This window comes from Flavobacterium sp., assembly GCF_050696275.1.
Taxonomy (GTDB): domain Bacteria; phylum Bacteroidota; class Bacteroidia; order Flavobacteriales; family Flavobacteriaceae; genus Flavobacterium.
Map to the genome: position 1 here is coordinate 57672 of NZ_JBOGUT010000006.1, position 57671 is coordinate 115342.

At 36.1% G+C, this 57671-nt stretch carries 44 protein-coding genes (2 of these 44 cut by a window edge); 23 read left to right on the forward strand and 21 right to left on the reverse strand.

From position 1 onward, the window contains the following. Together frr and ACRDEC_RS05085 are read left to right on the forward strand one after the other, a co-directional pair. Positions 1–205, forward strand: the 3' end of a protein-coding gene (frr, locus tag ACRDEC_RS05080) for a ribosome recycling factor (protein ID WP_431497246.1). Its footprint begins 359 nt before the window's first position; only the last 205 of its 564 coding nucleotides appear in the window; its start codon lies off the left edge, out of view; the stop codon is at positions 203–205. A 115-nt stretch (positions 206–320) separates the two neighbouring features. Then, positions 321–2576, forward strand: coding sequence for a DUF5686 family protein (locus ACRDEC_RS05085; protein WP_431497247.1), 2256 nt, complete (start codon positions 321–323; stop codon positions 2574–2576). On the opposite strand, the gene ACRDEC_RS05090 is transcribed toward ACRDEC_RS05085, so the two are convergent. After that, complete coding sequence (locus ACRDEC_RS05090) at positions 2559–4829, reverse strand: cation:proton antiporter (protein WP_431497248.1); 2271 nt, start codon at positions 4827–4829, stop codon at positions 2559–2561. The two genes, ACRDEC_RS05085 and ACRDEC_RS05090, sit on opposite strands and share 18 nt — an antisense overlap. A gap of 172 nt (positions 4830–5001) precedes the next feature. On the opposite strand from ACRDEC_RS05090, the gene ACRDEC_RS05095 reads away from it, so the two are divergent. From ACRDEC_RS05095 to rpoN, 3 genes are all read left to right on the forward strand, one after another. Further along, the gene (locus ACRDEC_RS05095) at positions 5002–7419 is read left to right on the forward strand and encodes an efflux RND transporter permease subunit (RefSeq protein WP_431497249.1); all 2418 of its coding nucleotides are present in this window, start codon (positions 5002–5004) and stop codon (positions 7417–7419) included. A 186-nt stretch (positions 7420–7605) separates the two neighbouring features. Further along, on the forward strand, positions 7606–9042 hold the full coding sequence (asnS, locus tag ACRDEC_RS05100) for an asparagine--tRNA ligase (protein WP_431497250.1): 1437 nt from the start codon (positions 7606–7608) through the stop codon (positions 9040–9042). A gap of 126 nt (positions 9043–9168) precedes the next feature. Beyond that, a complete protein-coding gene (rpoN, locus tag ACRDEC_RS05105) occupies positions 9169–10632 on the forward strand; it encodes an RNA polymerase factor sigma-54 (RefSeq protein ID WP_431497251.1) in 1464 nt (487 codons plus the stop codon). Between the two features lie 68 nt (positions 10633–10700). On the opposite strand, the gene ACRDEC_RS05110 is transcribed toward rpoN, so the two are convergent. From ACRDEC_RS05110 to ACRDEC_RS05135, 6 genes are all read right to left on the reverse strand, one after another. Then, positions 10701–11489: a DUF3667 domain-containing protein gene (locus ACRDEC_RS05110; RefSeq protein WP_431497252.1), complete on the reverse strand. Its 789-nt coding sequence runs from the start codon at positions 11487–11489 to the stop codon at positions 10701–10703. A 131-nt stretch (positions 11490–11620) separates the two neighbouring features. Continuing rightward, positions 11621–12016 (reverse strand): VanZ family protein, encoded by a 396-nt coding sequence (locus tag ACRDEC_RS05115; RefSeq protein WP_431497253.1) that lies wholly within the window; start codon positions 12014–12016, stop codon positions 11621–11623. After that, on the reverse strand, positions 11988–12368 hold the full coding sequence (gene gcvH, locus ACRDEC_RS05120) for a glycine cleavage system protein GcvH (RefSeq protein ID WP_431497254.1): 381 nt from the start codon (positions 12366–12368) through the stop codon (positions 11988–11990). Before gcvH ends, ACRDEC_RS05115 begins: the two co-directional genes overlap by 29 nt. A 65-nt stretch (positions 12369–12433) precedes the next feature. Beyond that, positions 12434–19624 (reverse strand): cell surface protein SprA, encoded by a 7191-nt coding sequence (gene sprA, locus ACRDEC_RS05125; protein WP_431497255.1) that lies wholly within the window; start codon positions 19622–19624, stop codon positions 12434–12436. A 3-nt stretch (positions 19625–19627) separates the two neighbouring features. Continuing rightward, positions 19628–20209: a Holliday junction branch migration protein RuvA gene (gene ruvA, locus ACRDEC_RS05130; protein WP_431497256.1), complete on the reverse strand. Its 582-nt coding sequence runs from the start codon at positions 20207–20209 to the stop codon at positions 19628–19630. Between the two features lie 95 nt (positions 20210–20304). Next, complete coding sequence (locus ACRDEC_RS05135) at positions 20305–22596, reverse strand: NADP-dependent malic enzyme (RefSeq protein ID WP_431497257.1); 2292 nt, start codon at positions 22594–22596, stop codon at positions 20305–20307. A 226-nt stretch (positions 22597–22822) separates the two neighbouring features. On the opposite strand from ACRDEC_RS05135, the gene ACRDEC_RS05140 reads away from it, so the two are divergent. Further along, positions 22823–23416 (forward strand): hypothetical protein, encoded by a 594-nt coding sequence (locus tag ACRDEC_RS05140; RefSeq protein ID WP_431497258.1) that lies wholly within the window; start codon positions 22823–22825, stop codon positions 23414–23416. 63 nt (positions 23417–23479) lie between these two features. On the opposite strand, the gene queG is transcribed toward ACRDEC_RS05140, so the two are convergent. The 4 genes from queG to ACRDEC_RS05160 form a co-directional block, all read right to left on the reverse strand. Continuing rightward, positions 23480–24406, reverse strand: a complete 927-nt coding sequence (queG, locus tag ACRDEC_RS05145; RefSeq protein ID WP_431497259.1) for a tRNA epoxyqueuosine(34) reductase QueG — start codon at positions 24404–24406, stop codon at positions 23480–23482. Positions 24407–24488: 82 nt separating this feature from the next. Beyond that, positions 24489–25511, reverse strand: coding sequence for a Holliday junction branch migration DNA helicase RuvB (ruvB, locus tag ACRDEC_RS05150; RefSeq protein WP_431497260.1), 1023 nt, complete (start codon positions 25509–25511; stop codon positions 24489–24491). A gap of 86 nt (positions 25512–25597) precedes the next feature. Next, on the reverse strand, positions 25598–25906 hold the full coding sequence (locus ACRDEC_RS05155) for a GNAT family N-acetyltransferase (protein WP_431497261.1): 309 nt from the start codon (positions 25904–25906) through the stop codon (positions 25598–25600). Then, positions 25899–26129, reverse strand: a complete 231-nt coding sequence (locus tag ACRDEC_RS05160) for a (4Fe-4S)-binding protein (protein ID WP_431497262.1) — start codon at positions 26127–26129, stop codon at positions 25899–25901. Before ACRDEC_RS05160 ends, ACRDEC_RS05155 begins: the two co-directional genes overlap by 8 nt. An 88-nt stretch (positions 26130–26217) precedes the next feature. Between ACRDEC_RS05160 and ACRDEC_RS05165 the strand changes: the two genes are divergently transcribed. Continuing rightward, a complete protein-coding gene (locus tag ACRDEC_RS05165) occupies positions 26218–27624 on the forward strand; it encodes an APC family permease (RefSeq protein WP_431497263.1) in 1407 nt (468 codons plus the stop codon). 87 nt (positions 27625–27711) lie between these two features. Here the strand turns inward: ACRDEC_RS05165 and ACRDEC_RS05170 are convergent, their stop codons facing one another. Next, entirely contained in the window at positions 27712–28506 is a 795-nt protein-coding gene (locus tag ACRDEC_RS05170) for a DUF2797 domain-containing protein (RefSeq protein WP_431497264.1), read from the reverse strand. Positions 28507–28585: 79 nt separating this feature from the next. Between ACRDEC_RS05170 and ACRDEC_RS05175 the strand changes: the two genes are divergently transcribed. The 3 genes from ACRDEC_RS05175 (at position 28586) to ACRDEC_RS05185 (ending at position 32261) form a co-directional block, all read left to right on the forward strand. Next, the gene (locus tag ACRDEC_RS05175; RefSeq protein ID WP_431497265.1) at positions 28586–30103 is read left to right on the forward strand and encodes a GH3 auxin-responsive promoter family protein; all 1518 of its coding nucleotides are present in this window, start codon (positions 28586–28588) and stop codon (positions 30101–30103) included. A gap of 211 nt (positions 30104–30314) precedes the next feature. Then, positions 30315–31874: an OmpA family protein gene (locus ACRDEC_RS05180; RefSeq protein ID WP_431497266.1), complete on the forward strand. Its 1560-nt coding sequence runs from the start codon at positions 30315–30317 to the stop codon at positions 31872–31874. A gap of 255 nt (positions 31875–32129) precedes the next feature. Continuing rightward, positions 32130–32261 (forward strand): hypothetical protein, encoded by a 132-nt coding sequence (locus ACRDEC_RS05185; protein WP_431497267.1) that lies wholly within the window; start codon positions 32130–32132, stop codon positions 32259–32261. 62 nt (positions 32262–32323) lie between these two features. Here ACRDEC_RS05185 and clpX read toward each other — a convergent pair whose 3' ends face one another. The 4 genes from clpX to ACRDEC_RS05205 form a co-directional block, all read right to left on the reverse strand. Further along, entirely contained in the window at positions 32324–33556 is a 1233-nt protein-coding gene (gene clpX, locus ACRDEC_RS05190) for an ATP-dependent Clp protease ATP-binding subunit ClpX (protein ID WP_431497268.1), read from the reverse strand. Positions 33557–33618: 62 nt separating this feature from the next. Further along, positions 33619–34275: an ATP-dependent Clp endopeptidase proteolytic subunit ClpP gene (gene clpP / locus ACRDEC_RS05195; protein ID WP_431497269.1), complete on the reverse strand. Its 657-nt coding sequence runs from the start codon at positions 34273–34275 to the stop codon at positions 33619–33621. A gap of 179 nt (positions 34276–34454) precedes the next feature. Continuing rightward, a complete protein-coding gene (gene tig / locus ACRDEC_RS05200; RefSeq protein ID WP_431497270.1) occupies positions 34455–35780 on the reverse strand; it encodes a trigger factor in 1326 nt (441 codons plus the stop codon). Between the two features lie 97 nt (positions 35781–35877). Beyond that, the gene (locus ACRDEC_RS05205; protein WP_431497271.1) at positions 35878–36234 is read right to left on the reverse strand and encodes a phage holin family protein; all 357 of its coding nucleotides are present in this window, start codon (positions 36232–36234) and stop codon (positions 35878–35880) included. Positions 36235–36353: 119 nt separating this feature from the next. Between ACRDEC_RS05205 and ACRDEC_RS05210 the strand changes: the two genes are divergently transcribed. After that, positions 36354–37706: a T9SS type A sorting domain-containing protein gene (locus ACRDEC_RS05210; RefSeq protein WP_431497272.1), complete on the forward strand. Its 1353-nt coding sequence runs from the start codon at positions 36354–36356 to the stop codon at positions 37704–37706. 76 nt (positions 37707–37782) lie between these two features. Here the strand turns inward: ACRDEC_RS05210 and ACRDEC_RS05215 are convergent, their stop codons facing one another. Together ACRDEC_RS05215 and ACRDEC_RS05220 are read right to left on the reverse strand one after the other, a co-directional pair. Next, positions 37783–38544 carry an alpha/beta fold hydrolase gene (locus ACRDEC_RS05215; RefSeq protein WP_431497273.1) on the reverse strand — a complete coding sequence of 254 codons (762 nt, stop codon included), beginning with the start codon at positions 38542–38544 and terminating at the stop codon, positions 37783–37785. A gap of 1 nt (position 38545) precedes the next feature. Further along, positions 38546–39271, reverse strand: coding sequence for a pyridoxine 5'-phosphate synthase (locus ACRDEC_RS05220; protein ID WP_431497274.1), 726 nt, complete (start codon positions 39269–39271; stop codon positions 38546–38548). Positions 39272–39371: 100 nt separating this feature from the next. Here ACRDEC_RS05220 and ACRDEC_RS05225 point away from each other — a divergent pair, with 100 nt between their 5' ends. The 8 genes from ACRDEC_RS05225 (at position 39372) to murI (ending at position 47617) form a co-directional block, all read left to right on the forward strand. Beyond that, the gene (locus ACRDEC_RS05225) at positions 39372–40031 is read left to right on the forward strand and encodes a CBS domain-containing protein (RefSeq protein WP_431497275.1); all 660 of its coding nucleotides are present in this window, start codon (positions 39372–39374) and stop codon (positions 40029–40031) included. A 3-nt stretch (positions 40032–40034) separates the two neighbouring features. Continuing rightward, complete coding sequence (locus tag ACRDEC_RS05230; protein WP_431497276.1) at positions 40035–40919, forward strand: NAD kinase; 885 nt, start codon at positions 40035–40037, stop codon at positions 40917–40919. 119 nt (positions 40920–41038) lie between these two features. Further along, positions 41039–41722, forward strand: a complete 684-nt coding sequence (locus ACRDEC_RS05235) for a DUF6089 family protein (protein ID WP_431497277.1) — start codon at positions 41039–41041, stop codon at positions 41720–41722. Positions 41723–41728: 6 nt separating this feature from the next. After that, on the forward strand, positions 41729–42469 hold the full coding sequence (locus ACRDEC_RS05240) for an isoprenyl transferase (protein WP_431497278.1): 741 nt from the start codon (positions 41729–41731) through the stop codon (positions 42467–42469). Further along, on the forward strand, positions 42402–45185 hold the full coding sequence (locus tag ACRDEC_RS05245) for a BamA/OMP85 family outer membrane protein (protein WP_431497279.1): 2784 nt from the start codon (positions 42402–42404) through the stop codon (positions 45183–45185). Before ACRDEC_RS05240 ends, ACRDEC_RS05245 begins: the two co-directional genes overlap by 68 nt. A gap of 40 nt (positions 45186–45225) precedes the next feature. After that, positions 45226–46227 carry an OmpH family outer membrane protein gene (locus ACRDEC_RS05250; protein ID WP_431497280.1) on the forward strand — a complete coding sequence of 334 codons (1002 nt, stop codon included), beginning with the start codon at positions 45226–45228 and terminating at the stop codon, positions 46225–46227. A 42-nt stretch (positions 46228–46269) separates the two neighbouring features. After that, positions 46270–46767, forward strand: coding sequence for an OmpH family outer membrane protein (locus tag ACRDEC_RS05255; protein ID WP_431497281.1), 498 nt, complete (start codon positions 46270–46272; stop codon positions 46765–46767). Positions 46768–46837: 70 nt separating this feature from the next. Then, complete coding sequence (gene murI, locus ACRDEC_RS05260; RefSeq protein ID WP_431497282.1) at positions 46838–47617, forward strand: glutamate racemase; 780 nt, start codon at positions 46838–46840, stop codon at positions 47615–47617. Positions 47618–47728: 111 nt separating this feature from the next. Here murI and ACRDEC_RS05265 read toward each other — a convergent pair whose 3' ends face one another. From ACRDEC_RS05265 to ACRDEC_RS05275, 3 genes are read right to left on the reverse strand one after another with little or no spacing between them, the layout of a single operon-like run. Next, positions 47729–48238, reverse strand: a complete 510-nt coding sequence (locus ACRDEC_RS05265; RefSeq protein ID WP_431497313.1) for a gamma carbonic anhydrase family protein — start codon at positions 48236–48238, stop codon at positions 47729–47731. Between the two features lie 48 nt (positions 48239–48286). After that, complete coding sequence (locus tag ACRDEC_RS05270) at positions 48287–49288, reverse strand: PorP/SprF family type IX secretion system membrane protein (RefSeq protein WP_431497283.1); 1002 nt, start codon at positions 49286–49288, stop codon at positions 48287–48289. Positions 49289–49291: 3 nt separating this feature from the next. After that, positions 49292–54016: a T9SS type B sorting domain-containing protein gene (locus tag ACRDEC_RS05275; RefSeq protein WP_431497284.1), complete on the reverse strand. Its 4725-nt coding sequence runs from the start codon at positions 54014–54016 to the stop codon at positions 49292–49294. Positions 54017–54479: 463 nt separating this feature from the next. Here ACRDEC_RS05275 and folE point away from each other — a divergent pair, with 463 nt between their 5' ends. From folE to lgt, 4 genes are all read left to right on the forward strand, one after another. After that, positions 54480–55151, forward strand: coding sequence for a GTP cyclohydrolase I FolE (gene folE / locus ACRDEC_RS05280; protein WP_431497285.1), 672 nt, complete (start codon positions 54480–54482; stop codon positions 55149–55151). Positions 55152–55215: 64 nt separating this feature from the next. Then, the gene (gene cysS, locus ACRDEC_RS05285; protein ID WP_431497286.1) at positions 55216–56694 is read left to right on the forward strand and encodes a cysteine--tRNA ligase; all 1479 of its coding nucleotides are present in this window, start codon (positions 55216–55218) and stop codon (positions 56692–56694) included. A gap of 4 nt (positions 56695–56698) precedes the next feature. After that, entirely contained in the window at positions 56699–56926 is a 228-nt protein-coding gene (gene yidD / locus ACRDEC_RS05290; RefSeq protein WP_431497287.1) for a membrane protein insertion efficiency factor YidD, read from the forward strand. A 33-nt stretch (positions 56927–56959) separates the two neighbouring features. Further along, positions 56960–57671, forward strand: partial view of a prolipoprotein diacylglyceryl transferase gene (gene lgt / locus ACRDEC_RS05295; protein WP_431497288.1) — the 5' portion only. Its footprint extends 224 nt past the window's final position; 712 of the gene's 936 nt are visible here — the first part of the coding sequence; the start codon lies at positions 56960–56962; its stop codon lies beyond the right edge, outside the window.

Genomic DNA, 57671 nt, shown 5'->3' on the forward strand with positions numbered 1-57671 from the left:
CAAAGCAGAGGCAGAAGATGCGAAAATTGGTATTCGAAATTCTCGTAAAGACGCCAATACAGATATTAAAAAATTAGAAAAGGAAGGAACTTCTGAAGACATTTGTAAAACGGCTGAAGAAAGTGTTCAGAAATTAACAGATAGCTTTATTAAGAGAATTGAAGATCATTTGGCCGTAAAAGAAGCCGAAATCTTGAAAGTCTAATTCTATTTTTCATAAAAAAATATTAAAATCCGCCTTGTTATCAGAACTTGACGGATTTTTTTATTTAATAAATCTATATTTGTAGTAATCTTTCTTCAAAACAGATTGCTACCCAATGGTTTTAAAAAAACTATTTCTTCTTACACTACTTTTTTTTTCGCTCATAGCACCACATGCCATAGCGCAGGTAAAAACCATTTCTGCTGACAGCATCATCAAAAAAGCAGTTTTTAACAGAGCTCAAAACAGTCTTTCTGCTTTTGAATTTACAGCCTACAATAAACTTATAGTAACTGCAAATCCGGATTTGATCGAAGGAAGTATAGATTCTGTTTTTACAACCAAAAGAAACAAGAAAATATTCTCAAAAATTGACTCGTCAGATTGTGTCTTCAAAAAAATAATCACAAAACAGCATCTGTACGTTACAGAGAAAATTTCAAAATTCAGGTATTCAGACAAAACTTTAAAAGAAACCATTCTTGCTACCAGAATGGCAGGACTAGAACAACCTATTTTCGAGTATTTTTCGCTACAGTTACAACCTTTTTCCCTTTACGACGATAAATATTCGCTGGTTGAAAAAGACTACCTGAGTCCTATTTCAAAAAAAGGTCCGAGTCAATACAATTATACTTTCTTAGAAACCGTTTTACTGGAAAACAGGCCAGTTCACAAGATAGCTTTTTCTCCAAAAAAGAAAACAAGAACGGGAAAACTGGAAGGTGTTTTATACCTTGATTCTGAAGAACTGAGTGTTGCGAAAGCCGAACTGAAAATTAATGGTTTGCTACGAGTCAAATCGAATCATGAATTCAAATTCAATCCTATTACCAAAAATTGGTTCCCTTCGAAAACCAGCTTAATCATCAAAAAAGGAAACAGTACTGTCCCAATTAAGATTTTCGGGGAAACCATTACCTTTGAAGGAACCAATCCCAAACTGAATCCCAACGGAAAAAAATACGCTTCCGATTTTATCGAAATACAATCCAATTCGACTTATTACGAACCAAGATTCAATCAATACTTCAAACTAAAGCATCGAGATATTGCCATTGAAATAAATGAAACCGCTATTTCTAAAAAAGAAAATCTCTGGTATACCTATTTTAATGATTCTACCGATGTAAGAAGCAATCCTACCTATGTTTCGCTGGACAGTTTAGTCGAAAAAAGGAAGATTGAAAACAAAATCCGTATTGGAAGAAAGGTCATAAAAGGCTACTATCCTATCGGGTTTTTTGATGTTGATTTGCGTTATCTGCTTCGGTACAACAACTACGAAGGTTTCCGACTTGGTCTTGGCGGAATTACAAACGATAAGCTTTCAAAAATCTTCAAAATGGAAGGCTATTATGCTTATGGAACGAAAGACGGTATTTTTAAAGGATTTATTTCCAATGCATTGCGACTTAACAATCACACAGAAACCTGGCTAGGCGTTTCCTACCGGGATGATGTAACCGAAATAGCAAATTCCAACCTTGAAATTGACAAACGGACATTTAAAATTTACGACCCAAGACCTTTTAATATCAGTACTTTTTACAACCATGTCACTTGGCGCGGATTTATAGAAACCAAATTTATCCCTAAAACAGAAAGCATCTGGCAAATCACTCATAGTTATATTGCACCGAAGTTTAATTATCAATTCGAATATAAAGACCAATTATATACTGATTTCAGGGCAACGGTTGTTACTGCTTCAATACAATGGAATCCCTTCAGTAAATACATGCAGACGCCAAACGGTAGAATTGAAATCGATAAGAAATTCCCGAAATTTACTTTTCAATTTTCAAAAACCTTACCTAAACTTTGGAAAAACAGCTTTGATTTCGGAAAAGTAGATGTCCGTTTTGACTATCAGAAAAAATTCAATTCCAATCATAAATTATCTTTTCTTTTTGAAGGCGGCTATGCTTTTGGAGACATTCCAATCACGCATATTTATAATCATTCCCCAAATAATTTAACCAAAGATAAAATCCTTCAGAGACTCACTTTTGCGGGAAAAGACAGTTTTGAAACGATGTATTTCAATGAGTTTTTCTCCAATAAATATGCTTTTTTCGAATTAGAGCATCAATTCCCGAAATGGATTATCAGCCAAAAGATAAAGCCTGTATTTTCTATTGCCACTAAATATGGCGTTGGAAAATTAGACAATGAATCACAACATAAAAACATCGAATTTAAATCCCTTGAGAAAGGATTTATGGAATCCGGATTTGAATTAAACCAAATATACAAAGGATTAGGATTAGTTGCTTTTTACAGATACGGCCCAAATCACCTTCCTCATTTTGAAGACAATATTGCCATAAAACTCAGCGTAAAAATAGACTTAGGGTTTAATAATTAATACCGAAGGCAGATTACTCAACCATACACTTTGTGAATCTACTAATTTTTTCCAGCTGTCTAAACTGATAACCATTAAATCCTGCTTGATTAAGAATGCCTTTTGTACCAGACTTTCGTTTACCAGCGTAATATTGTCCGGATAATCTTTTTGCAAAGCCTGAATCGCATTTTTGATCAGGAAGTTACTTCCAAATTGATTATTAACATCTATAATATTGATTTTTGAATTGTTATTAAATACAAACTTCTGAATATAATCTACCAGAAAAGCATCTTCAACAGTAAAAAAAGGCACAAAAACCTTATCTGTATTATGTAAATCATTATCTACTAAAATCCCAAGAGGCGTTTTATTCTTAGCAATAATCTGACGGGTTCTTTCATCAAAAATAGAATTAACAAACAATCCTTCTTTACCTGTAATTTTGTCCAATAATCTGTCCGGGTTAATAATCCTGGTTGTAAATCCTAAAACTTTCCCCAATAATGTCCCTTCAAATATAGATTTACCCAAACCAACCAACAGCAAATCATATTCCCCTTGATTAGCTACTTCAGCAATATCATTTTCGATATCTACAGTTGCTTTAAAAATAGTACTGATTTTCTGGTTGAGTATTTTAGATTCCTCGACAATAGGGACAAACGTCTCCTTTTCGTATTCTTCAAGGTTATAGGCATGCATTTCATCACTCACTGATAAGTGCATGGCAGTAATACTGGAAACATCTTTTTGCTTTTTGACTAAACTGTTAGCCAAACGAAGCAACGATTTTCCTTTCTCATAATTCCCAAATGAAATAAGGATTTTGTATTTATGCATTTCCACAATATCATCAGGCACAACTGATTCTTTCGTTTTAAATACGTGATTGATTAAATCAATAGCTGGCCCAGTCATAAAAGTGGTAACTAATGCCATGATAACCATCATCGTAAAAACTTCAGACGTCAGAACCCCTAAATCGTACCCAATATTCAACACTACCAGTTCCATTAAACCACGAGTATTCATTAAGGCACCAATCGTTAAACTGTCTTTCCAATTCTGACCGACAAATTTTGCAGCTAACGCACTACCAACAAACTTCCCAACTACGGCAACAAGAATAATACATCCGGTAATTTTCCATAAATAAGGATCATTAATCAAACCGATTTCTGTTCGTAATCCGGTAAAAACAAAAAACAACGGAAGCAGTAAAATAACAGATACATCTTCTACTTTTTCTATAAAAACATTTCTGAATTTCGTAATATCAGGCATAATTGCACCTGCCATAAAAGCACCAAAAAGTGCATGGATACCTATAATTTCAGTCGCATAAGACGACATAATAAGCGTTAAGAAAAATATAGCGACAACCGGTTTGCTTAAATTATCATTATTCGAATATAAATCACCAATACGTTTTAAGAATGGTTTTACCAGATAAAGCATCGTCACAACATATAAGGCCGCCATTCCGATAATATAGAGCGAACTTACGAATGAACCCGCCTTAACAATAGCAATAACAGCTGCCAGCAAACACCATGCGGTAATATCATCTGCGGCAGCACAAGTAATTACAATAGTACCCAATCTTGTTTTATGGATACCTCTTTCCTGTACTATTCTGGCCAGAACTGGAAAAGCAGTAATACTCATCGCAATTCCCATGAAAAGACTAAAAGATAAAAATTCTACTCCTTCAGGTGCAAATTTGTGGTACACGTAGTACGCCAGAATAATCCCCAAGGTAAATGGAAAAACAATACTGGCATGGCTGATTACAACCGCTTCATTGGCCTTGTTTTTGAGGACTTTCAAATCCAGTTCCATACCAATTATAAACATAAAAAGAATCAAACCGATCTGACTCAGAAATTGCAGATTTCCCAAAGATTCTACAGGAAATAAACCAGCTGAAAATTCCGGAAAATACATTCCGACTAAAGAAGGACCCAGAAAAATTCCTGCAATAATTTCGCCTATTACGGATGGTTGTCCAATTTTTTTGAAAATCCAGCCAAAAAAACGGGCTACAATAATTATCGTAATGATTTGTGCCAGCAATATGGCCAGAGGATGTTGTAAATTGTGAAAAAGAGATTCTAAGAACTGACCCCACTGTGTGTGTTTTGTCGATGGAGTTACAATTTTTCTGCCTATTTCCAGACTTTTCCCTTGTCCGACAATCCAATACATTAAAGCCGTAAAACCTCCTGTTACGGTAAAATAAAACAATGCATTTTTTAATTTTTTCATGAGAAAAGAGCAAAATTCACTTACAAAGATGACAAAATAACTATTCAAATAAAAGCATTCAAGAAATTAATCACATAAATTTAAACCCAAGCTTTTTTTACAGCTAAAAGTTTTTGTTTAAATAACTTAATATTACGGGTTTTACTTACCTTTGCGTCCCATTTTAGGTTGTATGAAAAAGATGTTAAGTATAGGTTTTTGGGAATTTATCGCCCGAGTAATCTTAAGAAATAGAATAATTATTTTATGTGGAGTTGTTTTAATTACAATTCTGTTGGCATTACAGTGGAAAAACATCAAGTTTACCCAAACAGAAGCCAACCTGATTCCTGCTGATGACAAAATAAATGTAGATTACAATTCTTTTCTGAAGAACTTCGGTGAAGAAGGAAATCTTGTGGTTATTGCTACGAAAGACCCTCAATTATTTACACCAAAAACATACCAAGCCTGGAATGATTTAATGACTAATATTCAATCGAACAAAGAGGTTGACTTGGTCATTTCAATCAATAATTTAAAAAAATTGACCAAGAATGATTCCTTGGAAACTTTTGAATTAACGCCATTAATCAATCCGCAAAAAACCCAAAGTCAAGACTATTTAAATCAGGTAAAATCAGAGTTATTAAACAAACTTCCTTTTTACGAAGGATTGCTTTTTAATAAAAAATCAGGCGCTATCCGTTCCGCGATCTATCTTGATAAGAAAATCATCAATACCAAAGCAAGAAAAGAATTTGTCTTAAACAAACTCATCCCTGAAATAGAAAAATTTGAAACCAAAACAGGCATCGATCTTCATACTTCGGGAATGCCATACATCAGAACATTAAATGCCAAAACGATTATCGATGAGATTGGTTTGTTTATTGGAGCTGCATTATTAATTACTGGCTTGATTTTCTTCTTTTTCTTCAGATCGTTCAGAGCAACCCTAATTTCACTGGTTATTGTAATTATCGGTGTTATGTGGTCTTTCGGGCTGTTGGGCTTATTGGGTTACGAAATCACGGTACTTACGGCACTTGTTCCGGCTTTGGTTATTGTAATTGGAATCCCAAACTGTATTTTCTTTATCAATAAATACCACCAGGAATACCAGGTTCATGCCAACAAAGCAAAAGCATTACAGAGAGTTATTACGAAGACGGGGACGGCAACATTAATGACGAACATTACTACTGCTGTCGGTTTTGCTACATTTATTGCCACCAACAATGTTTTACTGACTGAGTTTGGCGTGGTAACTTCCATCAATATTATCGCTTTATATTTACTGTCTTTATTGATAATTCCTATTTTTTTCAGTTATATCCCGACTCCAATACCTAGGCATTTAGGCCATTTGGAACGCGAATACCTGACGTCTTTTATGAATTGGATCGTTCGAACTGTAAAATACAATCGAATTGGAGTGTATATCACTGCAATCATATTACTTGTCATTGGAATAATAGGCATTTATGAAATCAAAATTTCCGGAAGCATTATTGAAGATATGCCTAAGAAAACAGCCTTTTTTGATGATATTCGTTTCTTTGAAAAAGAATTTGATGGTGTAATGCCGCTTGAAATAATGATTGACACCAAACACAAAAAAGGAGTCATGAAACTGTCTACCCTCAAGCGAATGGAAGAACTGGAAGAAACTGTCCAGGAAATCCCTGAATTATCAAAACCGCTTTCGATAGTTAATCTCGTTAAGTATTCGAAACAGGCCTATTACAACGGAAATCCGGAGTATTATGAATTACCGACAGCACAAGAGCAGGCTTTTATTTTGTCCTATGCCAAAAACGCTGCGCAAAACTCTAAAGAGAATCTACTGAAAAGCTATGTTGATTCTACCGGACAGTTTGCCCGAATTACCACATTTATCAAGGATGAAAACGGAGAAAAAATGGATGCCATCGAATCCCAGATCAGAGCCAAAGCAGACAAAGTGTTTCCTCCGTCAAAATACAATGTGATTATAACCGGAAAAGCATCGGTGTTTCAGAAAGGAACAAAATATTTATTAGACAATCTTCTGTCTTCATTACTGTTTGCATTTGCCTTAACCGGAGGTTTGGTCGCTATCATGTTCCGTTCTTTCAAAATGGTTTTGGTTTCTATCATCCCTAATTTATTGCCGTTATTACTAACTGCCGGTTTGATGGGCTTTTTAGGCATTCCGCTTAAACCTTCCACTATTTTAGTATTCGGAATCGCGTTTGGAATGTCTGTAGATGATACTTTACGGTTCCTGGCGCAATATCGATTAGAGTTAAGCCGAAACGATTGGAAAATCAAGAAATCTGTATTTGCCACTTTTGACGATGCAGGAATTAGTATGTTCTATACTTCTATCGTGTTGTTTTTTGGATTCTCGGTATTTATGTTGTCCAGTTTTGGAGGAACAGTGGCTTTAGGAGGTTTAGTGGCACTGACTTTATTCTTCGGAATGTTATCTAATTTGGTTTTGCTGCCTTCGTTAGTACTCTCATTAAACAAAACGCTGGCTAATGAGCAAGAATTCATCAAGCCTACTATCGATATATTAGAGCATACGGATGAAGAAATTGATGCCCTGGAGAATAAAAAATAAGACGTTATTTATCGTTTTGTAAAAAGAAAAAAGAATTTTATTGAGCGAAATCATTCTAGCCCTGATTGAAACGGTATCCTTTTTGTTTTTTCTTTAAAAACAAAAAGATATAGTGGAAAGCAGGAAATAGCTTCAAAAAATTATACAAATCAATTATATTTGCAATTATAATAATTACCATTTAAAATGAAACATACAAAAGTTAAAGACTTACTAAACAGTACAAAGACACTTCACGAAGTAAATGCGAAAGGTTGGGTTAGAACTTTTAGAAACAATCAATTTATAGCGTTGAACGATGGTTCGACGATTCATAATATTCAATGTGTAGTCGATTTTGAAAACACACCTGAAGAAACGTTAAAAAGAATTACAACCAGTGCTGCTATTTCGGTAACAGGTGAATTAGTAGAAAGCCAAGGTGCCGGACAGAAATATGAAATTCAGGTTACAAAACTTGAAATTCTTGGTGATAGTGATGCTGAATCATATCCAATTCAATTAAGAAACAAACCTAGTTTGGAATTCTTAAGAGAGAAGGCTCACCTACGTGTACGCACCAATGCTTTTGGAGCGATTATGCGAGTGCGTTCTGTATTGTCTTTTGCCGTACATCAGTATTTTCAGGAAAAAGGTTTTGTATATGTAAACACGCCAATTATTACAGGTTCTGATGCAGAAGGTGCCGGAGAAATGTTTAAAGTAACAGCGCTGCCTTTTGACAACACACCAAGAACGGAAGAAGGAAAAATAGATTATAAAAAAGATTTCTTCGGAAAAGAAACTAACTTAACTGTTTCAGGACAATTAGAAGGGGAAACTTTCGCCATGGCTTTGGGACAGATTTATACTTTTGGCCCGACTTTCCGTGCCGAAAATTCCAATACTTCCCGTCACTTGGCTGAATTCTGGATGATTGAACCGGAAGTGGCATTCAACAACTTAGACGACAACATGGATTTGGCGGAGGATTTTATTCAATACGTGATTAAATACACATTGAATAAATGCGAAGACGATTTAAAATTCTTAGAAGGCCGTTTGTTGGAAGAGGAAAAATCAAAACCACAAGCAGAACGTAGCGAAATGGCATTGTTAGAGAAATTGAATTTTGTTTTGGAAAACAACTTCAAACGTGTTTCTTATACAGAAGCTATCGATATTTTAAGAGATTCTACTCCAAACAAAAAGAAGAAATTCCAATATGTAATTAACGAATGGGGTGCTGATTTACAATCAGAACACGAGCGTTATTTAGTAGAAAAACACTTCAAATGCCCAGTAATTTTATTCGATTACCCAGCAAATATCAAAGCATTTTATATGCGTTTGAATGAAGACGGAAAAACAGTACGCGCTATGGATATCCTTTTCCCTGGAATTGGAGAAATCGTTGGCGGGTCTCAAAGGGAAGAACGTTACGATGTTTTGGTTGAAAAAATGAAAGCCTTAGGCATCGATGAAGAAGAATTATGGTGGTACCTTGATACCCGCCGTTTTGGAAGCGCGGTTCACTCAGGTTTCGGACTAGGATTTGAAAGACTCGTTTTATTTGTAACAGGTATGACAAATATCCGTGATGTAATTCCTTTCCCAAGAACACCAATGAATGCGGAATTTTAATACTAAGTTTCAAAGTAATTGAGCTACAAAGTTTGAATACTCTAAAAGAATTTTTTTATTAAATTTAATCCATAAATCACGAGGAAACTTTGCGGCTTTGCGGCTTTGTCACTCAGCAACTATAAAATGTTAAAACAGTTTCTAAATCTTAAGTTATCCCAGAAATTATCTCCGCAACAAATCCAGTTGATGAAGTTAATTCAAATGCCTACGCAAGCTTTTGAACAACGTTTATTGGAAGAAATGAATGAGAATCCGGCTTTAGAAGGTGGAAACGAAGAGGAAATTTACGAAAAAGATGAGTTTGACAATAATGACGAATACGACGAATATGACGATAACGACAGTATTGATTCAGGCGACATTAACATTGACGAATATTTAAGCAACGACGAAACTCCGGATTATAAAACGCAAGCTAATAATTACAGCGAAGACGATGGCGAGCGCGAATCACCACTGACCGCATCAGTTAGTTTCCATCAGGATTTAATCAATCAGCTCAATACTTTCATTCTGACTGATGAACAACGGGATATTGCCGAGTTTTTAGTAGGCAGTATCGACGACATGGGTTATATCCGTCGCAGTGTTCAGGATATTGTGGATGATATGGCATTCACTCAAGGTATTTATACTGATGAAAAGATTGTTGAAAAGGTGCTTTGTATAGTGCAGGAAATGGAACCTATAGGAGTAGGTGCACGAGACTTACAAGAGTGTTTATTGCTTCAATTGAAGCACAAAACTCCTACAGAATCTGTTGAATTGGCCATAAATATCATTGAAGACCAGTTTGAGGCTTTTACCAAAAAACATTACGAAAAATTATTACTTAAGTTTCTGGTTAGCAAAGAACAGCTTAAGAAAGCTATAGAGGAAATAGAAAAACTGAATCCAAAACCGGGAGGAGCATATACAGGCAGCAGTAAAATAACAGAGCATGTTGTTCCTGACTTTGCCATTCGCATTGTAGAAGACGAACTGGAACTGACCTTAAACGGACGTAATGCACCTGAATTACATGTATCCAAGGATTATCAGGACATGATGAAGACCTATAAAGATTCTAAAGACAAATCGGCTACGCAAAAAGATGCGGTGCAATTTATCAAACAAAAATTAGATTCGGCCAAATGGTTTATCGATGCCATAAAACAACGCCAGGAAACACTTTTTGTGACTATGAATGCCATTATGCATTTTCAGCAGGAATATTTCCTTGATGGCGATGAGAGTAAACTAAAACCGATGATTCTAAAAGACATCGCCGATATGATTGGTTTGGATATTTCAACCATTTCCCGGGTTGCCAACAGTAAATATGTAGATACTCCTTATGGCACCAAACTGATTAAGGACTTCTTTTCGGAAGCCATGACAAATGATCAGGGAGAAGAAGTATCGACCATAGAAATTAAAAACATATTGGAAAACGTCATCGCAGAAGAAGACAAAAGCAAACCATATCCCGATGATCAATTGGCTGATATTTTAAAAGAAAAGGGGTACCCTATTGCCCGAAGAACAGTAGCCAAATACCGTGAGCTGCTGGACATTCCTGTAGCGAGGATGCGAAAGAAAATGTAATAAAAAAACCTGGCTCTATGAACCAGGTTTTTTTATAATATCTCTATTCTTTTAGGCCTTATTAAACATTATACATGATAATTGATGGATCCGAATTTCCAGTGCGTAACGAATCCAAAAAGAAGGACAAAAAACAGGAAGAGTTCAACGATAATGAATAACAAGAACAGCAGCATTCTCCAGCTAAAGCCCCAGACAGAATAATCGCTTTTAAAAGCTGCATAATAACTATAAATGACATAGAATAGAATAAGCAGTGAGAAAACAAATTCTGCCACTTCTGAAATACTGTCAAAATAAGTGAAGTCGAAAAAACTAAAAAGAGTACCTACCACTGTAATAAGCACTATTCCCAGGAAAATCATACCGGCAACTATAAAATGCTCACTCAGGTTCAATTTTCTTCTCCTGAAAAGCAACGTGCTTTTCAACGCAAATAAAGGAACAAAGGAAAACAAAATGGCCTTCGCATACTTACTCATAAAAGACGCAATTTTCATTCCCGCAGCATTATTCTTAACATCGCTGATTGGATTTTCATAAACTTCAGATAGGCTATCGTAATAATGCGTAAGAAAAATATTCAATCCCAGAAGGATTAACGCCAGATAAAATACATTATAATAACGGATCCTTTTTCCAGCAATATAATCCAGTGCTGCATTGCCAGGTCTTACCAAAGCTTCTTTGATTGTAAATAGGATTCCTTTTTCAAAATGCCACACACCATGCAGTATATCATGAAAGACAAAATGCTTTAATGTAATACGGTGTGTATCTGTTTTTTGTCCGCAATGGGAGCAAAATACATTCGAAGCAATAGCATCGCAATTAAGACAACGGGTGGAATGACTCATGATAATCCTGTTAATGGCTTCGCAATAATACAAAAAAACTGCTTTTTAATACTCTTTCTTATCATTTCTTTGTTGACATTAATTACTGACTTATTAATAAAAAAAGCGACAAAATTGTCGCTTTTTTTATCTTATATATTGTTTTTCTTTAGTTCAAAAAGTTTTGAACTCACCAGAATTCCTGTTATGCCTCCAATAGAATTAGCCAAAGCATCTAAAATATCACCTTGACGGCTTGTGGTCAGATAAGTCTGTCCTATTTCTACAGAAATACCCAATAGTATGGCTACAGAAACCAGTAAAATCTTTGACTTCTGATTTTGTTTTTCTTCAAAAACAAGATACCGGAACCATGCTATGACAAACACAAAATAAAAAACAAAATGGACTACTTTGTCTGCATTTGGGAAATAAAACATTTTCTCTCCCGATGGACTTTTAAAACTAAAATAAAGAATTAAAACGGTCCAAAAAACAGCAAGCCAAATCGAATTTTTATTAGGCGCCAATAAGCTCTTTATAGTCATCGCTTGAAAGTAAATTTTCAATTTCAGAAGCATTGGAAATTTTCACTTTAATCATCCAGGCCTTTCCGTATGGATCTTCATTTACTACTTCTGGAGTAACTTCAAGCTCCTCGTTGAAAGCAATAATTTCACCTGAAAGCGGCAAGAATAAATCTGATACTGTTTTTACAGCTTCAACTGTTCCAAAAACATCATCTTGTTGTAATGTCTGATCTAGAGTTTCCACTTCAACATATACAATATCTCCTAATTCCTTTTGAGCAAAATCAGTGATTCCTATTGTAGCAATATCGCCATCAATGCTTACCCATTCGTGGTCTTTCGTGTACTTTAAGTTAGTTGGTATGTTCATTTTATTATTAATTAAATTCAGGCAAAAGTAAAATTATTCAATTTAAAAATTATGGTTTTTCACAATTAATTTCCAAAGTTATATCGAAGCGTAAAACCAGCTCTGATATTAGTCAATGGGAAAGCAGTCGAAATAACAGCTTTCGAGAACGAATAATCGAAAAAGAATAATGTCGTCAAGTTTTTACTAAATGAATAGTCACCCGTCAACTTAGCCGAAACAATATTTTGTCCCCCGGCCAGCTGATTATTATCATAATCTAAATTTCTGACAATTGTTTTGTTATTTCTAAATGACAAATCTGCTCTCAAATTAATATCACTCTTAATCATTCCCATTGCATTATCTGCTAATCTCGATTTGATTTGAACGTCTTTAATTCGGTACCCTAACCCGACAATATATTCAATTCCTTTTAATTCGGTCAGTAAATTATTATCTAAACTCAAAGAAAGTGTTCTGTCTTTTTTCATTTCAGCCAAAATCTTAATCGAATTCTTCATTTCAAAATCCAATCGCACTAATGGACTGAATTGTTCTGTCAAATTCACATTTGAAATGATCATTTTATTTTGGAAGTTTCCATTAGCATCTTTTGATTCCGGATTTTTATCATATTCGAAATTAGATCGGAAAGAATTCATCGTATAAGCCGCTTTGTAACTGTGCTGTAATGAGAACCTTTTGAACTTATCCTTGAAGAACTTGTAACGCATCAATCCTGTATATTTTACTGTCCAGTTAGGAATTGGAAAACTTCTGAAAGAACTTAAAGGAACATCAGGAGCATTACGGAAGTCTGAAGTATAGGCCGCTAAGAAAGCAGGTAATAAAACCGCCTGGCTATTTTTACCAAAACCTAACGGATATCCATCGGCACCGATATTAACCGGGTTGCTCAAATCAATACCTTTTTCAACTGCCAGTCTTCTTGCAATTATAATTCTATTGTTTCTAAATTGCTGGAAAGCATCCGAAGTTAACTCATCGCTTCTTAAAAAGGCAGTTCCTATCATATTTGTTGAGATAGAGAAATTACCAAAATTATAAGGTGAATGTGAGTTGTAAGCATCTCCAACAGCATCAAACTGCTCTGAAAAATTTTCGGCATGTGTTCTGTCAGCAACTAAATCAACTTTCAAATCCGGGAATATCTCCAGATTCGCATTGGCTGTAATTTGCTTGTTTTTTATTTGTGTAAAATTCTGGTTGAATTCAGGATAATCCGTTAACCAACCATTTTTAGCCGCCTCAAAGCGAACATCATCCTGCAAACCAAAAACAAATCCTAATGAAGGTCTTGATGATCCCAAGAACCCAACAGAAGGCAAATACCCCGGAAGCAATGTTCCGTTTGTTTCGCTGTAATTAATTTGGATATTTTTAATACTTGTTGCCACTCCAATTAAACCGTCAATCCAAATATTAGGCTTTTCTTCTTTTACTTTAGGTTTGGCAACAATTTTTTCTCCTGGCTTAGGGGCCGCAACAGGTTTTGTAGCTACGGCTTTATTTGCTTTTTTAACCCCTCTTTTGGTCAGACCGATGTATTTATAAAAAGTTTCCATATTAAATGTCGTATTCAACTTGTGTGAATTCGCATTTTGAATGGTGTTTCCTAAATCATATCCTTTAAATTCCTGTGCCAATATGGAAGCCTTTTGCCAGCTGTAATCTCCCGTATACGTATAATCAGATTTTATAAAGGCGAAAACCGGAATCTTGTTTATTGGTATATCATAGTTTAGCGTCAATTGCTGCGCATGGTGATTCGGTGTTCCTATATTCCAGTAATCATCCCAAATAGTAAAATCATCTATAGGATCGTTATTTTCATCTAAATAATTACGAACTAAATTAGCCGTTGTTGCTGTATAGTTAAGACGTAATGCTTTCGTGATATTATAATTGAACCCATAATTATAATTGAACATAAAATTACGCTTGTACAAAGGATGAATTCCAATTCCCTGTACTTCAACTTGTCTGAACTGTTGTCTGTTAAACTGACGTAAAATGGTTGAACTAAAATTAATACTGGTAGGCAAATAGTTAAAATTGAAATCGTTTAAAAGCTTCCAATAGTTACTCTTTTTCATGAATTTATTTTCCTTAAACGGCTCGATAGGCTTTGGCTTGAATGTAAACGCATAATCAGCTGAAGTTCTTACCTGTTGATCGAGCAGGTTTTCGATTTCAAAATCATGGTGCTCCACTTCATTAAATGAATAAGCCATGGTTAGGTTTTCAGGATCATAGAAATGTTCTTTCTGCTCCGGAGCTCTATCTTTCTTAACCCCAATAAAGTTGATGCTTTTTCTTTTCGTAAAATCAATAGCGCGGTTTTTAATGTCTTTTTTCTCTTGTGCATCAGGAGTCACATCAATTAATTGTTTCAGCTTGATATCCTGATTGAACGGATCGTATTCAGGAGTAATGATCTCTTCTCCGATAGCATAATTGAACGGAATGGTCACGCCCCATTTTTTTGGAAGTAACTTCCCTAAACTCATATTTGTAACGATATCGTATTGATGTGCATCTTCCCGACTGCGCTCGTTAGGACTTTGTTCCAAGGAACCAAAACCGATAGTATTCATTCTTCCCGTAGCAGAAAGTGTCATAAAATCAGCAAGGTTTGTATCTACACTGGCAATAGCAGCCATTCCTCCTTTATTATCAACATCAGCCAGACGTAATTCGTTAAACCAAACTTCTCCTCGCAAAAATCTGTTGCTGTTGTTTTTTACACCCACCATTAAAGTTCTGACAAATCCAAAATTTGGATTTCCTTTAATACCGATTCGTAATTTATCTGTTGCTGGATTGGGAGTATCCGATAATTCGTCATTTTCAGTTACATACATAAAGAAAATTCCGTTCGGATCTAATGGTTGTGTTCCATTTAAGTTTAAAATTTTAAGCTGTGTCAGCAATGATGTTTTCAAATCAATTTCATTTCTTTCAGGCCAAATTTCTTCAGCTGTTGTAGCCGTTTGCGAAGTAATTTTTAAAGGGAGCTCCACTTGATAGAAATTTTCCGAAAAGTCATTTCCAAATCTTAAAAAGGCAGACATTTCATTATCTGTCAACGGCGATGTTTCTGGTGGAGTTGGCAATGCTTCAGCATGTAAAAACATTTTAAGCTTATTATACTGACGCATATCCACATCAACATTTTTAAATGCAGCTCTTGCATCACCTATTTCCAAACCTTCAGTTCCTGATTGAGGATCTGCTTTATCATAAACTCTTAGCGAAAGCGATTGCTCATTCTGATTTATTACTGAATTATTGTTGTACATCTGCTCTCTTTCTACTCCGGGAGGCGTAACATATCTTATAGGGGTACGATTCGAGTTTTCTTCTATGTTGACAGCCTGAACATCAAATCCTGTATTATCATCAGTCGGATCATTATCATCAGCTGCCGGCTGTAATGAATTAGTATATCTTCTCCATTCACCACGTACTAAGTCTAACGAACCTAAACGTACCGTCACTTTATCATTAAATCCGGACATGAACATACGCATAAACCGAATCGATTTAAAATCTGAAATTCCGCCTTCAATATTAGCCGCTGCGGCTTCCAGTATTGGAATTTTAAATTGAATCCATCTTGCATCCGTTGTGCTTCCATTAGCTAGTGTAACCTGCGTTTGAAGAACATCAGAAACATACTGATCACCAACAACCATATTAGGCTTTACATCTACAGAGAATTTATAATACGCGTCAATAGTGTTCATTGTATTATCCCTGTTGATATCTTCAACATCAGGTATTGTACTTGAACCCCTATTGTTATCCGAAACATTAACCGGTGAATTTCCTTCTAAACCATTATAGTTTCTGTATCTTTCAAGGATAGGGCCTGAAACGCTAAGGAAATACTGGTAATTATCCTGTGCAGGGTCATTTCCTGCAAAAGCCGGAAATTCCAAACTCTCTTCCGCATCAGAAAGACCGTTTAAACCAACATCCTGTTGTGCTCTGTTTCCCTCATTAGTATCAAAAGCATAAATCAAAGATTGTGCAGCAGGAACTTTACCCCAATTGGTATTAATCACATTTTGATTTGTTCCTCCGGCCGGCAATCCGTTTTCGTATAATTTACGACCGTCTTTTAAAACGTCTTCGGAAATTTCACCAAGGTTAAAAGTTAGTTTTCCAACGTTTGCCGGATTCGTTTCACTTGCCGTTCCGAAGTAAGGGTCAAGCATCCAGAATTGAATATATTCGACATTTGCCTGCTCAAAATTTGTAGCATTTATAGAGCGCATAATCCCTCCAAAATTATCCTGTGGATTCGGTAGTGTATTGTTTATTGACAGTGGATTAAAATTGTAAGCCCCTCTTTCAGCAGGATAATAAGTCATATCCAACGTGTTAATGACAGTAGTTTCTCCAGCTGCAATATCAGTATTAGGGTAAAGCTCACGGCTGTAAATCCTCCTTGTATTGTTACGGGAAATTTCGTTGTCATTTACATCTGAAGGCCTATCTCCTGTATAAAAAGTAGGATCGATAGAATACCAGGAAAGTTTTGCTCGTTTGTAGCCATAACTCAAATCATCTTCTACTGCCCCGTTATCAAATCCTTTTGGCACACTCGACAATGTCCATGCCAAAGGTGATTTCATATCGATTGTAGACTGTGATCCTTCAAAATCATCAACATATACTGTCGCTTCCCCTTCAAATTTATCCATTTTTGGAGTTCCCGGCTTTAAGAAAGCGACTTCTCCTCTAACCGAAAGATTCGAAGGAACATCCGTATCAATATTAGGCAGCTTATTTACTAACCTTGTAAAAAACGGCACTTCCGTTGAGAAATTACCATTAAAACCATAAATCATATTGTTTATGGATTCTTGACCGTAATTTGTTTTTTGGGTAAATGGTCTTTCAGTCATCTTAAGCAAAGTACCGCCTACCTGAATTTTATCTGAAATCTTATAATCTACATTTACTCCTATAAATCGTCTGGTCTGTTGACCAAAAACAGCATTGTTTTCAACCGAAACTTCAATCGGAATTCCTGATGCACGCAATGACGGATCCAAAATCTGAACACGGCCCGCTTGATAATTCACGCTATAATCAACCCCTTCCTGCAATACTCTTCCTCCAGCTGTAACTACGACTGAACCTCTTGGAACATTGGCAGCTCCAAGTGAAATTCCATCTCCACCCGTGGATTTAAACTTACCTTTTAATTGGAATTTATTCTTATCACTATCCTGTAATGCTATTGCTTGTGTTTTATAATAGAGGTTTCTGAAAACATATTTTTTCTGATTGTCATTATACGTATTTACATTATTATAATCTTCACCCGGAGCTGCTCCCAATTTGTCAAAAAGAAGCTTTCCAAAAGGCTCATTATTGGTAAAAATGATTCGCCCGTTTTGAGTATCAACAGTCATTCCCGGAATAAAATCAAAGAAACCGTCACCGCCATTTTGCGGATCATTATTAGAATTTAACTTATCTAAATTGAAAACCCTCAATAATGGTGTTTCTGCAACTCCAGCCGGAAGAGGCAATGTTGTTTGCGTTATATAATTTAAAGGAGAAGGATCTGTGTATAAAATATTAAATTTAAAATCCGCAGGCTCTAGCTGGTAAGCACCCGGAATCTGATAAATATTCTTCATCATTAATTTCCAAGCCGGCTTATCAACACTAGCCAAATTTCCTTTAAGCATTTTAAGAATCAAACTTTGAGTGGTCGGAACACCTCCGTTTACCTGAGTGGCATCTACTCCGTCTGTCCCAAATTCTCCAACCTGATAAACCTGATCTCCAATGGTGTACTGATAGGCTACAGCAAGAACCTCATCGTTTGTCAGTCTTTGGTTTAACGAAATATATCCTAACTGTGGATGGTAAGTATATTCATTAGGTGTTAATTTTCTGGCATTTTCCAATTTAGCATAATCTGTTCCTTCAGAAGGTGCCGGTGTAATACCGAAAAACCCTTGTCCTGAAGTTGCAATTTCACGAATTGCAGGAAGCAGATTACTATTTCCGATACCAATTTTTGTCGGATCAAAATTATTATTGGAGTTATTTACCGGCGCATCAATTGCATTGAAGAATGTTGCCGGCGGGTTAATCCCGATAATCTCAGAATTAGGATGTTCTGGATCCGTACTGGACGCTTCTCCTAAATCCTGCAAAGCAATAATGTTTCTTAAGTTATTCCCGTCCTGACCTGTTGTTACTCTGTTTTGTCGGTTGGTTATCCAAACTTCCATTCTGGTAATCTGAACTCTCGAATCAATAATAGGATACTGAAGCAATGCGTCGTTATATTTATTTCTGAAATATTGAGCGATGAAAAAATGTCGGTCTGCATCGTAATCCAAACCAAACAAATTAAATTCCTGAATGGCTCCGCCTCCTTGTGCAGTCACTGTTTTAGTTTGCGATTTCTGCTCGGAGAAAACGCCTGTAACAGTCACTTTACCAAATTGGAATTGCGCTTTTACACCAAATAAACTCTGAGCACCTCGAATCAAAGTACTGTTTAAAGGCATACTCACATTACCCACTTCTATTTTCTGAAGGATATCATCTTCTGTAGGTGTGTATTCTAATTTTATAAGATTTTGGAAGGCAAAAGTAGATTCGGTATCATAGTTTGCGTTTACTTTTAATTTTGTTCCCACTTTACCAAGCAAACTTAAACTGATACGCTGATCAAAATCGAAGGTTGTACTCGATCTGTTACGAGGTGAAAAAGCAGGATTATCTTGTTTGGAATATCGCATACCCAAATCAACCTCAACAGTTCCGGTTGGTTTTACATCAATAGTATTACTTCCAAAAATAGATTCAAAAAAACTCGAATTGATGTAATATCTTGGCAACAAGTCTTTTTTAGCGTCTTTACTTGCTTCTTTTTTCCCGTCAATTGCATCTGATTTTTTTTGGAAATAATCACGAATAGATTCTTTTTGTATTAATTTTTGATATTCGTCAGGAGTCAGAACTATTGGATAATCTATATTAAATCCATCAAAAGTTTTCGTATAAATATACCTGTCCGTAACCGGATCATAAGTGTAGGCTTCAAGAATACTGTTAGGATTAGGAAGTTCTAAATTGTTTGTATTGTATCCTTTAACTGTGTCTTGAGTTTCGGGAACTACCTGAGCATTAACCGATATGGAAACGAAAAAAAGCAGTACAAAAATACTGAATTTAACAAGAGAGCTTAAATTGTAACTAGTATATTGCTTCAACGATTATAAATTTTTTAAGGCTTGTTTAATAATAGTTTCTACAGTAGCGTCTGGCATTGCGGCAACGATTTTTTCAACCACTTTTTCCGATGATTTTCTAACAAATCCTAAGACCTCTAATGCAGATAACGCTTCATCTTTATTTGTATTGCTTTGCGAAATCGAAACTTCGTCTAAATCATAGATTTTTAATACTTTATCCTTTAAATCCAGAATAGCTCTTTGTGCCGTTTTTGCTCCAATTCCTTTTATTGACTGAATAACTCCAACATCACCGGAAGCAATCGCGTGTATAATTTGCTTTGGTTCCAATGACGACAACATTGTTCTCGCAATATTAGCTCCGATTCCTGAAACAGAAATTAATAATTTGAAAATTTCCCTTTCTGATTTTTCAACAAATCCATACAATGTATGACTATCTTCCTTAACTAATAGATGCGTAAACAGTTTTACAAAATCTGTATTAGGCAATATACTGAAAGTATGCAAAGAAATATTTATCTGATAACCTACTCCTCCACAATCAATTACAACCTCTGTAGGCGATTTTTCAACTAATTTTCCTTGAACTTGTGTTATCATAAATGAATTCGTAAACCACCAAATATACTAATTTTCTTTAATTTCTGTTATTTTTTCAGCCTAACTGCCTGATTATTCGATTAAAAATAATACTGTTATTTTTGAGTCGATTTATTTCTTCTCTCTTTTTCCTGAGCATCAACCACAGCTACAGCTGCCATGTTTACCATTTCTTCTACACTGGCACCTAACTGAAAAATATGAACCGGCTTATCCATGCCCAGCATAATAGGACCGATTGAATCTACCTTATACAATTCTTTCAGCATCTTATACGTAATATTCGCTGATTCCAAATTTGGAAAAACAAGTGTGTTTACTTTTTGTCCTGCCAATTTTGAAAAAGGAAACTTGCTTTTCAGCATGTCTGAATTTAAAGCAAAATCCGTTTGAATTTCTCCATCAACAATTAAGTCCGGATGCTCTTCATGCAGATAAGCTACTGCTTCACGCACTTTAGCCGCACTTTCGTTATTTGAAGAACCAAAGTTTGAAAATGAGACCATTGCAATTATTGGTTCCATTCCGAACATTTTTACCGTTTTTGCTGTCATTAATGCAATTCTTGCTAAATCCTGTGCACTTGGATTGGTATTGATAGCCGTGTCCGATAAAAACATAGGCCCACGAGGTGTCATCATCATGTTTGCCGTCGCCATTCTGGTTACTCCAGGTGCTTTTCCAACCAACTCCATCATTGGCTTCACTACTGACGGATAACTTCTCGAATACCCAGTTACCAAAGCATCTGCTTCTCCTTCATTAACCATCATTGCAGCAAAATAATTACGCTCACGCATCCATTTTTGGGCATCAAGCAATGTAATTCCTCTGCGACGTCTTGCTTTCCAATAAATTTCAGCAAAACGCAATCTTCTGGCATCTTCTTCTTTCGTTTTTGGATCAAAAATAGCAACTTCGGCATCGAAACCTAATTCCTCTTTCAACTCTAAAATAATCTCTTTATTTCCTAACAGAATTGGAACTCCAATACCTTCTTCATTTACTATTTGCGCTGCTTTTAACACATCCAGATGATCTGCTTCTGCAAAAACAATGCGTTTTGGATTTGTTTTTGCTCTGTTAGCCAACAAACGAACCATTTTATTATCGGAACCTAAACGCTCTAAAAGCTCGTCTTTGTATTTTTCCCAATCAGTAATTTCTATTTGCGCGACACCACTCTCCATAGCTGCTTTGGCCACAGCCGGCGCAACTTCTGCAATTAATCTCGGATCAAATGGCTTTGGAATAATATAGTCTCTTCCAAAGTTTAATTTGGTTTCACCATAAGCAATATTTACCTGTTCCGGCACAGATTGTTTAGCTAAACAAGCCAATGCTTTTACAGCAGCCATTTTCATAGCTTCGTTAATTTTTGTTGCACGTACATCAAGCGCACCACGGAAAATGTAAGGAAACCCTAATACATTATTTACTTGATTAGGATAATCTGAACGGCCAGTTGCCATAATGATATCTTTTCGGGTAGAAACAGCAAGATTGTAATCTATTTCAGGGATAGGATTTGCCATTGCAAAAACGATAGGATCGTTTGCCATACCCAATAACATTTCAGGCGTAAGGATGTTTCCAGCTGAAAGTCCCAAGAACACATCTGCTCCAACCATTGCCTGTTGTAAATTAGTATTTGGCTTTGCTTTGGAATATTTTTTTTGCAAATCAGACAAATCCGTTCTTTCAGAAGAAAGCACACCGTCCTTATCAAACATGATAATATTATCCGGATTAACTCCTAAAAGCACGTATAAATTGGCACAAGCCAAAGCCGCTGATCCAGCTCCTGAAACTACAAGTTTAACATCACCTATTTTTTTATTGGCCAGTTCCAAAGCATTTAGCAATGCAGCCGAAGAAATAATAGCAGTTCCATGCTGATCATCATGCATAACCGGAATATCTAATTCTTCAACCAATCGTTTTTCTATCTCAAAAGATTCCGGAGCTTTAATATCTTCCAGATTAATTCCTCCGAAAGTAGGTGCAATTGCTTTGACTGTTTCTACGAATTTATCGATATCAGTAGCATCAACTTCAATATCAAAAACATCAATATCCGAGAAGATCTTAAACAATAATGCTTTTCCTTCCATTACCGGTTTTGATGCTTCAGGTCCGATATCACCTAAACCTAAAACGGCTGTTCCATTAGTAATTACAGCAACTAAATTTCCTTTGGCAGTATATTTATAAACGTTATTAACGTCTTTTGCAATTTCGAGGCAAGGCTCTGCCACGCCTGGCGAATAAGCCAGCGACAAATCGCGTTGGGTGGCATATTTTTTGGTTGGGACAACTTGAATTTTACCCGGGGTAGGCTTAGCGTGGTATAGTAATGCTTCTCTCCTTTTATTATCTTTTGACATATTTTAAAATTACTATGAATTTACAAAGTTAAAATATGCATTGAAACAATGAAATTTTTAGTGATTAATCTTTCATAAAGTTTATGCCATCAGGTTGTTTTAAAAAAAAGTAAAAAAACCTACAAAATGAGGTAACAAAAACTTCTTTCAGTTTATATATAAAAAACAATCAAACGGAGAAAGCTGAAAATCCAATGAATAGAGTAAGCAAACTAAAAATCAAACAATGAAAAAATTAAAACAAATTAAACTGGGGAGTTATTTTATTATGGCATTATTTGCAGGTTCACTATTTTTTGTTTCGTGTAACAAAGAAGATGTTGTAACGCCAGAAAAAGAAGAAATTACAGCAAAAGCTCCGGGTGACCTAAACTTTCATGCTCCTGGAGGCGCCGCAAACACTATGCAAAGCTGCCCTGAAACCTTAACAAATGATGGTTGTAATTTTACTTCTGGAACGGGAACAGATCTTCAAAACCAATTTGCAATGGTAACCCTGCTAAACAGCTGTAGAGTAGAAAGCCTATCTCCTGGATGCAGCTGGACTACCGTTACTCAAACAAAATTATTCAATGCTGATTTAAGTAATTGCTGTTTCAGTGCGAATTCCTTAAATGCTCAAATTGACAGCTGGAAGCAAATCGCAGTAAACATGAGACCTGGTTCTGACTATGTAATTGTGAGCTACCAAAGAATTAATGGATTCATGGTTACAGCATATGGCCCATACAGAATGGGAATGAGCGTTACATACCGTAAAAAAATATGTTCGAGATTGCCTGCAGAGCCATCAGAACCAATAGGCATGCAACTTGACTAATACCAAGTCAATCTACCTAATAGTAGTATAACTAGTCAGGTTGCTTTTAAAGTCAGCCTGACTTTACTTTTTTAAAAACTCGATATTTCTTTTCAACCCTTCTAATTTTGTTCGTTTGACTGCTGAATTTTTAAATATTTTCTTAAACGTTTCATCAGTTATCTCTTCCCAGTCTTTCTTAGTGAAGGATAGCATCTCTGAGTTGGGATTGAAAAGCGGCTCGCTGTGTGATTTTGAGAATTTATTCCAAGGGCAAACATCCTGACAGACATCGCAGCCAAAGGCCCAATCGGCAAATTTTCCTTTCATTTCCATGGGAATATTCTCTTTGAGTTCAATGGTGAAATACGAAATGCATTTGCTTCCATCGACGACATAAGGAGCAACGATCGCTTCTGTCGGACAGGCATCCAGACATGCAGTACAACTTCCGCAGTGATTTGTAGTTGCATGATCATACTCCAAATCCAAATCGACAATTAATTCGGCAATAAAATAGAATGAACCCGTTTGTTTGGTGAGCAGGTTGCTGTTTTTTCCAATCCAGCCCAAACCGCTTTTAGCCGCCCAGGCTTTATCTAAAACAGGTGCCGAATCAACAAAAGCCCGGCCTGAAACTTCCCCGATTTCCATCTGAATAAAATGCAACAGTTCTTTTAATTTTTCTTTGATGACAAAATGGTAATCTTGCCCGTAAGCGTATTTTGAAATTTTATAACCCTCCTGATTTTGGGTTTCGGAAGGATAATAATTAAGTAATAAAGAAATGACGCTTTTAGCATCATCAACCAGTAATGTTGGGTCTAATCGTTTGTCAAAATGGTTTTCCATATAAGACATCTGACCATGCATTTGTTTTTTCAGCCAGCTTTCCAAACGAGGCGCTTCTTCTTCCAGGAAGCCGGCAGGCGATATACCACAAGACAAAAACCCGAGGCGTTGTGCTTCAGATTTTATGAGATTTGTATATTTTGATTTGTTATTGATCACTATACTGCATTAGGGATTGAAGCGGTATCCTTTTGAGGAACGAAAAAGATATAGCAAAAAGCCCGGCCCGAAGGGAAATGCCCTAAAACAATCCGCCCTGAACATTTGTTTTGATTCGCCCAAGATGCTTGTAGGCTTTTTCGGTAACTTCCCGGCCGCGAGGCGTACGCATAATGAAGCCTTCCTGTATTAAAAAAGGCTCGTATACTTCTTCAATTGTTTCCCCACTTTCAGAAACGGCTGTGGCCAAAGTAGACAATCCCACCGGACCTCCTTTGAATTTATCAATGATGGTGGTTAAGATTTTATTGTCCATTTCATCCAGTCCATGCGCATCGACATTTAAAGCATTTAAAGCAAATTTTGCTATTTCGATATCGATTTTTCCGTTTCCTTTTATTTGGGCAAAATCTCTGACACGTCGCAACATTGCATTGGCAATACGAGGTGTTCCGCGGCTTCTCCCGGCTATTTCAATAGCGGCTTCCATCGTAATTGGCATTTTTAAGATGGAAGAACTTCGTTGTACGATAGTCGTTAAAAGTTCCGTATTGTAATATTGTAATCGGCTTTGAATTCCGAAACGAGCTCGCATTGGAGCCGTTAACAATCCGGAACGTGTGGTTGCGCCAACCAGCGTAAACGGGCTTAGGTTGATTTGCACTGTTCTTGCATTTGGCCCGGATTCAATCATGATATCAATCTTGAAATCTTCCATTGCGGAATACAAATATTCTTCGACAATAGGACTTAATCTGTGAATTTCATCAATAAACAACACATCTCTTTCATCAAGATTTGTCAGCAAACCCGCTAAATCTCCCGGTTTATCTAATACTGGCCCAGATGTGATCTTGATGCCCACACCCAATTCATTCGCTAAAATATTGGCCAGCGTTGTTTTTCCTAATCCGGGAGGACCATGAAACAATGTATGATCTAAGGCTTCGCCTCGAAGATTGGCTGCCTGTACAAATATTTTCAGATTTTCCAAAACCTGATCTTGACCTGTAAAATCATCAAAAGAGAGCGGCCTCAATCTTTTTTCTAAGTCGAGTTCCTCTGCATTGTAATTTTGATTGGTAGGATCTAAATGTTCATTCATCTGGCAAAGATAGAAAAAGTTTATTCGGGGTTTAGGTTATTTGCTTCGGCTGTCAGCAATAAATTATTGCATTTTTATTTGGACTGTTACACATTATATCCTTTTGCCAAAATGTTTTTCCAGTCCGGATGACGCTTTATATAAGCGGCTGCAAAAGGACAAAGCGGTGCCAAAGTGTATCCCTTCTCCTTTATATACTCTAAGACCCGAGAAATAATAGCTGAACCGACTCCTTTTCCTTCTAATGCTACCGGAACTTCTGTGTGCGTTAAAAAGAATATATTTTCGTTCGACAAAATAAATTCAACGAACGCGGTTTCTCCTTCTACTTTCAGTTCAAAGCGTTTTTTTTCTTCATTAATAACCAATTTGCTCTCTACATTACTATTACTCATTTTTCTCTGTTTTATTATAATACACTGAAAGTGCTCCTGACGGGCATTTTTTTATCTGATTTACAATTTCTTCTGATGTAGCTCCTTCAGGATGAATCCAAGGTTTCTCTTTGGGTTTAAACACGCCCGACAATCCTCTTGCACAGATACCGGAATGAATACACAATTCCTGCTTCCAGACAATGGTTACTTCTCCATTTGAATATTCTCTTACTTTATCCATATCATCAGGTTTTACTTTTACTAAAATTACAAAAAAATTGGGTGTAAATTATGTTTTTATATCTTTATCAAAACTAACCAAAAAAATTATGCAAGAAGAAAAACAAAATTTTAAACGTGAATTAGGGTTATTTGATGCCACGATGCTAGTTGTGGGTTCTATGATAGGTTCCGGAATTTTTATTGTCAGCGCTGATATTACCCGAAATGTTGGAAGTGCGGGTTGGCTAATAGCCATTTGGATTGTTTCGGCATTAATAACAATGACTGCTGCGGTGAGTTACGGCGAATTGAGTTCGATGTTTCCTCATGCCGGCGGACAATATGTCTATCTGAAAGAAGCTTACAATAAATTGATTGCATTTTTATACGGATGGAGTTTTTTCGCTGTCATTCAAACGGGAACAATTGCAGCGGTTGGTGTGGCTTTTTCAAAGTTTGCCGCTTATTTAATCCCTTCTTTCAGCGAAAATAATTTTCTGCTTGAAATTGGTTCTTTTAAATTAAGCGCTGCACAATTAGTTTCGATTGTGACTATTATAGTATTGACTTATATAAATAGTCGTGGCGTAAAAAACGGGAAGATTATTCAAAAAGTATTTACCATTACTAAAATTGCTTCGTTATTCGGATTGATTATTTTTGGTTTTATCTTGGCCGCAAAAAGCGACGTGTGGAATGCCAACTGGACCGATGCATGGAATGCTCAATCTTTCAATAAAAACACTAACGTTTGGTCAGAAATTGGCGGTTTTACTCTACTTTCAGCCATAGCAGCTTCTATGGTAGGTTCTTTGTTTTCGAGTGATGCCTGGAATGGTGTAACTTTCATTTCGGGAGAAATAAAAAATCCGGAACGAAATGTAGGACTGAGTCTATTTTTAGGAACTTTAATTGTGAGTATTATTTATGTTTTAGCTAACGTGATGTACTTGGCTGTAATGCCGTTACAAGAAATTGCTTTTGCTCCTTCAGACAGAGTTGCCGTAGTTGCTTCCGAACATATTTTTGGCTCGACCGGCACCATTATTATTGCCGTAATGATTATGATTTCGACTTTTGGCTGCAACAACGGTTTAATTATGGCTGGTTCACGTGTTTATTACACTATGGCAAAAGACGGTTTGTTCTTTAAAAAAGCGGCCAATCTTAACAAAGCAAGTGTTCCTGGTTGGGGATTATGGATACAGTGCATTTGGGCTTCAGCATTATGCCTGACTGGAAAATATGGTGATTTATTAGATTTCGTCATGATCATTGTAATCATTTTTTACATACTGACGATTTATGGAATTTTCATCTTAAGAAGAAAAATGCCAAATGCCGAACGTCCTTACAAAGCTTTTGCTTATCCGGTTTTACCTGCTTTATATATCATCATAGCTACTGCAATTTGTGTCGCTTTATTGATTGACAGAACCAGTACTTGCGGATGGGGTGTGTTGATTATGCTTGCTGGAATTCCTGTTTATTATTTTACAAAACCAAAAGAATAAATTTGGTTCATACCTTATAAGAAAAGTAAAACCCGACATACGTAAATATGTCGGGTTTTTTATAAGCTAAGGTTTTGCCAGAAGTTTCTATAGCGAAATCTTCACTACATAACCTTCAAAAGTTCTGATGTTAAAAACGGTTCCATCTTCAAAAATGAGGTATTGTCCTTTTATTCCCGATAATTTTCCCGAATAATTAGGCGATTTATCAAGATTTAAACTAGTTACCTTTTTAGGATATTGCTGCACCGGATAGTGCAATTCGTACAATTCATTTTTATTTACATCATAAAACTCCTGAACTTCTTTTGGAATAAGCTCTTTCAACCTTTGTCTTTCTTTAATAATATCAACGCTGGGCACTTCATTTTTAAGCATCTTCTGCCAATTGGTTTTATCGGAAAAATGATTTTTTAGAGCGACTTCTGTAATTCCGGCCAGATAACGATTAGGAACTTCGACAATAGGGATAGCTTCTACCGCACCTTGGTCAATCCAACGTGTAGGCACTTGTGTTTTCCGGGTTACTCCTACTTTAATCTCACTCGACAAAGCCAGATACACAATATGGGGTTGCAGCTGAACCTTTTTTTCATATTCCAAATCCCTGTCTTCAACATCCAAATGAGCCGTACTTAATTCAGGATTCATTATCCAATCACCCACTGCAGCACTGCTCATAAAACAGTCGTAACAAAATCCCTGACGGAAAATTTTCTTCTTTTTGCCGCAATTAAGACATTGGTATCCTTGAAAAGCAATTTCAACCTCTTTTCCAATCAATTGATTCACATTTAAAAAACTGCTCTCAAAAACCAAATAATATTGAATTGGATTCCCGTTTTCAGTTTGCATTTTAGTAAGTACGCCTTCGTATATCATTCTTGAATTAGGATTAAGGAATTTAGGATTCTTGAAAATTTATCTTATTTTTGGTAAAGTTATAAATCCTAAATTAAAAATGCCTTTACCAATTATAAATTCTATTGCTTCTTGGGTTTTGAAACAACGCATTCACCAAATTGAGTTGTTTTTGAAATACCCTAATGAAGTACAGGAAGAATTACTGATGAGCCTCATTAAATCATCAGAAAATACCATTATTGGAAAGCAATATGATTTTGAATCCATAAAATCATATCATACCTTTCAGGAAAGAGTTTCAATTTCGACTTATGAAGATCTGGAACCTTTTATTGAAAGGACCCGTAAAGGCGAACAGCAGGTTTTTTGGAATGAACCAATCAAATGGTTTGCCAAATCCAGCGGAACCACAAACGCAAAAAGCAAGTTTATTCCGGTAAGCAATGAAGCTCTGGAAAATTGTCATTATAAAGGCAGTAAGGATTTACTGTGCCTGTACTTGAATAACAACGAAAATTCGCAATTGTTTACAGGAAAAAGCCTTCGACTTGGCGGAAGCAAACAACTGTATGAAGATAACAATACTTTTTTTGGCGATTTATCAGCAATACTAATAGACAACATGCCTTTTTGGGCAGAATTCAGCAGTACGCCAAGCAACAAGACTTCGCTAATGAGCGAATGGGAAACCAAGCTCTTAGCTATTGTGAACGAAACTAAAATAGAGAATGTAACCAGTTTCGCAGGAGTTCCGTCCTGGATGATGGTTTTGCTTAACAAACTATTAGAGGAAACCGGAAAGAACAATTTATTTGACATTTGGCCCAATCTGGAAGTTTATTTCCATGGAGGTGTAAGTTTTGATCCTTATCGTGATCAGTACAAAAAGATTTTGCCAAAACCTGATTTTAAATATTACGAAATTTACAATGCCTCAGAAGGTTTTTTTGCTATTCAGGACTTAAATAATTCAAGTGACCTGCTATTAATGCTGGATTATGGAATTTTCTATGAATTTATTCCGATGGATATTTTTGGGACACCGAATGAAAAAGCAATCCGTCTTGCCGAAGTAGAATTGAATAAAAATTATGCCGTTGTCATTACCACTAATGCAGGACTTTGGCGTTATTTAATTGGGGATACTGTTCGTTTCACCTCTTTAAATCCCTATCGAATTCGGGTTACGGGAAGAACAAAACACCATATTAATGTATTTGGAGAAGAATTGATGGTTGAAAATACTGATCTGGCATTAGCAAAAACCTGCAAAACAACCCATTCAGAAGTCATTGATTATACTGTCGCACCCGTTTTCATGAGCGGAAAAGAAAAAGGAGCACACGAATGGATTATAGAGTTTCGTAAACATCCTGAAAATATCGAAGACTTTAAAATACTATTAGACCAGAATATTCAGTCTTTAAATTCCGATTACGAAGCCAAACGATACAATAATATGACTTTAAATCCACTATCAATTAATGTGGCCAGAGAAAATTTATTTTACGATTGGTTAAAAAACCAAGACAAGTTAGGAGGACAGCACAAAATACCTCGTTTATCCAACACAAGAGATTATCTCGAGCAATTATTATTCTTACAAAGAGCATAAAAGATAATATTCAAGAATACTTATTATACCTCGATTTCTTTTATATTTTACTCAATAGTTCACGATTAAGTGAACAAAATATTACATTTTCTTAAAAAATAGCGCAGTTCGTCGATTATTTTAACTGTTCATCTATAAAATAAACTCATAATTAATTGATTATAATACTTTTATGCGGAATTAAAACACAAAAAAGCATAAATTTAAATCTATGAAAAAAGCAATTTTTTCGATTGTATTCGTTTTTACAACAAATGCAATTTTTTCTCAGGACTCTTTACCGGCAAATGAAGCAATCCGAAAAACAACTTTCAGTGAATCCAATTCTATTTTTAAAGTAACACCAACAAAAATAAACTCGGATCTTTCAGAAATCGGTTCTGCTATTTTTATGAATAAATATATTATGTATTCGTCCCGAAAAACTGGAGCCATTGGAGCAGGAAAAGATCCGGAAACAAACAACCCATACAATACCTTATATTGTATTAGTATGAATAAAGAAACTGGAGATTTATCTAAACCATATTTCTTTGCTTCTGTATTGGATTCCGAAGGAAACGAAGGAGGCCTTTCTTTCACTCCGGACAATATGGTCGTATATTATACTAAAAGCGCTGTAGACAATTCCAAAAATTACCAATTATATAAATCTGTTTTTGATGAAGAATGCCGTTGCAAATGGATCAAAGAAGAAGCAGTTGAATTTAGCAGCCCAAATTACTCCATAGAAAACCCTGCCGTTTCGCCTGATGGTAAGAAAATCTATTTTTCTTCCAACATGCCAGGTGGTTTTGGTGGTTATGACCTTTATGTCGCTGATATAAACAGCAAAGGAATTCCGGTAAACCCAAAAAATCTGGGAAGCAGAATTAATACGTCAAAAGACGAGAAATTTCCATCCGTTTCTGCAAAAAATGAAGAATTATACTTTTCATCCAATGGTCATTTAGGATATGGTGGTCAGGATGTTTTTGTTTCCAGAATAAAAAAGAACAACTATTCGATTCCTCTGAATTTGGGAAAAACGATAAATACACCAACCGATGAAGTTGCTTTTATACTAGCAACGGAGAAGCAAGGATATGTTACTTCAAACAGAGAATCAAGCGTGGGTTCTTATGACATCTTTAAAGTTGTTTTTGAAAAAAAACCTTCTTCCATAAAAGGTGTTGCCGTTGAAGAAGAAAGTAAAATTGTCTTGCCAAATACACAAGTTGATCTAATTAATGAAGATGGCGAAGTAGTGTCCACGCAAATGACAAACGATAAAGGCGAATATACTTTTGACGTTCAACCTGTCGAAAACTACACTATCGCAGCAGTAAAAGATGGCTATTCCGATTATAAACTGCCTTTCATTTCTCCTGTGGGCGAATCGACTTCCAACATTGAACTGGCTCAGAAAAAAGCAACTATCATTAAAAACAGGATTGCTGTTGAAAATATCTATTTTGATTTTGACAAAGCCAATATTAAATCGGAATCAACGTTATCATTAAATAAAATTCTCGAAGTGTTGAATGAAAATTCAAATATGAAAATCAGAATTAATTCTCATACGGATTCCAGAGGTTCAGACAGGTACAACTTGGCTTTGTCTGAAAAAAGAGCCAAAGAAACCAAACAATACCTCATCAATAAAGGGATTAACAAAAAAAGAATTGAGGCTAAAGGCTTAGGAGAAACCAAACCATTGTCCAATTGCGGTTCAAATTGTACCAATGAACAATTTACTGCAGACCGAAGAAGCGAATTCATTATCAAATAATTCAAAATAAGCTTAACTATTAATTCACATTGATGAAAAAATCCTGATAAAACAATCAGGGTTTTTTTATATGACATTATTAAGAAATCCTCAATTTTGAAATAAAATGAATATTTTAAAATAAATTTTATATAATTAATCAGACAAATCTTAAAGAATACTGCAGATAACCGATTATTTTGGCTTTTTATCTATACTATTTTTTTTATATGTATTCCGGCATTACTTTCGCGCCATTAAAAAAATCTCACAACTATGAAAAAAATGATTATTTGCATCGCAACTATCGGATTACTAAGCTCTTGCTCAAGCGGATGGAGTTGTAAATCACGTTATGTTAAAACAGAAAATAAAAAACAGACGCTTCAAAACACAAAAGAATGTTAATAAAAAAACCTGTCTCATTTAAAAACGAGACAGGCTTTTCTTTTTTATTTTGAAACCTAAACTTAAGACGCTATTTCCAAACGTTTAAGTAAGTTTTTAGTCAGCGCTTCTTCAACATAGTGTTTGTCGATATGCAATTCCTTGTCTTCAGAACTTGGCAAATCATACATAGCATCTGTCAGGATTGCTTCGCATAATGAACGCAGTCCACGTGCACCTAATTTATATTCTAAAGCTTTATCAACAATATAATTAAGGGCTTCATCGGTAATTGAAAAATTAACCTCATCCATTAAAAATAATTTTTTATACTGTTTGATCAGTGCATTTTTAGGTTCTGTCAAAATAGAACGCAATGTTTCCCTGTCTAAAGGATCCATATGGGTAAGCACAGGCAAACGACCAATAATTTCAGGAATTAAACCAAAGTCTTTAATATCTTTTGGAATAATATATTGCAATAAATTATCCTTATCTATATTGTCAACATTTTTTGAAGTACTATAACCAACAGCCTGACGATTCAAACGTTTGGAAATAATACGCTCAATTCCATCAAAAGCACCACCGGCAATAAATAAAATATCTTGTGTATTTACTTCGACAAATTTTTGATCCGGATGTTTTCTTCCTCCTTTTGGCGGCACATTAACCACTGTTCCTTCCAACAATTTCAACAAAGCCTGTTGAACACCTTCTCCTGAAACATCGCGGGTAATGGATGGATTATCGCTCTTACGGGCAATTTTGTCTATTTCGTCAATAAAAACAATTCCTCTTTCTGCTTTAGTTACATCATAATCGGCTGCTTGCAGCAAACGAGTCAGAATGCTTTCCACATCCTCACCAACATATCCTGCTTCCGTTAAAACCGTAGCATCAACAATTGCTAAAGGCACATCAAGCATTTTGGCAATGGTTTTAGCAACCAATGTCTTTCCGGTACCGGTTTGACCTACCATAATGATGTTGCTTTTTTCGATTTCAACTTCATCATCCTGTTGCATTTGCATCAATCTTTTATAATGATTGTATACTGCAACTGACATGACTTTTTTAGTTTGATCCTGACCAATTACATATTGATCCAAAAAAGCCCTGATTTGTTTTGGTTTTTGCAAGACCAAATCAGAAACCTGACGAACGCCTCCGCTTGTTTTTAATTCTTCCAAAACGATCCCATGTGCCTGTTCGATACATTTATCGCATATGTGCGAATTGATACCGGCTATCAGTAAATTGGTTTCAGGTTTTTTCCTTCCGCAGAAAGAACATTCTAATATTTCTTTTGCCATCTTTTCTAGCTTTCCGATTTCAGATTTCAGGTTTTTCCATCATCTGTCAACCGCATCTGTAATTATCTTCTTAAAACTTCATCAATCATTCCGTATTCTTTAGCTTCATCAGCAATCATCCAATAATCACGTTCGCTGTCTTTGAATACTTTATCAAAAGATTGTTTTGAATGCTTAGCAATGATCTGGTATAACTCATCCTTAAGTTTCAACATTTCTTTCAGGTTGATTTCCATATCAGTTGCAACTCCTTGTGCTCCTCCTGACGGCTGGTGAATCATTACTCTTGAATGTGGTAGTGCCGAACGTTTCCCGTCAGCACCGGCACATAATAAAACAGCTCCCATAGAAGCGGCCATTCCTGTGCAAATTGTAGCCACATCCGGCTTGATATACTGCATTGTATCATAAATCCCTAAACCTGCATAAACGCTTCCTCCAGGAGAATTGATATAAATCTGAATGTCTTTTGAAGCATCAACACTTTCCAAAAACAGCAATTGAGCTTGGATAATATTAGCTACATGTTCATCAACCCCAGTTCCAAGAAAGATAATTCTATCCATCATCAAACGGGAGAATACATCCAATTGGGAAATATTCAGCTGACGTTCTTCTATAATATAAGGTGTCATACTATTTACGATTTTATCGTAATACATGCTGTTAACACCGTGTTTTTTTGTTGCAAATTTTTTAAATTCTTTACCGTAGTTCATTTTTTATAAATTATGAGTTTGAATTATAAATTATGAATTAGTCCCGATAGCAGTGGAAATCCTTTTGTTTTTTATTCGAATAAAAAACAAAAGATTGCAACGGATAGCGGGAAAAACTCCTAATAAAAAAGCGTCAAAGTAATCATTTGACGCTCAAATATAAGGAATTTTTAGAAAATTTATTCTCCATACATTTCTTTAACAAAATCTTGGTAAGTTACCTCTTTTGTTTTTGCTTTGATTTTATCCTTGAATAAGCCTAGCATTTTTTCGCTCATAACTTGTTCTGACAATCTTTTTACTTCTTCCTGGTTTGATAAAACTCTTGCCACAATTCCTTCTACATCTTCTGCAGTTGGGTTCATTTGACCGAATTGTGCCATTTGCTTTTTGATTACCTCTGACGCGTATGCTTTTAGGTCTTCGAAACTAATCTGCAAATTATTATCTGCCATTATTTTACCTTCGATCAATTGGTAACGCAATCCGTTTTCAGATCTTGCATATTCTACTTCTGCCTGTTCTGCAGTAAGCGGTTTTTCGCCAATAGTCTGAATCCATTTTTTTAAGAAAGTTGCCGGCAATTCGAATGGATTAGCTTCCAATAAAAAGGCAGAAACATCATTTAAAAACTGCTGATCTGCTTGTTGAGAAAATTGCTTTTCAGCGTCTTCTTTAATTTTTGCTTTAACCTCTTCTAGTGAAGAAACGTTTCCTTCTCCAAACAACTTATCAAATAATTCCTGATTTAATTCTGCAGGCTCGCTTGTTGTTATTTCTTCGATTTTGAAATCTACATTGATATCCAAATCATGAACATCGTCATGGCCTACTTGCAGGTAATCCATTAATTTATGATCGTCGTCAAAAAGTCCTTTGGTACCTACAGTAACTACATCACCTACTTTTTTACCTATGAATTTTTTAACAGCCGCTTTGTCTTTGAAAATATCTAAAGTAATTTGAGCCGGTGCGTTGATTCCTTTTTCTTCATTGATGAAAACACCACGAATATCGTCGTTTTCTTCAACTTCATTTTTAGCAATCATTTTACCAAATTGCTTTTGAATACGTTGTACTTGTTCGTTCAGCATTTTCTCGTCAGCAATGATTTTGTACATTGTTACATCATTTGGTATTTCAAGATACACTTCGAATTGAGGAACCAGACCAATTTCATATTCAAAAGTGATTGTTTCAGCATTCCAATCGAAATCTTCTTCAGTTCTTAAGATAGGCTGTCCTAACATGTCTAATTTCTCAGCACTGATAAATCGAGTCAGTTTTTCTTGGATAACTTTATTTGCCTGCTCTTGAATAATGCTTTTACCGTATTGTTTTTTGATGATAGACATTGGCACTTCACCTTTTCTAAATCCAGCGATATTAGCCGTCTTACGATAGTTTATTAAAATTGCCTCTACGTCTTTTGAATAATCATTCTTAGAAAGCTCTATTGTAATTACTGCATTTAATGCGTCAATATTTGTTTTTGTAATATTCATTTTTGATATTTTATTTACATACTAAAATCGGGTGGCAAAATTACATAATTTCTGCCACCCAACAAATTTTATTTTATTGAATTCTAACGCTTTATTTTTAGTCTTTGATTAGCTTGTATAATATTGATTGTGAAATAGAAAGCAGGATACTAAATAACAATGCTGTCCAAAACGAAGCGATATCAAAACCATCAACTAATTTACTGCACAACAGAACCATTCCTGCATTAATAACCAAGAGAAATAATCCAAGAGTCAAAACCGTTACAGGAAAAGTGAAAAACACCAAAATTGGCTTTAAAAAGGTATTTAGCAAGCCCAAAACAACCGATACAATCAAAGCTATTTTCAAAGTCCCTAATGTTGTAGTGGCTGACATAGTCACACCGCCCATAAAATAAGTTAATGCCAGCACAATAACAATCGTGATTAACAATCTTTGTAGTAATTTCATAAATTCATTTAAGTTATTATAGTCAAAATAGTTAATTTTTCCTAAAAATTAGGAAATTATTCCACAAAGTAATTAAAATATTTTCTATTTTCGTGGAAAATAACCTTAAAAAACCAATTATGAAAAAACTATTACTCTTGTCTATTTTTTTAGCCGCCAATGGGGCAATATATTCTCAATGGACTCAGCAAGCCACTGGATTTACAGCAGCCAGCACGGGTGTAGATGAAATTGACATCGTTGATGCCAATACCGTTTGGGCCAAAGCTTATGATGGCTCGGCCGGAGGGGACAATTTCCAACTGTTTACCAGAACAACTAATGGAGGCACTACTTGGACACCAGGTGCTATTGATGTAGGAAATCCACTATTGAAACTCACTAACATTACTGCGGTAAGTGCCACAACGGCATGGGTTGGAGCATTTGATGACGTTGACGGATTTGGCGGAGTATGGAAAACCTCAGATGGAGGAACAACGTGGGTACAACAAAATGCAGCAGCATATACAACAGCAGGATTTTCATGGTTCAACATGGTTCATTTCTTCAATGCCAATAATGGTATTACAATGGGTGACCCGGTAGGAACTGAATTTGAAGTTTACAGAACAACTGATGGAGGAGCTACATGGGCCGCACCTGCAGCAGCTTCAATACCGAACCCAGCAGGTGGAGAGTACGGATACAACGGTGGTGTTGTAACAGCCGGAAACACTTTATGGTTTACAACAAACAAAGGAAAACTTTACCGTACAACTGATATGGGCGTTACATGGACAAAACTTAACGGTCCAACCGGACTAAATGATTTTGGCAGTGCAGCCATAAACGGAAAACCATATTTTAGCGACAATAACAACGGAATTATCATTGGTACACTTGATTCCGGTGCTACTTATAAATTATGGAAAACTTCTAACGGAGGTACTACATGGGATGCTGGAGCTGCTTACACTGCACAATACAAAACTGTAGCATATATCCCCGGAACAACCATCCTTGTAGGAACTGGATCTACAGGAACCGGACCAACTACTGTTCAATACTCAGGAACTAGTAATAATAACGGAACTACTTGGACACAAGTTGACACGGGAACTCAAAGAACTAGTGTTGCTTTCTTAAACGGAACTACAGGTTGGGCCGGAGGTTTTACTACAAGTTCTTTTGTTGGAGGAATATACAAATATACAGGAGCTTCTTTAGGTGTTGAAGATTTCAATAATACTTCTGAGTTCGCAGTATATCCAAACCCAACTAACGGAATTGTAAAATTATCTTCTTCTATCAATGCCGTAAGCAATGCAACTGTTTATGACTTATTAGGAAAACAAGTATACACAAAAGCTTTTTCTACTTTAAACAATGAAGTAGAAGTAGATTTATCTTCACTTAACACTGGAGTTTACTTTTTGAAAGCTACTTCTAATAACGGAGGTGTTCAAACAATAAAAATTGCTAAAAACTAAATTTTAGTTTTTCTACTAAAAAGCCCTTTTCTCAAAGAAAAGGGCTTTTTTATTTATCCTAAATCTGTAAAGGATTTTATTTCAGAAAAAGAATTGTTTTCTCGAAAAATTCTTTAGGGTTTTCGGCATGAAGCCAATGTCCGGCATTTGAAATAGTTTCAATTTCAGCTTTTGGAAAATGATGCAGAATAGTTTCAAAATCGAAATCTGAAATATAATCTGACTTATCACCCCGCAAGAACAAGGTTGCTTTATCAAAATGATTTTCAAAAGGTAAAGCCTCGCCTATCGTTTCTATTTTTTCATTAAAAACTTTGAGATTAAATCGAAAGCCCAATTGCCCCGGCTCAACCCAATATAAATTTTTAAGCAAAAACTGACGTGTCCCAAAATCATGAATATACCCTGAAACAATTTCTTCCGCTTCGCTTCGGGATGGTTTTTTTGAAAAATCGATAGCATTAAGTGATGCTAAAATAACATCGTGATGAGGAGCATAATATTTTGGACCGATATCTGCCACAACTAATTTGCCAACCAATTCCGGATACGTTGTCGCCAAAAGCATAGCAACTTTCCCTCCCATAGAATGGCCAATAACATCAATCGAAGTCAATTGGTGAAACTGACAATACTCAACCACATCCTGAACCATCAGACTATAACTGAATTCGTCCGAATGAAAACTTTTTCCATGGTTTCGCAAATCCAAAGCATGTACCTGAAAACCTTGAGCAACGTATTGCATCGCTAATGTTTTCCAATTGTCGGACATTCCCAAGAACCCATGAATAATCAGAAGAGGTTGTCCTTGTCCTTCTATTTTTGAAAAAAGCATATTATTTTAATTTTTGCAGGTACATATTCACCACATTTTCCAAGCCTAAATACAAAGATTCTGAAATAAGTGCGTGTCCAATGGAAACTTCCATCAGGTTTGGAATATTCTGATTGAAAAACTGAATGTTATCCAAACTCAGATCATGCCCTGCATTAATCCCTAAATCCAATTCGTCAGCTAAAATTGCTGAAGCCGTGTAAGGCAAAATCCCATTTTCATTTCCCAAACCATATTCATGAGCAAAAGCTTCAGTATACAATTCAATTCTGTCGGTTCCTGTGGCTTTAGCTCCTTCAATCATTGATAAAACCGGGTCTACAAAAATAGACGTCCGGATATTATTTCTATGAAACTCCTGAATAACTTCTTTTAAAAAATCCTGATATTTAACAGTATCCCAACCTGCATTAGAAGTCAACGCATCAATTGAATCAGGAACTAAAGTCACTTGGGTAGGTTTTACTTCAAGCACTAAATCAATGAATTTCTTTTCCGGATTTCCTTCAATATTATATTCAGTGTAAACAATCGATTTTAAATCTCTTGCATCTTGATAACGAATATGTCTTTCGTCCGGACGCGGATGAATCGTAATTCCTTGTGCACCGAATTTTTGAATATCGGCAGCAACTTTCAATAAATCGGGAACATTTCCGCCTCTGGAATTTCTTAAAGTGGCAATTTTGTTAATATTTACACTTAACTTGCAATGGTTTTGAGTCATTATAGCCTTAATTTGTATTTGTAAAACACAAAAATACGAACTTAAATAAGGGTAATATCTTATTTTTTAATTATTTTGCAGTGAATTACTCCATTTGCTTATGAATATTTTATCACACTATATCAATCACGATTACAAAGCACTTGATGTTCAGGAAAGTGTTGCCACAGCGCAGGATTTTTTTGTAGAAGTGCCATTTTCTCATTTTCCGGTTCTGGAAGAAGGCCTGTTTGTTGGGAATTTATCGAGTGAAGATGTAGAAACTTTTGATTTTGATAAAAAAATCAGTGATTACAAGTATACTTTAGAAGGTTTTTTCACCAAAAGCAACGCCATCTGGCTAGACGTTTTAGAAGTATTTGCGCACAACCAGTCGAACATTCTACCGGTTCTTGATGAAAACAACACCTATTTGGGTTATTATGAAATTAATGATATTATTCGGTTTTTTAACGAAACGCCATTTTTAAAAGAACCCGGAAGCATTATCATTATCGAAAAAAATACAAATGAGTATTCCTTCAGCCAGATTTCACAAATTGTTGAAGGTAATAACGGCCGATTATTAGGGCTTTTTATTTCGGAAATAAACAATGAAAAAGTTCAGATTACGCTAAAAATCGCCATGGGTGGAATGAATGAAATAATACAGACATTTCGTCGATATGAATACGAAATTATTTCAGAACACCAAGAAGACAGCTACTTAAAAATATTAAAAGACCGTTCCGATTATCTGGACAAATACCTTAACATATAGTTTATGAAAGTCGCCGTTTTTGGACAATTCTATCAAAATACCACTTCGCCAATCATAGAGCGTTTGTTTGCCTTTTTGAAAGAACACAAAATAGAAACCGTTATTGAAGAGAAATTTTCCTCTATTTTAACTGAAAACAAACTAATTCAGAATAACTACCCAAAATTCTGCACCCATAAAGATTTGAACAAAAGCTTCGATATGCTTATCAGCATTGGCGGTGACGGAACTTTTTTAAGAGCAGCGACGTTAGTACGAAATTCAGGAATTCCAATTTTAGGAATTAATGCCGGACGTCTTGGTTTTTTAGCAACAGTACAGCAAAACAACATTGAGACGTTTATGCAGCTTGTACTTGAAAAAAAATACACAATATCCAAACGCACTCTATTGAGTTTAACCTGTTCTCCAACAGTCGATTCGATTAAAGACCTTAATTTTGCCATGAATGAAGTAACAGTTAGCCGAAAAGATACTACTTCGATGATTACTATTGAAACGTATTTAAACGGTGAGTATTTAAATTCCTATTGGGCAGACGGTTTAATCATTTCGACACCAACAGGTTCTACCGGATATTCTATGAGTTGCGGCGGTCCAATTCTCACTCCCGAAGTTCACAGTTTAGTACTTACACCCATAGCTCCTCATAATCTGAATGCAAGACCATTGGTAATTCCTGACAACACAACTATAAAGCTTAAAGTGACCGGTCGTGAAGAAAATTACCTGGTTTCATTAGATTCCAGGACCGCTTCCATAAAAAACGAGGCCATTTTGACCATAAAGAAAACCCCATACAAAATTAATATGGTTGAAATTCCGGAAGAAACTTTCTTAAAAACCTTGCGCAACAAACTACTTTGGGGTGAAGACAAAAGGAATTAATTTTCTTTCTAAATACTACAATACTTTATTTTTCGTTTTAAAAATAAATTAACCCCGGATGTAATATTTCACTTTGTAAAGTGGTCAGAATTATTATATTTGCACCCTATTTAAAATTCATGAAGAAAACAACTTATATTTTAATCTTATTCTTTCTGTTTCAAATGGCTAATGCGCAAATTCACGAGATTGGTGTTTTTGCCGGAGGAAGCAATTTCATAGGAGATGTAGGTAAGACAAATTATATAGCGCCAAATCAGCCTGCTTTTGGAATTTTATACAAATGGAATAGAAATCCTCGCTATTCATGGCGTTTTTCGGCAATGATGTCGACAGTAAAAGCCTTTGACTCTCAGTCTGATTTAGCTTCAAGAAAAGAGAGAGCTTTAGGATTTAAAAACACAATCACCGAATTATCAGGAGGATTTGAGTTTAACTTTTTCGACTTCAATCTGCACGAATCCGGTTTTTTCTCTACCCCATACATTTACACAGGATTAAGTTATTTTACTTCTGACAATTTATATGTAATAAACGGCCGATACTACAATGACGGTAAATCAGGCCATTTAGCCATTCCAATCATTGGTGGTTTGAAGATGAAAATTGCCAATAACTTTGTTTTAGGGTTTGAAGCTGGCGCACGATACACTTTTACTGATGACATTGACGGTAGTTTACCTAAAAATGGTAACTTTGACAGTTTAAAATTTGGAAATATCAACAGCAATGACTGGTATGTATTTACCGGTGTAACCTTAACCTATACTTTTGGTAACAAGCCTTGTTATTGTAAAGAATAATTATTCATGAGTTTACTTTCTGAAATAAATACCGATAATTTACCCAAACATCTGGCCATCATCATGGACGGAAATGGTCGTTGGGCAAAACAAAAAGGTATGCTGCGTGCTTTTGGACATGAAAATGGAACCAAATCCGTAAAAAAAACAGTAGAAGCCTGCGCAAAACTAGGTATAGAAAACTTAACTCTTTATGCATTTTCAACCGAAAACTGGAACAGACCCAAGCTAGAAGTTGACACCTTGATGAAGTTGCTGATCAATTCATTGAAAAAAGAGTTGGAAACTTTGATTAAAAACAACATCAGATTAAATTCCATTGGCAATTTTGAAAGCTTACCGAAATCCGTTCAAAAGGAACTTTTAGAAGTAATCGAAAAGACCAAAAACAACAGCCGAATGACCTTAACTCTAGCGTTAAGCTATGGTTCTAGGGAAGAAATCATAAATGCTGTTAAAAAAATAACAACTAAAGTTAAAAATAATATAATTTCAATCGATTCTATTGATGAATCCATAATAAATAATCATCTTTACACGCACAATTTACCCGATGTAGATTTAGTGATAAGAACCAGTGGTGAACACCGCATCAGTAACTTTCTGTTATGGCAAATTGCATATGCAGAATTTTATTTTATAGACGTGTTGTGGCCAGACTTTAGTGAAGAAAATTTATATGAAGCCATTATTAGCTATCAAAAAAGAGAACGTAGATTTGGAAAAACAAGTGAACAGATTAAATAATTTATTTAACATCTCAAACAGTATTAAGTTAGTACTGTTATTTTTATTTTTAGGTAGTACAACACAGATTATCGCTCAAGATCGCCTTCCTTTTGATCAAGGCAAAGTTTATATCTTAAAAAAAGTTAGTGTAACCGGTAAAATAAGTTACAACGAACAAACCGTAACTACGTTTGCCGGATTAGAAAAAGGCCAAAAAATTACTGTTCCCGGTGAAGAGATTAGTAATTCTATAAAAAAATTATGGAAACTGGGTCTTTTCAATGATGTGAATTTTTATGTAGATGCTATTGAAGGTGATAGTATTTCATTAGAACTAAACATCAACGAGCTCCCTAAACTTAAGGAAGTTAAAATTATAGGCGTAAAAAAATCGGCTATAGAAACACTTATCAAAGACAACGGACTTACTCCAGAAAAAATAGTTAATGAAAATTTAATTACTACGACTAAATTTTACATAGAAAACAAATACAAAAAAGACGGTTTTTACAACACCAAAGTTAACATTGTCACTTCAGAAGATGCTACTGACACTAACCATGTAAATATGGTTGTGAATGTTGATAAAGGAGACAAAGTTAAAATCGGAAAAATTATAATTGATGGTAATTCCCAGCTGACCGATGGTAAAATCCGTCGAGCGATGAAAAACACTAAACAAAAAAGTCCGTTGCATCTTTTTAAAGCATCAAAATACATCAAAGAAAAATACAAAGAAGATTTAGTTTCCGTTGTAGACAAATACAAAGAAAACGGTTATCGTGATGCCAGAATAGTATCTGATTCGGTTTCATACGACAAAGAAAAAAAATCACTTTTAGTAAAATTAAATATTGAAGAAGGAAACAAATACTATTTCGGAGATATTAAGTTTTTAGGAAACACTGTCTATAACGACCAACTCTTAGCGCAGATTTTAGGCATTAAAAAAGGAGATGTCTACAATGGTGTTTTATTACAAAAAAGAATTGCAGATAATTCTAAACCAGACGGTGAAGATTTAACCAATTTATACCAAAACAACGGTTATCTGTTTTCAAGCATAAACCCTGTTGAAGTTGCTACCGCAAATGACACCATTGATATGGAAATTCGTGTAACGGAAGGACCATTGGCTTATTTCAATAAAATTTCAGTTGTAGGAAACGACAAAACTAACGATAAAGTCATCTATAGAGAGCTTCACACAAAACCTGGTGATGTTTACAGCAAAGAAACATTGGTTAGAACAATCCGTGAAATAGGTCAATTAGGATTTTTTGATGCTGAAGCGATTAAGCCTGACTTTGAAAATGTTGATCCGGCTGCCGGAACAGTTGACATCAAATACAACCTTGTTGAAAAAGGAGCCAGTCAAATTGAATTACAAGGTGGTTATGGCGGCGGTGGTTTCATTGGAACCTTAGGACTGTCCTTCAATAATTTCTCTATTGCAAATATTTTCAAAAAGGATTCATACAAACCGCTTCCTATGGGTGACGGTCAAAAATTATCACTTCGTCTACAAGGAAGTACTTATTTCCAAACGTATAGTTTCTCTTTTTCTGAACCATGGTTTGGAGGAAAAAAACCGATTCAGTTTTCGAGTTCAATCTCTTATAGTAAGCAATATTCAAACAATTACATAAGCAACAGAGTAGACAGATCGAAAAGTTTTAATATTTTCACAGCTTCGGTTGGTCTTGCAAAAAGATTACAGGTTCCTGATAATTATTTTGTACTTTCTCATGCTGTAAGTTACCAACATTACGATTTGAACAACTACAATGTAGGGTTGTTTACTTTCGGAGATGGTACTTCACGAAATTTAGCTTATACTATTGGTTTAAGCCGTAATAACAAAGGAACAAATCCTATTTTCCCGATGTATGGTTCAGAATTTAGTGTTTCTGCAAAAATGACATTACCATACTCTTTAATTAACGGAATTGATTACGGAAATTTAGCAAATCTGAAAGAGTACAAAAGAAGATTGACTTCAAATTCAGGTATTACTCCAATACCTAACAATAGCGGATATATAGCTCAAGAAGGAGATCTTTTAACATATGGTACAAATACCGCTACTCCTAGCCAAACGGGTTATATGCAGGTTCCTGAAGATCAATTTCAAAATGCAGATGCAGACCAGGCAAAAGTAGATCAGAAGAAATTCAACTGGTTAGAATATTACAAGATCAAATTTAAAGCAGAATGGTATACCAAAATTTGGGACCAACTGGTTTTACGTTCTCTGGGCGAATTCGGTTTCATGGGGGCTTATAATAGCGAAAGAGGTATTGTTCCTTTCGAAAGATTTTATCTTGGCGGAGATGGACTGGCGAATTATTCTATGGATGGTAGAGAAACTATTCAATTAAGAGGATATCCAAATAACTCATTGACACCAATAGTTACAGAAGGTTCAAGAGCCGGAGAACAAATTGGAGCTACTGTGTACAATAAATTCTCATTAGAATTACGTTATCCAATTACATTAAAACAAGCTGCATCAATTTATGCATTAACTTTTGTGGAAGCAGGAGCTGCCTATAAAGACTTTAAAGAGTACAATCCATTTGCTTTAAAACGCTCGGCAGGTGTTGGTTTACGAGTATTTATGCCTGCATTTGGATTATTAGGAATTGATTTTGGACATGGTTTCGACTCTATTACTCCAAATGGCCCTAAAAACGGTTGGGAAACACATTTTATAATAGGTCAACAATTTTAATTATATTTGGCATGATAGTTGAACTTAATATTTCAAGCTTATGAGAAAAAGTTTTTTATTGCTTATAGTTTTCGTGTCTGCCTTAACTAGTAATGCACAGTCAAAAATAGGAGTTAAAATAGGATATATCGATATGGATTATATCTTAGAAAACGTCCCTGATTACAAAGAAGCATCTATGCAGCTAGAGCAAAAAGCTCAAAAATGGAAGCAGGATATCGAAGTTAAGAAAAACGATATTACCAAGATGAAAGACGTTCTTAAGTCAGAAAGAGCTTTGCTAACTAAAGAACTTATTGACGAACGTGAAGGAGAAATTAAGTTCCTTGAAAATGAATTACTGGATTACCAGCAAAAACGTTTTGGCCCAAACGGAGATTTGTCGATACAAAAAACATCGATCACGAAGCCAGTTCAAGACCAGGTTTTTACTGCTGTTCAGGATATAGCTGAAGCAAAAGGATACGATTTTATCTTTGATAAATCCTCAGACATGACCATGTTGTTTTCTGCCAAAAAATTCGACATCAGCGATCAGGTAGTACGAACTATTACACGAGCTGAAAAAAGAGAAGAAATGAGCAAAAAGCAACTAAAGGCTCAAGAAGAAAGAGAAAACAAGGAAAACAAAGTAGATGATAATCCCGCATTAGCTGAAAGACAAAGAATTCTTGATGAGAAAAAAGCCGCTCGTGATAAATCAATAGAAGAAAAAAGACAGTTAGCAGAACAAAAAAGAAAAGATTATGAGGCCAGACGTAAAAAACTGGTGGAAGAGCAGAAAGCGAAGAAATCCGGAACAGTGACAGATTCGACTTCAACTAACAATAAAACAGCTGCTGATAATTTTAATAAAGTTGAAGACAAAAAAACAGCTTTAGATTCTATTAAAGCGAGTAAAGAACAAGCCCGCTTAAAAGTGATTGAAAACAACAAAAAAATGTTGGAAGACCGTAAAAAGGCATTGGAAGAAAGAAAGAAAAAAATAGCTGCAGATAAAGAAGCTGCGAAAAAAGCGAAAGAAGAGAAAAACAAAAATTAACGAGAACAAAAATTAAAATTAAATTACACTAATACAAAAACGATGAAACAGATTAAAAATTTATTTATTGCCGCAGTAATGTTTTTCGGTGCTACTCAAATGAATGCACAAACTAAAACTGCACATATCGATGTAAATGAGTTATTAGCTAAAATGCCGGAAATGACTTCTGCAAAAGCACAATTAGAGAAATTAAGCAAAACTTTTGATGCCGATTATTCTACTATGGTTACTGAGTACCAAACAAAAATGAAAAAATACGAAGGAGAAGCATCGACTCAAACTGAAGCAATAAACGAAACTCGTGCTAAAGAAATGCAAGATATGGGTCAACGTATCCAACAGTTTAGAGATTCTGCTCAAAAACAATTACAAGATAAAGAAATGGAAATCGTTAAACCTATTATGGATAAAGCAAAAGCTGCGATCATCAAAGTAGGTAAAGCAAAAGGGTTTCAATATGTAGTTGACTCTGCAAGTTTAATCCTTGCTGATGGTCCGAACTTAATGGAAGATGTTAAGAAAGAATTAAAGTTCTAATTCATTTTAAAATAAATTAAAAGCTGTCTCGTTCTAAATAACGAGACAGTTTTTTTTTATATTTGTTTTTATGAGCAGTACAAATTCAATAGGCCTATTTGATTCAGGAATTGGCGGAACTTCAATCTGGAAAGAAATCCATCAGCTGTTACCAAATGAGAATACCATTTATCTTGCCGACAGCAAAAACGCACCTTATGGAAAGCGTCCAAAACAGGAAATAATCGACCTTTCTTGTAAAAATGTTGATTTTCTGCTGGAACAAAACTGCAAAATAATAGTTGTGGCCTGCAATACGGCAACCACTAATGCCATTAAAGAATTACGTTCAAAATATAATGTTCCTTTCATTGGGATTGAACCTGCAATAAAACCAGCTGCGCATTTATCGGAAACACAGACTATCGGCATATTAGCTACTCAGGGAACGCTTAACAGCGAATTATTCAATCGTCAGGTCGAGAGCTATCAAAACACCAAAATAATTGAACAGGTTGGCCACGGTTTGGTAGAGCTGATAGAAGCTGGACAAATTGAATCTGAAGAAATGACCATCTTACTTAATAGCTATCTGCAGCCCATGATTGAAGCCAATATAGACTATCTCGTGCTCGGTTGCAGTCATTATCCCTATTTGATCCCAGCTATCAAAAAAATCATCCCTAAACACGTTAAAATCATTGATTCGGGAGAAGCCGTAGCAAGACAAACCAAAGCTGTTTTAGAAAAAAACAACTTACTCAATACTTCAGAGAAGAAAAGTTCCCAAATATTCTACGCAAATAGTGATGCGACAGTACTTAAGGGAATTTTAGGCTTTACAGAAAATGTATTCGAAAAAGAGTTTTAGAAGCGTAATGGTTCCCGCCCTCTTGTAATCTCTGTTCCCGCTTTCACCTTAATCCTTGCTGAAAAACAGCAAGGGATATCGGCTCTATCGGGGCTAAAAAGCAAACTAAGTTTATTTAAACCAGCTGGAGTACATCACGTAATTATTTGAAATACGCTCAATCTCTCCGGAAAATTCACTTGCATCAATATTTTTTACTTTCTTAGCCGGGATTCCGGCATAAATAGTTCCGGATTCAACCACAGTGTTTTGGGTAACGACAGAACCTGCTGCTACTATAGAATTACTTTCAATAACACAATTATCCATTACAATCGCTCCCATACCTATTAAAACGTTATCATGCACTGTACAACCGTGCACAATAGCATTATGTCCTATAGAAACGTTATTCCCAATAACTGTAGGGTGTTTTTGATAAGTACAGTGAATCACTGCTCCGTCTTGAATATTAACCTTATCTCCGATTTTAATAAAATGCACATCTCCGCGTATAACGGCGTTAAACCAAACACTGCAGGAAGCGCCAAAAGTGACGTCGCCTACTATTGTTGCATTTTCAGCAACAAAACAATCTTCAGGTATTTGCGGAAATTTTCCGTTTACTTCTCTAATAACCATAGTCATATCAAAAAAATAGTCCCGAAAGAATCGGGACAAATTTTATAATTAATTATTAATTGCAGGACAATTACAATCGTATCTCTCTTTTTTACATCCAAAATCAATTCCAAGTGTAATCTGGTGGAAACCACCGGTATCAAACTTGACATCTCCCATTACGTTTGAATACGTATAAGCAAACATAAATTTTTTGTAATTAACACCTACAATTGGAGTAATGTATTGCAATTTTTGATCTTTTAAAGCTATCCCATCAATATATTGAGCCCCATCAAAGCTTCTTCTGTAAGACAATCCAGCCCATACTTTACCAAAATCTACACTCTTGTATGCTTTTAAGTTCACATCAAGGGCTTTCTCTTTAGTTCTATCAGTCAATTGGAATAATACAGATGGTTCCCAAATCATTTTCTTTGGATTACCAAAAACATAACCAAAACTAACAAGGTATTTTCTCAAGTTATCCGATTCGTACTCAGTATATAAATCTCTACTTTGAAAAAGTGCATTTTTAACCGTTAAATGAGTATAGAAATCCAAGAAATTATAAGATGCTCCAAAGTCAACATTGATATAAGATGCTTTTTGAAGAATTCCAGCAATAATAGGATCAAAATCGTTTAAATCAAAACTCGTTTCATCTAACTGGTTTTGGACCAAACCTGCACTTAAACCAAAGGATAATTGGTTTAAATCAGTAGTCGTTCTTGAAAACATGATGTGGTGAGCATAGGTGATTTTTGCTCCTTTTTGAGAATGGTATCCATTTTTATCATTAAAAAGAATGATTCCAATTCCTGATTTTCCACTTTCACCTATTTTACCGTTATAACTCAAAGTTTGCAATGCAGGGGCATCGTCGTTCCCGAACCATTGCTGTCTCGCTGTTAATCTAACTTTATTACAGTTTGAAGCTCCCGCCATTGATGGGTGAAGCAAATAATAATTGTCTGACAAGTAATCTGAATATACTGCGATTCCTTCTTGCGAAAATGACAAATGTGATACAAAAAGTACACTTAATAACAATAATTTTTTAAAATTCATTATCTATCTTTTTAATGCGAAATGGGATTTAAACTCTTTATCTTGGTTGTCTTCGTTATAATAAACGATAAACCAGTAATCTGTTGATGGTAAAGGCAAATCATTGAAGGTACCATCCCATCCTGATGAAGATGGTCGTATTTCTTTCAGTAATTTTCCAAACCTGTCAAAGATATAAATTTTTGCATTAGCTTGACCACTCAATGCTGAAATATTCCATCGGTCATGATAACCGTCTCCATTCGGAGTAAAGAATTTCGGGAAATCAATAATGGTAGCATTTATAGAAAGTACACCACATTGGTTTACATCTCTCACTTTAATGGTATGTTCTCCCGAACCTACATTGGTAAACACATTGCTGCTCTGGAACCCGCCATTGTCTAACTCGTATTCGTAATTACCCGACGGAGTCGCATTGATGGTAATGGTCTGCACCTCTGCAAAATAATTAGAGGTCGTCACCGTAATGGCCTGAGGAGGAGACGAAGTGCCTACTGTGGTATCAACCCTAAGCGATCTACATCCTGTGCTCACATTAATCGCCTGAACTCCATACGTTCCAGGGGTGGTCACCACATAAACATTTTGTGTCTCTCCGGCAATCACTACCGGTGTTCCTGTAGTAATATTATACCATATGAAATCATACGACGTATTGTCCAATCCTGCATTTAACAAATAGGTGTTCAATATCGCTCCTGTCTGACCATCCACACAAACATACCCCGGATACAATGTCGGTTTAGGCAATTCTTTTACATCAACACTAATGGCCGCTCTTGGGCTCTCACAACTTGCCGTAGTCTGACTTACATAATACGTTGTTGATCCTACTGTAGCCGTGCTTGGTATTGGCGCCGTAGCACTACCCGCACCGCCTGTAGCAGTTGTATACCATAATAAACCGGATCCTGTAGCCGTCAAGGCCACTGCCGCTGCATTCTGGCAATACGGCACAGGAGTCGTTACTGTTGGAGCCGATGGTGTTGCAGTTATAGTAACCACAATACTCGCTCTCGGACCTTCACAACCCGATACCGTCTGGCTTACATAATACGTTGTTGATCCCACTGCAGCTGTACTTGGTGTTGGTGCCGTAGCACTGCCTATACCGCCTGTAGCCACTGTGTACCATAATAAATTGGAGCCTGTAGCCGTTAAAGCCACAGCCGTAGCATTCTGGCAATATCCGATAGGAGTCGTTACTGTTGGAGCTGCCGGTGGTGCCGTTATCGTAACCACAATACTCGCTCTTGGGCTTTCACAGCCAGATACGGTTTGAGTCACATAATAGGTCGTAGATCCTGCCGTAGCCGTACTTGGGGTTGGTGCCGTAACACTGCCCGTTCCACCTGTAGCTGCCGTATACCATAACAAGGCCGTTCCTGTAGCAGTTAAAGCCGTAGCTGTAGCATTCTGGCAATACGTAACAGGAGTAGTTACCGTTGGTGCCAATGGCGTTCCGGTTACATTAACCACAATTCCAGCCCTTGGGCTTTCACAACCCGATACCGTCTGGCTTACATAATACGTTGTCGATCCTGCTGTAATAGTACCTGGCGTTGGTGCCGTAGTACTACCCGTTCCGCCCGTAGCAGCTGTATACCATAATAAACCTGTTCCTGTAGCGGTTAAAACTGCCGCTGTAGTATTTTGGCAATACGTCAAAGGAGTCGTTACTGTTGGAGCCGATGGCGTTGCAGTTATAGTAACCACAATACTCGCTCTCGGGCCTTCACAACCCGATACTGTTTGACTTACATAATGCGTTGTTGATCCCACTGTGGCTGTATTTGGGGTTGGTGCCGTAGCAGTCCCTACACCGCCTGTAGCCACTGTGTACCATAATAAACCTGTTCCTGTAGCGGTTAAAACCGAAGCCGTAGCATTCTGGCAATATCCGACAGGAGTCGTCACTGTTGGAGCCACCGGTAATGGCGTAACAACAACATCAATACTTGCTCTTGGGCTTTCACAGCTTGATACTGTTTGAGTCACATAATAAGTCGTAGTACCTGCCGTAGCCGTACTTGGGGTTGGTGCCGTAACACTGCCCGTTCCACCTGTAGCTGCCGTATACCATAACAAGGCCGTTCCTGTAGCAGTTAAAGCCGTGGCCGTAGCATTCTGGCAATACGTAACAGGAGTAGTTACTCCAGGAGCTAATGGCGTTGGAGTCACATCAACCACAATTCCCGCTCTTGCGCTTTCACAACCCGATACCGTCTGGCTTACATAATACGTTGTCGATCCTGCTGTAATAGTACCTGGCGTTGGTGCCGTAGTACTACCCGTTCCGCCCGTAGCAGCTGTATACCATAATAAACCTGTTCCCGTAGCGGTTAAAACTGCCGCTGTAGTATTCTGACAATACGTCAAAGGAGTCGTTACTGTTGGAGCCGATGGCGGAGCCGCAATATTGACAACAATACTCGCTCTCGGACCTTCACAACCCGATACCGTCTGACTTACATAATGCGTTGTTGATCCCACTGTGGCTGTATTTGGGGTTGGTGCCGTAGCAGTCCCTACACCGCCTGTAGCCACTGTATACCATAATAAACCTGTTCCTGTGGCGGTTAAAGCCGTAGCCGTAGCATTCTGGCAATATCCGATAGGAGTCGTTACTGTTGGAGCCACCGGCAATGGTGTAACAACAACATCAATACTCGCTCTTGGGCTTTCGCAGCCTGATGCGGTTTGAGTTACATAATAAGTCGTTGTTCCTGCCGTAGCCGTACTTGGGGTTGGTGCTGTAGCACTGCCCGTTCCGCCTGTAGCTGTCGTATACCATAATAAACCTGTTCCCGTAGCCGTTAAAGCCGTGGCCGTAGCATTCTGGCAATACGTTACAGGAGTAGTTACTATTGGTGCCAATGGCGTTGGAGTCACATCAACCACAATGGCTTCTCTTACACTTTCGCAACCTGAGACTGTTTGGGTCACATAATACGTTGTACTTCCTGCTATAGTCGTACTTGGCGTTGGCGCCGTAGCACTACCTGTACCACCTGTAGCCGTGGTATACCATAGCAAGGCGGTTCCTGTCGCTGTTAAAGCTCCAGCCGTAGCATTCTGACAATACGTAACAGGTGTCGTTACCGTTGGAGCCAAAGGTGACGCAGTAATGGTCACATTGGCAAATGTCTCATAAAAAGGACAACTAGCAGTTGGTTCAATTCTGTATTTAACCGAATAAGTTCCGATACCACTCGTGCTTGGCGTAACCGCTCCAGTTGTAGCATCAATAGTCAATCCCGCAGGGGTAGCCGTATAAGCACCTCCAGGGGTCAAACCAGTCAATGTAGGCAATTGAGGAGTCGATAGAGACGAACAATATGGACTGTTCGTGTACGTGAAAGTTCCAGTAGGACTCGAAACTGCATTTAAAGGGAAGCTTCTTTCGAAAGGACATCCTGTTGTGAAAAGATCCTCAACAACAACCCAGATTAGCTCCCCGGCACCAGGGCTCGGATATGAAGCCAAGCTACCATTAGGTATTATGGCTCCTGGAGCACCAGCTGCATCTACATGATAAGTAATATTATAGTCTGAAGCAGGCAATCCGTTTAACATATAGGCAGTCTGGTCTATATTAAAATTATATGGTGCCGTTCCAGTAGTACATATGGTTATAGGTAAAGGTTCTCGAAGTGGGAAAGTTTCAGGTGCAACCGTTTCAGTATCCTGAATGGTTACTACAGATCCATCACACTCAGTATATGTTACCACAGCAGTATAAACTGTGGAAGATGTAGGACAAACAGATAAAGGATTCACGTTTGTACTTCCAGGAATCGGGGCACCACCTTCCAACCACGTCAGTGTTGTATTAGAAGGTCCTGCCTGAGCAGGTGTGAAACGCCATGTTTCCCCAACTGATACTACCCAATCATCATTTGTATTTCTTCCGGGAGGAACTGTACCTAATGTTCCGGCTTGATTCATAACTCCAATAACTCCAGCACCACCCTGCCATCCACATAAGGTTCTAGTTGTAACGATAACATCTATTATATTTGATGTTTCATGTAAAACTATATAACTCGTCTGGTCATCTTGACCACAACTATAATGAGGTATCTTACTAAAAAAAACAGTAAATGTTCTATTTGGAGCAACTCCCTCAGCATAATATTTAATAAATTGAGTATCAATGTCCGCTATTCCCCAAGCCGCGCATGCATTTCCCGGAGGAACATCTGCGCAAATTCTTTTGTATTCTGTATCTTGGTAAACCCCATAAATTGCGTTTGCAGTGTGAAATCCTGGGGATGGCAGATTTTGATTGAAATTCCAATCGCAATAACCTGGTGCGTTTAGTACCAAAGGCACTTCAACACCACCGGGAATTCCTCCTGGAATACTGGGATTAATATTAAAACTAACCACTCCGTTCGTACCAATCATGAGGTGGTCGTATTTTTGACCATAAAAACAAAATGAAAAAGGAAGCGATACAACGGGTCCCCAAATATCATCTTCATGATTTGAATCATCAACAACTAAATTAGTTCCTGGATTGGTAAATCCTGGCATAACATAAGGAATGGAAGCCACAGTGTAAGTCCCGGTTGGCTGAGTACTGGTAAAATTAGCCTGCAAATCAGTACAATAACCCGGATTACACACCGGCAAAGGAGTATCTATCGACACTGTTAAATTTTGTGCTTTAACGCCAAAACACCACAGGGTTAACAGTATAAGAAGTATTTTTTTTCTCATTTTTATTTTCGGTTAGGTTTAAAAACGCCGAAATTTACATAAATTTAAGAATACTTTAATATTAATTTAGTTGTTTTTTTAAATTTTAACAAAATACGAATTATTTAAAATTACTATTTTATTACTAACAATCCTTAACGTAAAGAGATAAAAAAAGTCATTATGTTAAAATAAAACCTGATTTTTTAAGAAAATACATCCATTTTTAAACTATCATTTTTCACTATCAAATTTAATAAAAACGCATCATTATCAGCTAATTATTGCGAATAATCTTTTTAAATATTTTTGATTTGACAATTTAAAAGTAAATTCACATTTACTTGTTTCTAAATTTACCCTAAGACATTTTTACATATACATTAGCAAACTACCTTTTCATTCCTCTTATTAATTAAAATTTATCAATTATTATTATTTATATTTGCAGTAATTCTATAATTTAGCACTAAAACCTTATTTAATGGCTCATAACGACGATTTTCAAGACGAAATTGGAAACAATCATATCGCAACAAATGCAAAAAATCCTTTACGTAAAGATGCTTTTGATTTATCAGATGAAAAGAAAATAGAATCTATAAAAAAAGATGTTGAAAGCATTTTGACAACACTTGGTATGGACTTAACTGACGATAGTTTGAGCGGCACGCCTAATCGTGTAGCAAAAATGTTTGTCAAAGAGATTTTTGGAGGATTAAGTCCTCTTAAAAAACCAAAAAATTCAACTTTTGCCAATAACTATAAGTATGGTGAAATGCTGGTAGAAAAAAACATTACCGTTTACTCTACCTGCGAGCACCATCTTTTACCAATTGTTGGCCGGGCTCATGTCGCTTATATTTCTAACGGAACAGTAATTGGTTTATCTAAAATGAACCGTATCGTAGATTATTACGCTAAAAGACCTCAAGTACAAGAGCGTTTAACGATGCAAATTGTTCAGGAACTTCAAATTGCTTTAGGTACAGATGATGTAGCGTGTGTAATTGATGCCAAACATCTTTGTGTTAATTCTCGCGGAATAAAAGATATTGAAAGCAGTACCGTAACTTCAGAATTTGGAGGGAAATTTAAAGACGAACATACCCGCAGAGAATTCCTTGACTATATCAAATTAGATACAAAATTTTAATTTAAGCAGTGAATAGCCTCTCGTCTTTTGGGACGAGACAGGAATAGCTTCAAAAAATAACAAGATGCCATTATATAAAAATCAAAACATAAAAATATACAATTCTCTTTCTGGAGAAAAAGAAGAATTCACGCCAATTCATGAAGGAAATGTGGGAATGTATGTTTGCGGACCTACTGTTTACAGCAATGTGCATTTAGGAAACGTGCGTACTTTTATGTCTTTTGATTTAATTTACAGGTATTTTTTACATTTAAATTACAAGGTTCGCTATGTCCGAAATATTACTGACGTAGGCCATATGGTCGATGATGTAGATGAAGGCGAGGACAAAATTGCCAAAAAAGCCAGGCTTGAAAAAATAGAACCTATGGAAATCGTACAACGGTATACGGTTGATTTTCATGAAATCTTACAAGAATTTAATTTTCTTCCGCCAAGTATCGAACCTACTGCAACTGGTCATATTATCGAGCAAATTGAAATTGTCAAACAAATTTTAGACAAAGGAATTGCTTACGAAGCCAATGGTTCAGTATATTTTGATGTGGTTAAGTTTAACGAAACCAATCATTACGGAATATTAAGCGGTCGTAATATTGAAGATATGCTGACTAATACCCGTGATCTTGACGGACAGTCAGACAAAAGAAATCCGCAGGATTTTGCCCTTTGGAAAAAAGCAGAACCGGAACATATTATGCGCTGGCCTTCTCCTTGGGGAGATGGTTTTCCAGGCTGGCATTTAGAATGTACAGCAATGAGTACCAAATATTTGGGTTATAAATTTGACATTCATGGTGGTGGAATGGACTTAAAATTCCCACATCACGAGTGCGAAATCGCTCAAAACGAAGCGTGTACCGGTAATACACCTGTTAATTATTGGATGCATGCCAATATGCTGACATTAAACGGCAAGAAAATGGCCAAGTCTACGGGAAACAATATCTTACCTCGTGAAATCATGACAGGTAAGAGTGAATTTTTAAGCAAGCCGTTTTCACCAAGTGTTGCCAGATTTTTTATGTTGCAGGCACATTACAGAAGTATTTTAGATTTTTCTGATGATGCTATCATTGCTGCTGAAAAAGGACATATCCGCTTGATGGAAGCGATGAGTAAAATTGGTGAAATTCAGGCAGAGACAGCATCAACGCTGGATATTCAGGCATGGAAAAAATTGTGTTACGACGCGATGAATGATGATTTTAACAGTCCGATTTTAATTTCTCATCTCTTTGAAGGTGTTCGTTATATTAATTTATTAACTGATAAATCAGCCTCATTAAACAGTAGCGATTTAAAAGATTTTACCCAAACAATGAATGCTTTTGTGTTTGATGTTTTGGCATTACAAAACGAAGCTGTTTCAGGTAGTACATTTGAAAAACTAGAAGGTGTTGTTCATCTGTTAATCAACATGAGAAATGAGGCGCGGGCTAATAAAAACTGGCAACTATCTGATGACATTCGTGATCAGTTATTAGCCATTGGAATACAATTAAAAGACGGAAAAGAAGGTACAACATTTTCAATCTAAAAAATTGAGTTTAAAAAAGATTCTCATATGGCCGTTTGTATTGTTGGTGAGGTTTTATCAAATAGTCCTTTCACCTATAATGCCTGCTGCTTGCAGATATACCCCGACTTGCTCACAATACACAATTGAGGCCTTGCAAAAACACGGACTGGTATATGGAGGATTTTTAGGCGCCAAAAGAATTTTAAGTTGTCATCCATGGGGTAAAAGCGGATACGATCCCGTACCATAATACTAATTCTAAGAAAAAAATTATATAAAACAAATGACACATTTTTTAAGCATTATTTGGAATCCTTCTGAAGGAATACAAATAGGTTCTTTTACACTTCATTTTTATAGTTTAATGTTTGTCGTAGCCTTTACTCTGGGCTGGGCTTTAATGAAGCCTATTTTCAAAAGAGAAGGCGAACCGATAGAAAAACTGGATAGTTTATTTATTTATATGGTTATATCTATTTTGGCAGGAGCCAGATTAGGCCATGTAATTTTTTATCAGCCGGAACTTTTTCTTCAAGACCCTTTAAGTGTCTTTTTACCGTTTAGATTCAATCCTGAGTTTAAATTTACAGGATTTCAAGGATTAGCCAGTCATGGTGCCGCAATATTAGTTATCGTAGCGATGTATTTTTATAAAACTAAAATACTTAAAAGATCTTATTTATGGATTTTAGACAGAGTTGTGATTCCTGTTGCCAGTGGTGCAATTTTTGTGCGTTTAGGTAATTTTTTCAATTCCGAAATTTATGGCCCTGTAACATCAGGAGACCATTTTTATGCTGTCAAATTCGTTAGAGAAGATGATTTCTGGGCCGATAAAAACATATTGCAGATTACTCAGACAAATAATGAAAATCAAGCTTTTAAACTCATTGAAACTGACCCAAATCATTTAGAAATTTTCAACCAAATACCTTTTAGACATCCTGCACAGCTTTATGAAGCTTTTGGTTATGTTTTTGTATTTGCTTTGTTAT

Excerpts from the sequence above, each read along its gene's own strand:
- ACRDEC_RS05085 (WP_431497247.1), top strand. The coding sequence starts at position 321 with ATGGTTTTAAAAAAACTATTTCTTCTTACACTACTTTTTTTTTCGCTC.
- ACRDEC_RS05090 (WP_431497248.1), bottom strand. The coding sequence starts at position 4,829 with ATGAAAAAATTAAAAAATGCATTGTTTTATTTTACCGTAACAGGAGGT.
- ACRDEC_RS05095 (WP_431497249.1), top strand. The coding sequence starts at position 5,002 with ATGAAAAAGATGTTAAGTATAGGTTTTTGGGAATTTATCGCCCGAGTA.
- asnS (WP_431497250.1), top strand. The coding sequence starts at position 7,606 with ATGAAACATACAAAAGTTAAAGACTTACTAAACAGTACAAAGACACTT.
- rpoN (WP_431497251.1), top strand. The coding sequence starts at position 9,169 with ATGTTAAAACAGTTTCTAAATCTTAAGTTATCCCAGAAATTATCTCCG.
- ACRDEC_RS05110 (WP_431497252.1), bottom strand. The coding sequence starts at position 11,489 with ATGAGTCATTCCACCCGTTGTCTTAATTGCGATGCTATTGCTTCGAAT.
- ACRDEC_RS05115 (WP_431497253.1), bottom strand. The coding sequence starts at position 12,016 with ATGACTATAAAGAGCTTATTGGCGCCTAATAAAAATTCGATTTGGCTT.
- gcvH (WP_431497254.1), bottom strand. The coding sequence starts at position 12,368 with ATGAACATACCAACTAACTTAAAGTACACGAAAGACCACGAATGGGTA.
- ruvA (WP_431497256.1), bottom strand. The coding sequence starts at position 20,209 with ATGATAACACAAGTTCAAGGAAAATTAGTTGAAAAATCGCCTACAGAG.
- ACRDEC_RS05135 (WP_431497257.1), bottom strand. The coding sequence starts at position 22,596 with ATGTCAAAAGATAATAAAAGGAGAGAAGCATTACTATACCACGCTAAG.
- ACRDEC_RS05140 (WP_431497258.1), top strand. The coding sequence starts at position 22,823 with ATGAAAAAATTAAAACAAATTAAACTGGGGAGTTATTTTATTATGGCA.
- ruvB (WP_431497260.1), bottom strand. The coding sequence starts at position 25,511 with ATGAATGAACATTTAGATCCTACCAATCAAAATTACAATGCAGAGGAA.
- ACRDEC_RS05155 (WP_431497261.1), bottom strand. The coding sequence starts at position 25,906 with ATGAGTAATAGTAATGTAGAGAGCAAATTGGTTATTAATGAAGAAAAA.
- ACRDEC_RS05160 (WP_431497262.1), bottom strand. The coding sequence starts at position 26,129 with ATGGATAAAGTAAGAGAATATTCAAATGGAGAAGTAACCATTGTCTGG.
- ACRDEC_RS05165 (WP_431497263.1), top strand. The coding sequence starts at position 26,218 with ATGCAAGAAGAAAAACAAAATTTTAAACGTGAATTAGGGTTATTTGAT.
- ACRDEC_RS05170 (WP_431497264.1), bottom strand. The coding sequence starts at position 28,506 with ATGATATACGAAGGCGTACTTACTAAAATGCAAACTGAAAACGGGAAT.
- ACRDEC_RS05175 (WP_431497265.1), top strand. The coding sequence starts at position 28,586 with ATGCCTTTACCAATTATAAATTCTATTGCTTCTTGGGTTTTGAAACAA.
- ACRDEC_RS05180 (WP_431497266.1), top strand. The coding sequence starts at position 30,315 with ATGAAAAAAGCAATTTTTTCGATTGTATTCGTTTTTACAACAAATGCA.
- ACRDEC_RS05185 (WP_431497267.1), top strand. The coding sequence starts at position 32,130 with ATGAAAAAAATGATTATTTGCATCGCAACTATCGGATTACTAAGCTCT.
- clpX (WP_431497268.1), bottom strand. The coding sequence starts at position 33,556 with ATGGCAAAAGAAATATTAGAATGTTCTTTCTGCGGAAGGAAAAAACCT.
- clpP (WP_431497269.1), bottom strand. The coding sequence starts at position 34,275 with ATGAACTACGGTAAAGAATTTAAAAAATTTGCAACAAAAAAACACGGT.
- tig (WP_431497270.1), bottom strand. The coding sequence starts at position 35,780 with ATGAATATTACAAAAACAAATATTGACGCATTAAATGCAGTAATTACA.
- ACRDEC_RS05205 (WP_431497271.1), bottom strand. The coding sequence starts at position 36,234 with ATGAAATTACTACAAAGATTGTTAATCACGATTGTTATTGTGCTGGCA.
- ACRDEC_RS05210 (WP_431497272.1), top strand. The coding sequence starts at position 36,354 with ATGAAAAAACTATTACTCTTGTCTATTTTTTTAGCCGCCAATGGGGCA.
- ACRDEC_RS05215 (WP_431497273.1), bottom strand. The coding sequence starts at position 38,544 with ATGCTTTTTTCAAAAATAGAAGGACAAGGACAACCTCTTCTGATTATT.
- ACRDEC_RS05220 (WP_431497274.1), bottom strand. The coding sequence starts at position 39,271 with ATGACTCAAAACCATTGCAAGTTAAGTGTAAATATTAACAAAATTGCC.
- ACRDEC_RS05225 (WP_431497275.1), top strand. The coding sequence starts at position 39,372 with ATGAATATTTTATCACACTATATCAATCACGATTACAAAGCACTTGAT.
- ACRDEC_RS05230 (WP_431497276.1), top strand. The coding sequence starts at position 40,035 with ATGAAAGTCGCCGTTTTTGGACAATTCTATCAAAATACCACTTCGCCA.
- ACRDEC_RS05235 (WP_431497277.1), top strand. The coding sequence starts at position 41,039 with ATGAAGAAAACAACTTATATTTTAATCTTATTCTTTCTGTTTCAAATG.
- ACRDEC_RS05240 (WP_431497278.1), top strand. The coding sequence starts at position 41,729 with ATGAGTTTACTTTCTGAAATAAATACCGATAATTTACCCAAACATCTG.
- ACRDEC_RS05245 (WP_431497279.1), top strand. The coding sequence starts at position 42,402 with ATGAAGCCATTATTAGCTATCAAAAAAGAGAACGTAGATTTGGAAAAA.
- ACRDEC_RS05250 (WP_431497280.1), top strand. The coding sequence starts at position 45,226 with ATGAGAAAAAGTTTTTTATTGCTTATAGTTTTCGTGTCTGCCTTAACT.
- ACRDEC_RS05255 (WP_431497281.1), top strand. The coding sequence starts at position 46,270 with ATGAAACAGATTAAAAATTTATTTATTGCCGCAGTAATGTTTTTCGGT.
- murI (WP_431497282.1), top strand. The coding sequence starts at position 46,838 with ATGAGCAGTACAAATTCAATAGGCCTATTTGATTCAGGAATTGGCGGA.
- ACRDEC_RS05265 (WP_431497313.1), bottom strand. The coding sequence starts at position 48,238 with ATGGTTATTAGAGAAGTAAACGGAAAATTTCCGCAAATACCTGAAGAT.
- ACRDEC_RS05270 (WP_431497283.1), bottom strand. The coding sequence starts at position 49,288 with ATGAATTTTAAAAAATTATTGTTATTAAGTGTACTTTTTGTATCACAT.
- ACRDEC_RS05275 (WP_431497284.1), bottom strand. The coding sequence starts at position 54,016 with ATGAGAAAAAAAATACTTCTTATACTGTTAACCCTGTGGTGTTTTGGC.
- folE (WP_431497285.1), top strand. The coding sequence starts at position 54,480 with ATGGCTCATAACGACGATTTTCAAGACGAAATTGGAAACAATCATATC.
- cysS (WP_431497286.1), top strand. The coding sequence starts at position 55,216 with ATGCCATTATATAAAAATCAAAACATAAAAATATACAATTCTCTTTCT.